The sequence below is a fragment of the Riemerella columbina DSM 16469 genome (assembly GCF_000374405.1).
Lineage (GTDB): Bacteria > Bacteroidota > Bacteroidia > Flavobacteriales > Weeksellaceae > Riemerella > Riemerella columbina.
This window is the reverse complement of record NZ_KB894229.1, coordinates 1-54,844: the sequence shown is the minus strand read 5'-3', so window position 1 is coordinate 54,844 and position 54,844 is coordinate 1. Positions and strand designations below refer to the sequence as shown.

72 protein-coding genes and 1 pseudogene (1 of these 73 cut by a window edge) are annotated in these 54,844 nt (G+C 35.7%); 47 read left to right on the top strand and 26 right to left on the bottom strand.

The features are described from left to right. The 25 genes from rpsC to C237_RS0104915 form a co-directional block, all read left to right on the top strand. A protein-coding gene (gene rpsC, locus C237_RS0105030; RefSeq protein ID WP_018675406.1) for a 30S ribosomal protein S3 crosses the window boundary here: on the top strand, positions 1-204 show its 3' portion. Its footprint begins 489 nt before the window's first position; only the last 204 of its 693 coding nucleotides appear in the window; its start codon lies beyond the left edge, outside the window; it ends in the stop codon at positions 202-204. 111 nt (positions 205-315) lie between these two features. Next, complete coding sequence (gene rplP, locus C237_RS0105025) at positions 316-741, top strand: 50S ribosomal protein L16 (RefSeq protein WP_018675405.1); 426 nt, start codon at positions 316-318, stop codon at positions 739-741. Between the two features lie 11 nt (positions 742-752). Next, on the top strand, positions 753-941 hold the full coding sequence (gene rpmC, locus C237_RS0105020; protein ID WP_018675404.1) for a 50S ribosomal protein L29: 189 nt from the start codon (positions 753-755) through the stop codon (positions 939-941). Positions 942-956: 15 nt separating this feature from the next. Continuing rightward, complete coding sequence (gene rpsQ, locus C237_RS0105015) at positions 957-1,211, top strand: 30S ribosomal protein S17 (protein WP_018675403.1); 255 nt, start codon at positions 957-959, stop codon at positions 1,209-1,211. Then, positions 1,211-1,579: a 50S ribosomal protein L14 gene (gene rplN, locus C237_RS0105010; protein ID WP_018675402.1), complete on the top strand. Its 369-nt coding sequence runs from the start codon at positions 1,211-1,213 to the stop codon at positions 1,577-1,579. Before rpsQ ends, rplN begins: the two co-directional genes overlap by 1 nt. Positions 1,580-1,599: 20 nt before the next feature. Then, the gene (gene rplX / locus C237_RS0105005; protein ID WP_018675401.1) at positions 1,600-1,920 is read left to right on the top strand and encodes a 50S ribosomal protein L24; all 321 of its coding nucleotides are present in this window, start codon (positions 1,600-1,602) and stop codon (positions 1,918-1,920) included. Between the two features lie 9 nt (positions 1,921-1,929). Continuing rightward, positions 1,930-2,481: a 50S ribosomal protein L5 gene (gene rplE / locus C237_RS0105000; protein WP_018675400.1), complete on the top strand. Its 552-nt coding sequence runs from the start codon at positions 1,930-1,932 to the stop codon at positions 2,479-2,481. Between the two features lie 2 nt (positions 2,482-2,483). Next, positions 2,484-2,753 (top strand): 30S ribosomal protein S14, encoded by a 270-nt coding sequence (gene rpsN, locus C237_RS0104995; RefSeq protein ID WP_004917337.1) that lies wholly within the window; start codon positions 2,484-2,486, stop codon positions 2,751-2,753. Between the two features lie 101 nt (positions 2,754-2,854). Then, positions 2,855-3,253: a 30S ribosomal protein S8 gene (rpsH, locus tag C237_RS0104990; RefSeq protein ID WP_018675399.1), complete on the top strand. Its 399-nt coding sequence runs from the start codon at positions 2,855-2,857 to the stop codon at positions 3,251-3,253. Positions 3,254-3,270: 17 nt separating this feature from the next. After that, complete coding sequence (rplF, locus tag C237_RS0104985; RefSeq protein WP_018675398.1) at positions 3,271-3,816, top strand: 50S ribosomal protein L6; 546 nt, start codon at positions 3,271-3,273, stop codon at positions 3,814-3,816. A gap of 11 nt (positions 3,817-3,827) precedes the next feature. Beyond that, the gene (gene rplR, locus C237_RS0104980) at positions 3,828-4,181 is read left to right on the top strand and encodes a 50S ribosomal protein L18 (RefSeq protein WP_018675397.1); all 354 of its coding nucleotides are present in this window, start codon (positions 3,828-3,830) and stop codon (positions 4,179-4,181) included. A 13-nt stretch (positions 4,182-4,194) separates the two neighbouring features. Then, positions 4,195-4,716: a 30S ribosomal protein S5 gene (gene rpsE / locus C237_RS0104975; protein WP_018675396.1), complete on the top strand. Its 522-nt coding sequence runs from the start codon at positions 4,195-4,197 to the stop codon at positions 4,714-4,716. Positions 4,717-4,727: 11 nt separating this feature from the next. Then, on the top strand, positions 4,728-4,904 hold the full coding sequence (gene rpmD / locus C237_RS0104970; RefSeq protein ID WP_018675395.1) for a 50S ribosomal protein L30: 177 nt from the start codon (positions 4,728-4,730) through the stop codon (positions 4,902-4,904). An 83-nt stretch (positions 4,905-4,987) separates the two neighbouring features. Further along, positions 4,988-5,437: a 50S ribosomal protein L15 gene (gene rplO, locus C237_RS0104965; RefSeq protein WP_018675394.1), complete on the top strand. Its 450-nt coding sequence runs from the start codon at positions 4,988-4,990 to the stop codon at positions 5,435-5,437. An 8-nt stretch (positions 5,438-5,445) separates the two neighbouring features. Then, the gene (gene secY / locus C237_RS0104960; RefSeq protein ID WP_018675393.1) at positions 5,446-6,822 is read left to right on the top strand and encodes a preprotein translocase subunit SecY; all 1,377 of its coding nucleotides are present in this window, start codon (positions 5,446-5,448) and stop codon (positions 6,820-6,822) included. Between the two features lie 20 nt (positions 6,823-6,842). Beyond that, the gene (infA, locus tag C237_RS0104955; RefSeq protein ID WP_004917349.1) at positions 6,843-7,058 is read left to right on the top strand and encodes a translation initiation factor IF-1; all 216 of its coding nucleotides are present in this window, start codon (positions 6,843-6,845) and stop codon (positions 7,056-7,058) included. Between the two features lie 47 nt (positions 7,059-7,105). After that, positions 7,106-7,222, top strand: coding sequence for a 50S ribosomal protein L36 (rpmJ, locus tag C237_RS14215; RefSeq protein WP_083917639.1), 117 nt, complete (start codon positions 7,106-7,108; stop codon positions 7,220-7,222). 17 nt (positions 7,223-7,239) lie between these two features. Continuing rightward, positions 7,240-7,617, top strand: a complete 378-nt coding sequence (gene rpsM, locus C237_RS0104950) for a 30S ribosomal protein S13 (protein WP_018675392.1) — start codon at positions 7,240-7,242, stop codon at positions 7,615-7,617. A gap of 12 nt (positions 7,618-7,629) precedes the next feature. Then, positions 7,630-8,019 (top strand): 30S ribosomal protein S11, encoded by a 390-nt coding sequence (rpsK, locus tag C237_RS0104945; protein ID WP_018675391.1) that lies wholly within the window; start codon positions 7,630-7,632, stop codon positions 8,017-8,019. Positions 8,020-8,078: 59 nt separating this feature from the next. Next, positions 8,079-8,687 carry a 30S ribosomal protein S4 gene (rpsD, locus tag C237_RS0104940; protein WP_018675390.1) on the top strand — a complete coding sequence of 203 codons (609 nt, stop codon included), beginning with the start codon at positions 8,079-8,081 and terminating at the stop codon, positions 8,685-8,687. 28 nt (positions 8,688-8,715) lie between these two features. Then, positions 8,716-9,711 carry a DNA-directed RNA polymerase subunit alpha gene (locus tag C237_RS0104935; RefSeq protein WP_018675389.1) on the top strand — a complete coding sequence of 332 codons (996 nt, stop codon included), beginning with the start codon at positions 8,716-8,718 and terminating at the stop codon, positions 9,709-9,711. 9 nt (positions 9,712-9,720) lie between these two features. After that, the gene (gene rplQ, locus C237_RS0104930) at positions 9,721-10,227 is read left to right on the top strand and encodes a 50S ribosomal protein L17 (protein WP_018675388.1); all 507 of its coding nucleotides are present in this window, start codon (positions 9,721-9,723) and stop codon (positions 10,225-10,227) included. 175 nt (positions 10,228-10,402) lie between these two features. Beyond that, on the top strand, positions 10,403-10,846 hold the full coding sequence (gene msrB, locus C237_RS0104925; RefSeq protein ID WP_018675387.1) for a peptide-methionine (R)-S-oxide reductase MsrB: 444 nt from the start codon (positions 10,403-10,405) through the stop codon (positions 10,844-10,846). Between the two features lie 92 nt (positions 10,847-10,938). After that, entirely contained in the window at positions 10,939-11,865 is a 927-nt protein-coding gene (ctlX, locus tag C237_RS0104920) for a citrulline utilization hydrolase CtlX (protein WP_018675386.1), read from the top strand. Between the two features lie 78 nt (positions 11,866-11,943). Beyond that, entirely contained in the window at positions 11,944-12,348 is a 405-nt protein-coding gene (locus tag C237_RS0104915) for a VanZ family protein (RefSeq protein WP_033398647.1), read from the top strand. Here C237_RS0104915 and C237_RS0104910 read toward each other — a convergent pair. The 6 genes from C237_RS0104910 to C237_RS0104890 are packed head-to-tail and all read right to left on the bottom strand — an operon-like array spanning position 12,345 to position 16,527. Continuing rightward, positions 12,345-14,474 carry a helix-turn-helix domain-containing protein gene (locus tag C237_RS0104910; protein WP_018675384.1) on the bottom strand — a complete coding sequence of 710 codons (2,130 nt, stop codon included), beginning with the start codon at positions 14,472-14,474 and terminating at the stop codon, positions 12,345-12,347. The two genes, C237_RS0104915 and C237_RS0104910, sit on opposite strands and share 4 nt — an antisense overlap. Before the next feature lie 39 nt (positions 14,475-14,513). After that, positions 14,514-15,404, bottom strand: a complete 891-nt coding sequence (locus tag C237_RS0104905) for a YihY/virulence factor BrkB family protein (protein ID WP_018675383.1) — start codon at positions 15,402-15,404, stop codon at positions 14,514-14,516. A gap of 54 nt (positions 15,405-15,458) precedes the next feature. Continuing rightward, a complete protein-coding gene (locus tag C237_RS14945) occupies positions 15,459-15,629 on the bottom strand; it encodes a GNAT family N-acetyltransferase (RefSeq protein WP_245539703.1) in 171 nt (56 codons plus the stop codon). Between the two features lie 10 nt (positions 15,630-15,639). Continuing rightward, positions 15,640-15,888 carry a GNAT family N-acetyltransferase gene (locus C237_RS14940; protein WP_245539704.1) on the bottom strand — a complete coding sequence of 83 codons (249 nt, stop codon included), beginning with the start codon at positions 15,886-15,888 and terminating at the stop codon, positions 15,640-15,642. A gap of 2 nt (positions 15,889-15,890) precedes the next feature. Beyond that, positions 15,891-16,016 carry a hypothetical protein gene (locus tag C237_RS15080; RefSeq protein ID WP_018675380.1) on the bottom strand — a complete coding sequence of 42 codons (126 nt, stop codon included), beginning with the start codon at positions 16,014-16,016 and terminating at the stop codon, positions 15,891-15,893. Next, a complete protein-coding gene (locus C237_RS0104890; protein WP_018675379.1) occupies positions 16,006-16,527 on the bottom strand; it encodes a gamma carbonic anhydrase family protein in 522 nt (173 codons plus the stop codon). Before C237_RS0104890 ends, C237_RS15080 begins: the two co-directional genes overlap by 11 nt. Positions 16,528-16,650: 123 nt before the next feature. Between C237_RS0104890 and C237_RS0104885 the strand changes: the two genes are divergently transcribed. From C237_RS0104885 to C237_RS0104875, 3 genes are all read left to right on the top strand, one after another. After that, complete coding sequence (locus C237_RS0104885; RefSeq protein WP_018675378.1) at positions 16,651-17,532, top strand: NifU family protein; 882 nt, start codon at positions 16,651-16,653, stop codon at positions 17,530-17,532. Positions 17,533-17,588: 56 nt separating this feature from the next. After that, a complete protein-coding gene (gene hemH, locus C237_RS0104880; RefSeq protein ID WP_018675377.1) occupies positions 17,589-18,617 on the top strand; it encodes a ferrochelatase in 1,029 nt (342 codons plus the stop codon). Between the two features lie 75 nt (positions 18,618-18,692). Continuing rightward, on the top strand, positions 18,693-20,048 hold the full coding sequence (locus tag C237_RS0104875; RefSeq protein WP_018675376.1) for an MATE family efflux transporter: 1,356 nt from the start codon (positions 18,693-18,695) through the stop codon (positions 20,046-20,048). A 12-nt stretch (positions 20,049-20,060) separates the two neighbouring features. On the opposite strand, the gene C237_RS0104870 is transcribed toward C237_RS0104875, so the two are convergent. From C237_RS0104870 to C237_RS0104860, 3 genes and pseudogenes are all read right to left on the bottom strand, one after another. Beyond that, positions 20,061-21,131, bottom strand: a complete 1,071-nt coding sequence (locus tag C237_RS0104870) for a DUF3810 domain-containing protein (RefSeq protein ID WP_018675375.1) — start codon at positions 21,129-21,131, stop codon at positions 20,061-20,063. Beyond that, a pseudogene (locus C237_RS13630) lies at positions 21,121-22,591 on the bottom strand (MFS transporter). Before C237_RS13630 ends, C237_RS0104870 begins: the two are co-directional and overlap by 11 nt. Before the next feature lie 45 nt (positions 22,592-22,636). Continuing rightward, positions 22,637-23,374: a lysophospholipid acyltransferase family protein gene (locus C237_RS0104860; protein WP_018675374.1), complete on the bottom strand. Its 738-nt coding sequence runs from the start codon at positions 23,372-23,374 to the stop codon at positions 22,637-22,639. A gap of 195 nt (positions 23,375-23,569) precedes the next feature. On the opposite strand from C237_RS0104860, the gene rplM reads away from it, so the two are divergent. From rplM to rpsB, 3 genes are all read left to right on the top strand, one after another. Next, complete coding sequence (gene rplM, locus C237_RS0104855) at positions 23,570-24,025, top strand: 50S ribosomal protein L13 (protein ID WP_018675373.1); 456 nt, start codon at positions 23,570-23,572, stop codon at positions 24,023-24,025. Positions 24,026-24,030: 5 nt separating this feature from the next. Continuing rightward, on the top strand, positions 24,031-24,417 hold the full coding sequence (rpsI, locus tag C237_RS0104850) for a 30S ribosomal protein S9 (RefSeq protein WP_018675372.1): 387 nt from the start codon (positions 24,031-24,033) through the stop codon (positions 24,415-24,417). A gap of 175 nt (positions 24,418-24,592) precedes the next feature. Continuing rightward, positions 24,593-25,348 carry a 30S ribosomal protein S2 gene (gene rpsB / locus C237_RS0104845; RefSeq protein WP_026315501.1) on the top strand — a complete coding sequence of 252 codons (756 nt, stop codon included), beginning with the start codon at positions 24,593-24,595 and terminating at the stop codon, positions 25,346-25,348. Positions 25,349-25,424: 76 nt separating this feature from the next. Here the strand turns inward: rpsB and C237_RS0104840 are convergent, their stop codons facing one another. Continuing rightward, the gene (locus C237_RS0104840; protein ID WP_033398659.1) at positions 25,425-25,712 is read right to left on the bottom strand and encodes a GNAT family N-acetyltransferase; all 288 of its coding nucleotides are present in this window, start codon (positions 25,710-25,712) and stop codon (positions 25,425-25,427) included. 233 nt (positions 25,713-25,945) lie between these two features. Here C237_RS0104840 and C237_RS0104835 point away from each other — a divergent pair, with 233 nt between their 5' ends. The 10 genes from C237_RS0104835 to C237_RS0104790 all read left to right on the top strand — a co-directional run bounded on the left by C237_RS0104835 (position 25,946) and on the right by C237_RS0104790 (position 37,346). Beyond that, complete coding sequence (locus C237_RS0104835) at positions 25,946-26,530, top strand: Crp/Fnr family transcriptional regulator (protein ID WP_018675368.1); 585 nt, start codon at positions 25,946-25,948, stop codon at positions 26,528-26,530. 397 nt (positions 26,531-26,927) lie between these two features. Beyond that, entirely contained in the window at positions 26,928-27,554 is a 627-nt protein-coding gene (locus C237_RS12925) for a hypothetical protein (RefSeq protein ID WP_018675367.1), read from the top strand. Next, on the top strand, positions 27,551-28,390 hold the full coding sequence (locus C237_RS0104825; RefSeq protein WP_169584735.1) for a GLPGLI family protein: 840 nt from the start codon (positions 27,551-27,553) through the stop codon (positions 28,388-28,390). The genes C237_RS12925 and C237_RS0104825 overlap by 4 nt, the downstream gene beginning before the upstream one ends. Positions 28,391-28,555: 165 nt before the next feature. Continuing rightward, positions 28,556-29,314: a TIGR03915 family putative DNA repair protein gene (locus C237_RS0104820; RefSeq protein ID WP_018675365.1), complete on the top strand. Its 759-nt coding sequence runs from the start codon at positions 28,556-28,558 to the stop codon at positions 29,312-29,314. Between the two features lie 46 nt (positions 29,315-29,360). Further along, positions 29,361-30,581, top strand: coding sequence for a BaiN/RdsA family NAD(P)/FAD-dependent oxidoreductase (locus C237_RS0104815; protein WP_018675364.1), 1,221 nt, complete (start codon positions 29,361-29,363; stop codon positions 30,579-30,581). 22 nt (positions 30,582-30,603) lie between these two features. Beyond that, positions 30,604-32,151 (top strand): helicase HerA-like domain-containing protein, encoded by a 1,548-nt coding sequence (locus tag C237_RS0104810; RefSeq protein WP_018675363.1) that lies wholly within the window; start codon positions 30,604-30,606, stop codon positions 32,149-32,151. Positions 32,152-32,446: 295 nt separating this feature from the next. After that, on the top strand, positions 32,447-32,707 hold the full coding sequence (locus C237_RS12920) for a FeoA family protein (RefSeq protein ID WP_018675362.1): 261 nt from the start codon (positions 32,447-32,449) through the stop codon (positions 32,705-32,707). Between the two features lie 40 nt (positions 32,708-32,747). Continuing rightward, complete coding sequence (feoB, locus tag C237_RS0104800) at positions 32,748-34,784, top strand: ferrous iron transport protein B (protein ID WP_018675361.1); 2,037 nt, start codon at positions 32,748-32,750, stop codon at positions 34,782-34,784. A gap of 174 nt (positions 34,785-34,958) precedes the next feature. Further along, entirely contained in the window at positions 34,959-35,498 is a 540-nt protein-coding gene (locus C237_RS0104795; protein WP_018675360.1) for an RNA methyltransferase, read from the top strand. Positions 35,499-35,537: 39 nt separating this feature from the next. After that, the gene (locus C237_RS0104790; protein WP_018675359.1) at positions 35,538-37,346 is read left to right on the top strand and encodes a DUF885 domain-containing protein; all 1,809 of its coding nucleotides are present in this window, start codon (positions 35,538-35,540) and stop codon (positions 37,344-37,346) included. Between the two features lie 58 nt (positions 37,347-37,404). On the opposite strand, the gene scpA is transcribed toward C237_RS0104790, so the two are convergent. The 13 genes from scpA to C237_RS0104725 form a co-directional block, all read right to left on the bottom strand. Next, positions 37,405-39,531: a methylmalonyl-CoA mutase gene (gene scpA / locus C237_RS0104785; RefSeq protein ID WP_018675358.1), complete on the bottom strand. Its 2,127-nt coding sequence runs from the start codon at positions 39,529-39,531 to the stop codon at positions 37,405-37,407. Between the two features lie 5 nt (positions 39,532-39,536). After that, entirely contained in the window at positions 39,537-40,559 is a 1,023-nt protein-coding gene (locus C237_RS0104780; RefSeq protein ID WP_018675357.1) for an aminoglycoside phosphotransferase family protein, read from the bottom strand. 44 nt (positions 40,560-40,603) lie between these two features. Continuing rightward, the gene (locus C237_RS0104775; RefSeq protein ID WP_018675356.1) at positions 40,604-41,161 is read right to left on the bottom strand and encodes a threonine/serine exporter family protein; all 558 of its coding nucleotides are present in this window, start codon (positions 41,159-41,161) and stop codon (positions 40,604-40,606) included. Beyond that, complete coding sequence (locus C237_RS0104770; protein WP_018675355.1) at positions 41,151-41,933, bottom strand: threonine/serine exporter family protein; 783 nt, start codon at positions 41,931-41,933, stop codon at positions 41,151-41,153. The genes C237_RS0104775 and C237_RS0104770 overlap by 11 nt, the downstream gene beginning before the upstream one ends. 38 nt (positions 41,934-41,971) lie before the next feature. After that, a complete protein-coding gene (gene yajC, locus C237_RS0104765) occupies positions 41,972-42,301 on the bottom strand; it encodes a preprotein translocase subunit YajC (protein WP_018675354.1) in 330 nt (109 codons plus the stop codon). Between the two features lie 41 nt (positions 42,302-42,342). Beyond that, complete coding sequence (locus tag C237_RS0104760; protein WP_018675353.1) at positions 42,343-42,828, bottom strand: DUF1573 domain-containing protein; 486 nt, start codon at positions 42,826-42,828, stop codon at positions 42,343-42,345. A gap of 25 nt (positions 42,829-42,853) precedes the next feature. Next, on the bottom strand, positions 42,854-43,759 hold the full coding sequence (gene nusB / locus C237_RS0104755; protein ID WP_018675352.1) for a transcription antitermination factor NusB: 906 nt from the start codon (positions 43,757-43,759) through the stop codon (positions 42,854-42,856). A gap of 125 nt (positions 43,760-43,884) precedes the next feature. Continuing rightward, positions 43,885-45,072, bottom strand: a complete 1,188-nt coding sequence (locus tag C237_RS0104750) for a sigma-54-dependent transcriptional regulator (protein ID WP_018675351.1) — start codon at positions 45,070-45,072, stop codon at positions 43,885-43,887. Positions 45,073-45,107: 35 nt separating this feature from the next. Beyond that, entirely contained in the window at positions 45,108-45,773 is a 666-nt protein-coding gene (locus C237_RS0104745; protein ID WP_018675350.1) for a YggS family pyridoxal phosphate-dependent enzyme, read from the bottom strand. 79 nt (positions 45,774-45,852) lie between these two features. Continuing rightward, positions 45,853-46,227, bottom strand: a complete 375-nt coding sequence (gene mscL / locus C237_RS0104740; protein ID WP_018675349.1) for a large conductance mechanosensitive channel protein MscL — start codon at positions 46,225-46,227, stop codon at positions 45,853-45,855. Between the two features lie 117 nt (positions 46,228-46,344). Continuing rightward, a complete protein-coding gene (locus tag C237_RS0104735; protein WP_018675348.1) occupies positions 46,345-46,893 on the bottom strand; it encodes a LemA family protein in 549 nt (182 codons plus the stop codon). Positions 46,894-46,906: 13 nt separating this feature from the next. Further along, positions 46,907-47,119 carry a DUF3137 domain-containing protein gene (locus C237_RS0104730; RefSeq protein WP_018675347.1) on the bottom strand — a complete coding sequence of 71 codons (213 nt, stop codon included), beginning with the start codon at positions 47,117-47,119 and terminating at the stop codon, positions 46,907-46,909. 490 nt (positions 47,120-47,609) lie between these two features. After that, positions 47,610-48,209 (bottom strand): hypothetical protein, encoded by a 600-nt coding sequence (locus C237_RS0104725; RefSeq protein ID WP_169584733.1) that lies wholly within the window; start codon positions 48,207-48,209, stop codon positions 47,610-47,612. Positions 48,210-48,327: 118 nt separating this feature from the next. Between C237_RS0104725 and C237_RS14505 the strand changes: the two genes are divergently transcribed. From C237_RS14505 to C237_RS0104695, 6 genes are all read left to right on the top strand, one after another. Next, positions 48,328-48,495, top strand: a complete 168-nt coding sequence (locus tag C237_RS14505; RefSeq protein WP_156809715.1) for a hypothetical protein — start codon at positions 48,328-48,330, stop codon at positions 48,493-48,495. Positions 48,496-48,879: 384 nt separating this feature from the next. Beyond that, positions 48,880-49,116 carry a 50S ribosomal protein L28 gene (gene rpmB / locus C237_RS0104715; protein ID WP_026315500.1) on the top strand — a complete coding sequence of 79 codons (237 nt, stop codon included), beginning with the start codon at positions 48,880-48,882 and terminating at the stop codon, positions 49,114-49,116. Between the two features lie 8 nt (positions 49,117-49,124). Next, positions 49,125-49,307 carry a 50S ribosomal protein L33 gene (gene rpmG / locus C237_RS0104710; protein WP_018675343.1) on the top strand — a complete coding sequence of 61 codons (183 nt, stop codon included), beginning with the start codon at positions 49,125-49,127 and terminating at the stop codon, positions 49,305-49,307. 19 nt (positions 49,308-49,326) lie between these two features. Then, a complete protein-coding gene (locus C237_RS14210; protein WP_018675342.1) occupies positions 49,327-49,476 on the top strand; it encodes a DUF4295 domain-containing protein in 150 nt (49 codons plus the stop codon). A gap of 98 nt (positions 49,477-49,574) precedes the next feature. Further along, on the top strand, positions 49,575-50,531 hold the full coding sequence (ftsY, locus tag C237_RS0104700; RefSeq protein ID WP_018675341.1) for a signal recognition particle-docking protein FtsY: 957 nt from the start codon (positions 49,575-49,577) through the stop codon (positions 50,529-50,531). A 63-nt stretch (positions 50,532-50,594) separates the two neighbouring features. Next, a complete protein-coding gene (locus tag C237_RS0104695) occupies positions 50,595-50,846 on the top strand; it encodes a GlsB/YeaQ/YmgE family stress response membrane protein (protein ID WP_018675340.1) in 252 nt (83 codons plus the stop codon). A gap of 50 nt (positions 50,847-50,896) precedes the next feature. Here C237_RS0104695 and C237_RS0104690 read toward each other — a convergent pair whose 3' ends face one another. The 3 genes from C237_RS0104690 to C237_RS0104680 all read right to left on the bottom strand — a co-directional run bounded on the left by C237_RS0104690 (position 50,897) and on the right by C237_RS0104680 (position 54,654). Then, positions 50,897-51,355 carry a GtrA family protein gene (locus C237_RS0104690; RefSeq protein ID WP_018675339.1) on the bottom strand — a complete coding sequence of 153 codons (459 nt, stop codon included), beginning with the start codon at positions 51,353-51,355 and terminating at the stop codon, positions 50,897-50,899. A 4-nt stretch (positions 51,356-51,359) separates the two neighbouring features. After that, complete coding sequence (lnt, locus tag C237_RS0104685) at positions 51,360-52,994, bottom strand: apolipoprotein N-acyltransferase (protein ID WP_018675338.1); 1,635 nt, start codon at positions 52,992-52,994, stop codon at positions 51,360-51,362. A 133-nt stretch (positions 52,995-53,127) separates the two neighbouring features. Further along, positions 53,128-54,654, bottom strand: a complete 1,527-nt coding sequence (locus C237_RS0104680) for a Do family serine endopeptidase (protein ID WP_018675337.1) — start codon at positions 54,652-54,654, stop codon at positions 53,128-53,130. Between the last annotated feature and the right edge of the window lie 190 nt (positions 54,655-54,844).

Genomic DNA, 54,844 nt, shown 5'->3' with positions numbered 1-54,844 from the left:
AGTGAATCTTTTAAAGAGGGAAGAATTCCATTATCTACTTTCAGAGCAGATATAGATTACCACATTGCAGAAGCACATACTACTTATGGTAGATTAGGTGTAAAAGTGTGGATCATGAAAGGAGAAGTGTATGGAAAAAGAGAACTTTCTCCTTTAGTAGGTACACAGAAAAAACCTTCTGGAAGAAAAAGAGATAGAAAATAATTTAATTAGGAGTTAGAAGATAGAAATTAGAAATTAGATCTTCCGTTACAAGAGCTGAATTTAATTTTTTTCAATCTAACATCTAACATCTAACATCTAATATATAAAATTATGTTACAACCAAGAAGAACCAAATTCCGTAAGGTTCAGAAAATGAAAATGAAGGGCAATGCCAACAGAGGACATAGGCTTGCTTACGGAACATTCGGTATCAAAGCGACAGAAGGCGCTTGGATTACTGCAAGACAGATCGAAGCTGCGCGTATCGCTGCAACGAGATATATGAAAAGAGAGGGACAACTATGGATTAAAATATTTCCAGATAAACCTGTAACTAAGAAACCAGCCGAAGTAAGGATGGGTAAAGGTAAAGGTGCTGTAGAATATTGGGTAGCTGTAGTAAAACCTGGCAAAATTATGTTTGAAATCGGAGGTGTACCTTACGATGTGGCAAAAGAAGCGTTAAGGCTTGCTGCTCAGAAACTTCCTGTGGTTACTAAGTTTGTCGTAGCGAATGATTTTGTTAAACCTCAATAATCTTTGATAATATGAAAAATACTGAAATTAAAAATCTAAGTGTAGAGGATTTAAAAAACAAATTGGCTGAAGATAGAGCAGTTTACAACAAGTTGAAATTAGCTCACAGAATCAGCCCGATTGAAAATCCTATCCAAATCAGAGATTTGAGAAAGAACATCGCGAGACTTGAGACTGAACTAACTAAGAAACAACAATAAGAATTTCATTTTATTATGGAAAGAAATTTAAGAAAAGAAAGAATCGGAGTAGTTTCGAGCAATAAAATGGAAAAAACCATTGTTGTTAGTGAAACTATGAAAATGAAACATCCGATGTACGGTAAATTCGTAATGAAAACGAAAAAATATACCGCACACGACGAGAACAACGAATGCAACGAAGGTGATACTGTTTTAATCCAAGAAACAAGACCTTTGAGTAAGAATAAAAGATGGAGATTAGTAAGAATCATAGAAAGAGCTAAGTAATGTTACAAACAGAATCAAGATTAAAAGTAGCTGATAATACTGGTGCAAAAGAAGTATTAGTAATCAGAGTTTTGGGAGGGACCAAAAGAAGATATGCATCTGTGGGTGATAAAATTGTAGTGACTATCAAAGATTCTACTCCTACAGGAAACGCAAAAAAAGGACAAGTATCTAAAGCCGTAGTGGTAAGAACTAAAAAAGCAGTAAGAAGAAAAGATGGATCCTACATCTCTTTTGACGATAATGCATGTGTACTTCTTAACACTGCTGGTGAAATGAGAGGAACGCGTGTTTTCGGACCCGTGGCTCGTGAGTTGAGAGATAAGGAATACATGAAGATTATTTCATTAGCTCCTGAAGTACTTTAATTTTTAAAAATTTTAAGACAATGACTAAAGTTAAAATTAAAAGAGGTGACCATGTTATCGTGACCACTGGAAAAAATAAAGGGAGCAAAGGGGAAGTTCTTCAAGTAATCAGAAAAGAAGGAAAAGGTCCTAGAGTAATTGTTGCAGGTATCAACATTGTAAAAAAACACACGAAGCCTTCTGCAGCGAACCCTCAAGGTGGTATCGTAGAAAAAGAAGCTTCTATCCATATCTCTAATGTGGCTTTGATGGATGAAAACGGAAAAGCGACTAAAGTAGGTTACAAAATGGATGGAGATAAAAAAGTAAGAGTAGCAAAGACTACTGGTAAATCTTTATAATATACAACGATGGAATATATAGCAAGACCTAAAAAATTATATAAAGAGAAAATTGTTCCTGCAATGATGGAAGAATTTGGGTACAAGTCAATTATGCAAGTGCCTAGATTAGAAAAAATCGTTGTATCTCAAGGTTTGGGAGCAGCTACTGCAGATAAGAAAATTGTAGACTATGCTGTGGAAGAATTAACCGCTATTACTGGGCAAAAAGCTGTAGGTACCCTTTCTAAGAAAGACGAAGCGTCTTTCAAATTAAGAAAAGGAATGCCTATCGGTGCTAAGGTAACACTAAGAGCAGATAAAATGTACGAGTTTCTAGATAGACTTACTTCTTCTGCTTTACCAAGAATTAGAGATTTCAACGGAATCAAAGCTGATGGTTTTGATGGTAGAGGAAACTATAACTTAGGTATTACCGAGCAAATTATTTTCCCAGAGATTGTAATCGATAAAGTAAAGAAAATCCAAGGAATGGACATTACTTTCGTTACAACTGCACAGACGGATAAAGAAGCGAAAGCATTATTAACACACTTCGGTTTACCATTTAAAAAGAACTAAGAATGGCAAAAGAATCAATGAAAGCGCGTGAGCGCAAAAGAGAAGCGTTAGTAGCAAAATATGCTGCCAAAAGAAAAGCGCTAAAAGAAGCTGGAGATTACGAAGCATTACAAAAATTACCAAAAAATGCTTCACCTGTAAGACTACACAACAGATGTAAACTAACAGGTAGACCAAGAGGATATATGAGAACTTTTGGTATTTCCAGAGTAACTTTCAGAGAAATGGCCAACCAAGGTCTTATCCCTGGAGTTAAAAAAGCAAGTTGGTAATAATTTTTAACAAATCAAGATAATTAAGTTGGTTGGATTATTTCCCAGATTTAATGCAACCAATACTGATTATCATTAACCAATAATTTAATAAACGAAACATGGTAACAGATCCAATTTCAGATTTCCTAACTAGAGTAAGGAACGCACAAAGCGCAGGCCACAAAGTGGTGGAAATTCCTGCATCAAAAATCAAAAAGGAGATTACTAAAATCTTATTTGATCAAGGATATATCCTAAACTACAAATTTGAAGACAATGCTGTACAAGGGAATATCAAAATCGCTTTAAAATACGACAAGAAAACTGGGAAACCAGCCATCAAATCTATTCAAAGAGCTTCAAGACCAGGTCTTAGACAGTACAAAGGTTCAGCAGAACTTCCAAGAGTATTAAACGGACTAGGTGTGGCTATTATCTCTACTTCTAAAGGGGTAATGACGGATAAAAAAGCGAGACAAGAGAAAGTAGGTGGAGAGGTAATCTGCTATGTATATTAATTTTTAATTAAAGGAAAATGTCAAGAATTGGTAACGCAATTATAACAATCCCTTCCGATGTTACAATCACTGAAAAAGATGGTGTAGTAACAGTAAAAGGTCCTAAAGGAGAATTGACTCAGGAGCTTAAAGAAGGTATTACAGTAGAACAAAAAGATGGCGAACTTTCTGTAAGTAGACCATCTGAATCTAAACAACATAAAGCACTACATGGTCTTTATAGAGCATTAATCAACAATATGGTGGTTGGTGTTTCTGAAGGATTTACTAAAAAATTAGAACTTGTAGGGGTAGGTTATAGAGCATCTCATCAAGGACAAAGACTTGATTTGGCTCTAGGTTTCTCGCATGGTATCATTATGGAACTTCCAGATGAAGTGAAAGTAGATACTTTGACAGAAAAAGGTAAAAACCCTATTATTACTTTGTCTTCTTATGACAAACAACTATTGGGTATGGTAGCTGCTAAAATCAGATCTTTCAGAAAACCTGAGCCATATAAAGGAAAAGGTGTAAGATTTGTAGGAGAACAAATTAGAAGAAAAGCTGGTAAATCTGCTTAAAATTTAAGAATATGGCACTAAATAAAGAACAGAAAAGATTAAGAATAAAGAAAAGAGTAAGAGGAAAAATCTCTGGAACTCAGGCAGCACCTAGATTATCTGTATACAAAAGTAACAAAGAAATCTATGCTCAATTAATCGACGATAATGATGGTAAAACTTTAGCTCAGGCTTCTTCAAGAGAAAAAGGCGTAGATGCTAAAGGTACTAAAGTAGAAATTTCTACTGCTGTAGGTAAAGCAATTGCTGAAAAAGCATTGGCTGCAGGAATAGAAAAAGTAGTATTCGATAGAAATGGTTTCGTGTATCATGGTAGAGTAAAAGCTCTTGCTGATGGTGCTAGAGAAGGAGGTTTGAAATTTTAAAAATTAAAAAATTATGTTAGGATTAGATAATATAGAAAGAGTAAAACCTGGAGGTCTAGAACTAGTAGATCGTTTAGTAGCTGTAAACAGAGTTACTAAAGTAACTAAAGGTGGTAGAGCGTTTGGTTTCTCTGCAATCGTGGTTGTAGGAAATGAAGATGGCGTAATTGGATATGGTCTTGGTAAGTCCAAAGAGGTAGCTTCTGCTATTTCTAAGGCGGTAGAAGATGCTAAGAAAAACTTAGTGAAAGTTCCAATTATCAACCACACCATTCCTCACGAAACTTCAGCAAGATACGGTGGTGCAAACATCTTTTTAAGACCCGCAGCACACGGTACAGGATTAATTGCAGGTGGTGCAGTAAGAGCGGTACTAGAATCTGCAGGTGTACACGATATCCTTTCAAAATCTAAAGGTTCTTCTAACCCTCACAATGTGGTGAAAGCTACTTTCAAAGCATTATTGGATATCAGAAGACCTGAAGAAATTGCAAGAATGAGAGGAGTGACATTAGATAAAGTGTTTAACGGTTAATTTTTTGAAACATGGCAACAGTTAAAGTAAAACAAGTTAAAAGTGCTATTGGTAGAACTAAAACTCAAAAGAGAACTCTTGAAGCTTTAGGATTCAAAAAGTTACACCAAGTAGTAGAACATGAGGCTACCCCTGCAATCCTTGGAATGATTGCAACCGTAAGCCACTTAGTAGAAGTTCAAAAATAGAAATATAGAGGAGAGATGAGATTTAAGCATTGCAAGTCTTAAATTTCAGTTTCTCAAATCTTGAAATCTCAAATCTAAAAATAATGAATTTAAATAATATTAAACCAGCTAGTGGTTCTACCCACAATTCTAAAAGAATCGGTAGAGGACAAGGTAGTGGTAAAGGTGGTACTTCCACAAAAGGACACAAAGGACAAAAGTCTCGTTCTGGTTACTCTATGAAAATAGGTTTCGAGGGTGGACAAATGCCTTTACAAAGAAGATTACCTAAATTTGGATTTAATAATATCAACAGGAAAGAATACAGAGCCATCAATTTAGATGTTATTCAAAACTTAATTGATACTAAAAATGTATCTGGAGATATTACTAAAGATGTTTTAGTAGAATATAGATTAGCTTCTAAAAATGATTTAATCAAAATCATGGGTAGAGGAGAGTTGAAATCCGCTGTATCTATTTCAGCACACAAATTTACTAAATCTGCCGAAGAGCTTATTAATAAAGCAGGAGGTAAAGCCGTTACCCTATAATTTTTACAATGAAAGAATTTATACAAACACTCAAAAATATTTGGAATCTTAAGGAGCTTAGAGAAAAAATTCTCTTTACTCTAGGAATGATATTGGTGTATAGATTCGCATCCTATATCTCACTACCTGCTATCAACATGACGGAAGTTGGTACGCTATTGCAGCAGTATCAAAACCAAGGAGGTAGCAAGCAAGGTGCAGGTTTATTAGGTTTACTATCGTCATTTACTGGAGGTGCGTTTAGTCGTGCTTCCATTATGGCGTTAGGGATTATGCCGTATATCTCTGCATCCATCATTGTTCAGTTGATGGGGATGGCTATTCCTTACTTACAGAAACTACAGAAAGATGGAGAGTCGGGTAGAAATACCTTAAATCAGATTACGCGTTGGCTTACCATTGCGGTATGTTTGGTTCAGGCACCATCTTATTTAGGTTCTATCACAGGATTATTTTTACCTTATTCTAACTTCGCTTCCGCTTATTATGTGGAGCCTACCTCTATTATGTTTTGGTTACCAAGTATTGTAATCTTGGTGGCAGGTTCTGTATTTGCGATGTGGTTAGGAGAAAAAATTACAGATAAAGGAATTGGTAATGGTATTTCCATCTTGATTATGGTGGGGATTTTAGCCGACTTACCAATGGCTTTTGTACAAGAAGTAACAACCCAAACGGGTAAAGGTGGAATGGGAACGATTATGATTTTAGTGGAAATCCTATTCTGGTTATTGGTTGTACTATTAGCAATTATTCTTTCTGTAGCGGTAAGAAAAATTCCTATTCAGTATGTAAGTAGAGCACAGGCTAGAGGTGGAGTTAATAAAAACTTAATGCAAGGGGCAAGACAATGGATTCCATTAAAAGTGAATGCTTCTGGTGTAATGCCGATTATCTTTGCTCAAGCGTTGATGTTTGTTCCAGGACTCTTAACTAAGTTTGATGAATCCAACACCTTTTTAGCAGGATTTAAAAATGTATTCAGTTGGCAATACAATGTATTGTTTGCGATACTGATTATAATCTTCTCATTTTTCTACACTGCGATTACAATTCCTGTAAATCAAATGGCAGATGATTTGAAGAGAAATGGTGGATTAATCCCTAAAGTACGACCTGGAAAAGAGACCGCAGACTATTTAGATGATATTTTATCTAAAATAACTTTGCCTGGTGCGATATTTTTGTCTATCTTTGCAGTCCTTCCTGCAATTGTGCATGGAAGTTTTGTGCAGACAGATAGATTTGCTCTGTTTTTTGGAGGGACTTCACTGTTGATTATGGTTGGGGTAATTCTAGATACAGTACAGCAAATCAATACTTATTTGTTGAGTCACAATATTGATGGTTTAATGAAGTCTAAACTTTCGAGAACCACTAAATAATAAAAGATAGATTTTATATTATGGCGAAACAAAAACATATTGAACAAGATGGCGTGATAGTGGAAGCACTATCCAACGCTATGTTTAGAGTAGAACTAGAAAATGGGCATGTCCTCATCGCTCATATTTCTGGTAAGATGAGGATGCACTATATAAAACTTCTTCCTGGAGACAAAGTGAAATTGGAACTTTCCCCTTATGATTTGTCTAAAGGCAGAATTACATTTAGATATTAACCAAAGCAATAATCCTTTTAATAGGTTTATCGCATAAAGAAAAAATTATGAAAGTAAGAGCATCAATTAAGAAGAGAAGTGCAGAATGCAAAATCGTAAGAAGAAAAGGTATTCTGTATGTGATTAACAAAAAGAACCCTAAATTTAAACAAAGACAAGGCTAATTTAGCAAAATTAAATTATGGCGAGAATTGCAGGTATTGATTTACCAAAAAACAAAAGAGGCGTTATAGGACTTACCTATATCTACGGAATAGGGAGAAGCACCGCGTCGGAAATTTTGAAGAACGCTGGAATCAGCGAAGACAAGAAAGTCAACGAATGGAATGACGATGAATTGGCTGCTATCAGAAACTACATCTCAGACAACATCAAAGTTGAAGGAGAATTACGTTCTGAAGTGCAATTAAACATCAAGCGATTGATGGATATAGGATGCCAACGAGGAATACGTCACAGACTGGGATTACCTTTAAGAGGCCAAAGAACGAAAAACAATTCTAGAACCCGTAAAGGAAAAAGAAAAACTGTTGCTAACAAGAAGAAGGCAAGTAAATAATCGTTAGGAATTATGGCAAAACAAACTAAAGTAACGAAAAAAAGAAAAGTAAAAGTTGAAGCAATTGGCGAGGCACATATCCAAGCTACTTTCAACAACATCATTATTTCTTTAACTAATAAGAACGGAGAGGTTATCTCTTGGTCTTCTGCTGGTAAAATGGGCTTTAGAGGTTCTAAAAAGAACACTCCTTTTGCAGCTCAAATGGCAGCTGAAAACTGTGCAGCAGTAGCACACGAAGCTGGACTTAGAAGAGTAAAGGTATTTGTAAAAGGACCTGGGGCAGGTAGAGAATCTGCTATCAGATCTATTCACAATTCTGGTATCGAAGTGAGCGAGATTGTGGATGTTACACCTATGCCACACAACGGATGTAGACCACCAAAAAGAAGAAGAGTATAATCTATATTTGCAGTCGCAACTTTTTTGAGTTGTACTTCAAATCAAATAATTAAAGAAATATGGCAAGATATATTGGACCTAAAACTAAGATTGCAAGAAAATTTGGTGCGGCAATCTATGGAGACGATAAAAACTTCGAAAGAAGAAAAAATCAACCGCCTGGACAACATGGACCAAACAAGAGAAGAGGGGCTAAAAAATCTGAATATGCAGTACAGTTAGCAGAAAAACAAAAAGCTAAATATACTTATGGTATTCTAGAAAGACAGTTCTCTAACTTGTTTAAAAAAGCTCACGCTAGCAAAGGTGTAACTGGTGAAGTTCTACTTCAACTTTGCGAATCTAGATTGGATAATGTTGTTTACAGATTAGGTTTCGCTAAAACTAGAGCAGCAGCGAGACAATTAGTATCACACAGACACATCTTAGTGAATGGAGAAATTGTAAATATTCCTTCATACGCTCTAAAAGCTGGTGATAAAATCTCTATCAGAGCTAAGTCTAAATCACTAGATGTGATTGAAGATGCTCTGGCATCAAAATCTAATTACGAATGGTTACAGTTTAATGATGAAACTAAGGAAGGTACTTTTACTAGTGCCCCTGAAAGAATTCAGATTCCTGAGGACATCAAAGAACAGTTAATCGTCGAATTATACTCTAAATAATCATCAAATTTTTGCTCAACCCAAAACTATGGCAATTTTAAATTTTATTAAACCCGATAAAGTAATCCTACTCAACTCTACAGATTTTCAAGGTCAATTTGAATTTCGCCCATTAGAGCCAGGTTACGGATTAACTATCGGACACGCTTTGAGAAGAGTCTTACTCAACTCTCTAGAAGGTTATGCTATTACATCAATAAAAATAGAAGGCGTAGAGCACGAATTTTCCACCATTCCGGGCGTTATCGAAGATGTTACAGAGATTATTCTCAACCTAAAACAACTTCGTTTAAAGGCTAAGTCTGAAAATCAGCCAGCAGAAACTGTTACGGCAAAACTTTCTAATCTAAAGCAAATTACTGCTGGCGATTTAGGAAAGTCGATTTCAGGATTTGAAGTCTTAAACCCAGAGTTGGTAATTTGTAACCTTGCAAAAGATGTAAATTTAGAAATGACTTTAAGCATCAATAAAGGTAGAGGTTATGTTCCATCTGAACAAAATAAATCTAACAATGCACCACTTGGTACTATCGCTATAGACTCTATTTATACGCCTATAAAGAAAGTAAAATATAGTATAGAAAACTACCGTGTAGAGCAAAAAACGGATTACGAAAAATTAATCCTAGATATAGAAACAGACGGTTCTATTACCCCACAAGATGCTTTGATAGAGGCTTCTAAAATTTTAATTTACCACTTTATGCTATTCTCTGACGAAAGAATTACATTAGAGACGGAAGCGGTAAAAGCATCTATTCAGTACGACGAAGAAACCCTTCACACAAGACAACTACTTAAAACTAAACTTGCAGAGATGGATCTTTCTGTAAGAGCACTAAACTGCCTAAAAGCAGCTGAAGTAGAAACGCTTGGCGAATTGGTAGCTTTCAGTAAATCTGATTTGATGAAATTTAGAAACTTCGGTAAGAAATCTTTAACAGAACTTGAAGAGCTTGTTCATTCTAAAGGACTTAGCTTCGGGTTTGATGTAAGTAAATATAAGTTGGACGCTGATAAATAATCCTTAAAAATGAGACACGGAAAAAAATTCAATCACTTAGGTAGAACAGCACCTCATAGAAAAGCAATGCTTTCTAATATGGCGTGTTCCCTAATTGAACATAAAAGAATAAACACAACGGTAGCGAAAGCAAAAGCACTTAGAATGTATATTGAGCCGCTTTTGACTAAGTCTAAAGAAGATACTACACACAACAGAAGAGTAGTATTCTCTTACCTACAAAATAAATATGCAGTAAGTGAACTATTCAGAACAGTAGCTCCAAAAATAGCTGAAAGAAATGGTGGATACTGCAGAATTATTAAAACTGGTTTTAGACTAGGTGATGCGGCAGATATGGCGATGATAGAGTTGGTTGATTTCAACGAGCTTTATAACCCTAACGAAGTAGAGAAAAAATCTACTAGAAGAGGTCGTAGAAAATCTAGTGCTAAAAAAGTAGAAACTGTTGCACAAGACACTAAAGTAGAGGAAGCTCCAGAAGCACCTGCTGCTGAGGAAAAATCTGAAGAATAAGATTTTTCTATACTATTTAAAATCCCAAACTTGAGTTTTCAGGTTTGGGATTTTTGTTGTTAAGATTAATAAAAGAAAAAATCCTATATTTGTCATTATGAATATACGATTTTTAATAGGCACCATTATATTATGGTTCGTATTTTACCAATGTAGCAATCAAACCCCGACTCCTATGGAACAGAAACCATCACAACAGAATCCTTATTACTCTAAAACAGATACCACCTCGCTCAATTTAAGTAATGAAGAGTGGAAGAAGGTACTGTCACCAGAACTTTACCAAGTGGCTAGAGAAGCTGCTACCGAACGCCCTTTTACTGGAGTTTATAATGATTTTGACCAGAAAGGAGATTATTATTGTGCGGCTTGTGGTAATCACTTATTTAAGTCTGATGCTAAGTTTGCATCCACTTGCGGATGGCCTAGTTTTTTTGAAGCTGATAAAAATGGCGTGAAATACAAAAGAGATTCTTCTCACGGCATGGAGCGTATTGAAGTGGTATGTAAACGATGTGATGCTCATTTAGGTCATGTTTTTAATGATGGACCTCCACCTACTGGCGTTCGCTATTGTATGAACTCTGTAAGCCTTCATTTTGAGCCTTCAAAAACTTAGTTAATTTTCTTTCTGTAATATTTTAGAAATAAACTGCTTGAAGTTATTGTAATGCAATAGCCAAAATATTATCTTTGCGAAAATTTTTTTCAATGCAAATAGCTCAAACTGTTTTAATGGTAGAACCTGTGGCGTTCGGATACAACGCACAAACCGCAGAAAACAATTATTTCCAAGTAGATTCTGAAAATAAAACGACGCAACCCAAGGCTTTAGAAGAGTTTCAACAATTCGTTTCTAAGTTGAGAAGTAAGGGGATAGAAGTCATTAGCGTGAAGGACACGCTAGAACCTCATACGCCAGATTCTATATTCCCAAATAACTGGGTGAGTTTCGGTGCTGATGGTAGAGTGGTGCTTTATCCTATGTATGCGCCCAATCGTAGAGACGAAAGAAGAGGCGATATCATTGATACAATAAAAAATCAAGGGTTTGAAGTCAAGGAAATTGTGGACTTAACGGTATCCGAAAAAGACGATGTATTCTTAGAAGGTACGGGAAGTATGATTTTTGACCATGATCATCAACTGGCATATGGTTCTGTTTCCCTAAGGTTGGATGAAGGGTTATTTCGTCAGTTTTGTGAAAAATTTGGATATACCCCAATTGTATTTCATTCTTACCAAACGGCAGATGGCGAAAGGCTACCCATCTATCATACCAATGTGATGATGTGTGTGGCAGACCAGTTTGTAGTGATATGTTTGGATAGTATAGATGATGAAAAAGAACGCCAGCATGTTGTAGAAACAATTGAAAAATCGGGGAAAGAAATTATTGCCATTACCGAAGCACAAATGCAAAATTTTGCAGGGAATATGCTTCAATTGAGAAATTCAAAAGGGGACAAATTTTTAGTGATGAGCCAAAGTGCTTATGAATCTTTAACCCCAGAACAAATTAAAGCAATTGAAAACTATTCAGAAATTCTTTATTCGGATTTAACTACAATTGAAACCAATGGTGGCGGCAGTGCCAGATGTATGTTGGCAGAAGTTTTTTTACCGAAAGCTAACTAATTAATTAGAAGATATTAGAATATAAGGTTATTTAGATAGAATAAGATTAATCTAAATAACCTTTTTTGTTAAGGGCTAATGAAAGTGTTCTGCAAAATAAGTTTAGGGTTATACACACTATTTGTGCTTTATCTTATGTTTGTGTGGCATCGTTCGCCTTATTCTCAGAATATTGTAAGGTTGGCACCTTTGGCTTCTACCATTCTTTTCATCAAAAAAAGTATTCTTTGGAAATCTATTATTATCAATATTGTAGGGAATGTGGTAATGTTTATACCATTCGGTACTGTTGGCTTTGTCTATCCTAAATACAGACAGCTAAAACCTTTAGTAATCGATTTTATATCGGCTATTACGGTCGTGGAAGCATTACAATATTTTACCCGTTTGGGCGTTTTTGATGTGGATGATATTATCCTTAATACCATTGGGGTAATCATAGGGTTTAAACTAATGACTTGGTACAGATTGAAATCTCTTTAACCTTGTTCCTTTTCGGCTAAAAATCTAAAGTGATTCCATAATAACCGAATATCATGATACTCAAAATCATCGGGAAGAATTTTTTTCCAATCGTTAAGATTTTCTTGTGGGTGGGTTTCAAAGGCAGATTTAAAAGTATTGATTTTCTCTTGAGGTAAAATTCTAGTTAAATCTAAAAGCCCTTGTTCTGCAAATTTTGCTAGATGTCCGTATATAGTAGAAGTAACCAAACCTCTTTGTTTTGCAATTTCGCCAATGGTTTTTCCCTCTTCAAAAAGTTGATAAGTCAAGATGTGCGTAGGTACTTTTTTTACTTCCGTTGAGATAGACGCGTCATTGTCTGGGTTGAAAAGTGGCGTATCCATCAGGTAAGCCTCTTTTAAATCATTAAGGTAATCCTCTAAATCGTCTAATAGTGTACGGATTTCCTCATTGTAGGCTTTGAGCCCTTTTCCGCCTTTGGTTTCAGCATAGAACGCTTTCATAGGTCTAAAGAAATGAGTGCTTATTTCTTTAAAAAAGAAATTAACAGCTCCTTTTACTTTATCTTCTATGGATTGCCAAGTATCTTCATTTCGAGAAAGTTTATAGGTTTTTTGTTTTAGAATGCGTTCTAATTTATTAAAAATTTCTATCCAATTTTTAAGCGTTGGCTGAATGGAAACATAGAGGGCTTCGGCTTTTTTTTTATTCAAATCTCTAGTGACTAAGGCTTGGTTGTGCCATTGTTCCACGGCTTTTTGAAACCAATTGCAGTCCATTTTGGATAAGACTTTGTTGATGGCATAATCGTATTTTTCTGTGTTAATGATTTCTGTGATGCGTTCATTAGCATTGGTGTGCTGCTGAAATTGATTTACCCTACCATCATTAAAAATAACCTCTTGCGAAATTTTAGATTTAAGAACAATACCTTCTAGAGTTCTACATCTAGATAGTGCTACATAGACTTGCCCAGAGGCAAATGACTGCCCAGCATCGATGATTACACGGTCAAAAGTTAAGCCCTGTGATTTGTGTATGGTTACTGCCCAAGCCAACCGAATAGGATATTGGGTAAAACTTCCTAAAACTTCTTCGTCGATACTTTTATCGGGTTTTAGGTTATAGCGTTTATTTTCCCAAGTTTCCTTTTTTAGGGTATAAGTTTCGTCGTCGCCTTCTATTAATACTTGAATTTCATCGTGGCTCAGTGCGGTAACTTCGGCGAGTTTTCCATTATAATAACGGCGTTCGCCGCTGGCGTCATTTCGTATAAACATTACTTGAGCCCCTACTTTCAGTTCCAAAATTTCCTCATTGGGATATTGGTTTTCTCTAAAATCGTCTTTTACCTCAGCTTTATATTGATAGGATTTCCCTTTCAGTTCTTTTAGTCGCTTTTGGTTGATGCTATCTGCCATTCGGTTGTGTGAAGTAAGGTAGACATAGGTTTTATCTTTGGGTTCAAAATCCTCTATATAGCGTGAATTGAGCAACTGGTGGTGGGCATCGCTGAGCTTTCCTTCTCGAATTTCATTAAGGATAGAAAGAAAAGTTTCATCTTTCTGGCGATATACTTTTGTGAGTTCAATAGTTACCAAATCCATATCGGCTAGCCCTTTAGCACTAAAGAAAAATGGCGTATCGTAGTAGAGTTTCAATAAGTTTTCGTCTCTTACAACGGGTGGTAGTTGGTGTAAATCCCCTATAAATAACATTTGTACACCACCAAAGGGCTGTGTATTTCTTCGGATGTGTCGCAGGGCGAAATCCATCATATCCAGAACATCGGCTCGGAGCATAGAGGCTTCATCAATAATGATGATTTCAACTTCTCTTAAAAGTTTGAGTTTGTTTTTTCGGAATTTAAAGTGTTTAAATAAATCGGAAATATTATTGCCAAGATTTTCATCTACCCTTTCGTGTGTAGGAAGAAAAGGGCGAAGCGGCAACCCAAACATAGAATGAATCGTCACACCACCCGCATTAATCGCAGCAATTCCCGTAGGGGCTAGTACGATATGGTTCTTTTTGGTTTGGCGTACAAAATGGTTGAGGAAAGTGGTTTTTCCTGTTCCTGCCTTACCTGTAAGAAATACCGAGCGATGGGTAAACTCTAAAAGTTGAAAAATTTCCGAATTCATAAAGCGAAAATACGGAAATTTATGCAAAGTCAATGGAATTTAACTAGGGGAATTAATCCATTCGGCATCTTTAGAAGGCGTGATTTCATAGTTGTTTTTCTGAGCATAAACTTTGGTAAATACCGCTCCGAAAAATAAAATTTGACAAACATAATTAATCCACATAATCACTAAAATCACTGAACCTGCGGTACCAAATACGGATGAGGGTTTAGAGTACTGGAAATACAACCCGATAAGGAACTTACCAATTTCAAATAATACTGCCGTGAGTAGGGCCCCTATCCAAACCGCTTTCCAAGAAATATTGATGTCTGGCATATATTTGAATATAAACATAAACAAAAGTGCCATCAATAAAAAGCTAAATACAAAACTTGCCACCGAAAATAATATGGTAACGCTTTCCCCAAAATGAGAAACCAGCCAATCATTAGAAGCAGATAGAAAGGAAGACGCTAATAAATTAACCAAAAATAATAAGGAAATTACGATGATTAAAAGAAATGCCATACCTCTATCTTTCAGATAATCTTTGATGGAGCTTTTAGGATTTTCTTTAATCCCCCAAACTCTGTTCAGCGATTGTTGTAGATAGAAAAATAGAGTAGTTGCCCCAAATATTAAGGCTAAAACCCCTATGGTTTTCATCCAAAAGTTTTTGCCATCTGCCATAGCATTGGTAATGATATTGGTGAAGTTTTCTGCAGTATTTTTGCCAATCATGTCGCTCATTTTGCCTAAAAGTTCTTGGCGTACATTGGTATCCCCTAAAAATAATCCTGCTATCCAAATGATGATAATAAGCAACCCTGGTAACGAAAATAGGGCATAATAGGCTAAACTGGCACTATCTCTAGAGGCAGAAGACTGTTTCCACTGGCTAAAAGTTTCTTTTATAATATTCCAAAAAGATTTAAGGTGTTTCATAAGTATTAATATTCATCAACATTAATGTATTCTCAAAATGAGAAAACTATAAATTTAAATAGAATTTTTATCTCGTTTTAAAATGGCGTAGCGGTACACATCCAAAAATTTCCCTTGTTTATAAAATTCTTCTTCTAAAAAGCCTTCTTGTTTCATACCACAGGCTACCATTACTTTACCCGACTTTGTATTATCGGTATTGTGGGTGGCGTAGATTTTATTCAATTTTAAATCTTCAAAAACCAAAATGCAGTACACTTTTTAGTGCTTCTTTGGCATAGCCTTTTCCCCAATAATCTTCCGCAATCCAATAGCCAACTTCGGCTTTTTGATGTGTATTGATATCGTGCAAACCAATCGCGCCGACCAATAATTGAGAAGCCTTTTCCCTAATGGCAAAAATAATACCAGTATGATTTTCAAAAACAGTTTGGGCTAAATTATAGAAGAATTCCGCATCTTTTTCCTCATAGGGATAGGGAATATTTAGTGTGTTTTTGGAATAGGCTTCGCTGGCTTGAGGATAGCCACCAAGCGTTCTGTATCAGATTTCTGAATGGCGTTTAGTAGCAAGCGCTCTGTCTCTAGTTGAGGCTGTGGATTATTGTTCATCTTTGTACCAGTTTGAATATTTTACATAATTATTAGCAATTCTGTGGACTTCGCCTTCCAAAAGTTCTGGTGAGATGGCTTTGATTTTCTTTGCAGGAATACCGCCCCAAACTTCCCCAGATTTTATATGCGTTCCTTGCGTCACTACCGAGCCAGCTCCCACGATAGAGTTACTTTCTACGATGCAGTTGTCCATAACGATGGCACCCATGCCAATCAAAACATTATCATAGATGGTGCAGCCGTGGACGATGGCATTATGCCCAATAGATACATTATTTCCAATGTTGAGTGGAAATTTTTCATAAGTGCAATGGAGCATCGCATTATCTTGGACATTCACTTTATTTCCCATTTTTATATAATGAACATCGCCACGGATTACCGCGTTGTACCAAATGCTACAATTTTCGCCCATTTCTACCTGTCCAATAATGGTGGCGGTTTCGGCTAAAAAAGTGTGAGTTCCAATCTTTGGAGTATGTCCTAAAAGTGGTCTAATCAATGCCATAATTTTAAAAATATGAAGGTTAAGTTAAAATCTGTAAATCAGCCTTATTGAAAAAAACTAAAATACAACGATGCTATTGTGGATTGCTTTCCGTATTTTTGCAGTTCCAAATTTAATATAAAAATGCGACAAATCATCATAGAACCTACAGAAAATCCACGCGTAATGAAATTCGTTGCCGATTATAATTTAATTCCAGGGTCGCTGGAGTTGGATAGGCAGTCGGATATTTCTGAAATTCCTATTGCAGAAGAATTATTTAATTATCCTTTTGTGGATAAAATTTTCATCACGGCAAATTTTATAGCAGTTGCTAAACAAGATACCGTAGACTGGGAACATGTAGCGCAAAGCCTTAAAAATGTGATTGAAGACGAGCTTTTAGCTAATCCAAGAATTTACCGTCCGAAAAATAACAAGGTGGCTTACCAAATCTACGCAGAAATGACGCCGAATCCATCGGTAATGAAGTTTGTATCTTCTAAATTACTATTGGATGGTTTTGTAGAAGTAAAATCTAGAGCGGAAGCCGACCAAGTGCCTTTAGCTCAAGCCATTTTTAAGGAGTTTGACTTTGCCCAAGAGGTATTTATTTCGGATAATTTTGTGGCGGTGACTAAAGACGATTCTGTTCAGTGGCACGAAGTGATGGTAACGGTACGCGCTCTAATTGCAGAATACTTACAAGCGGGAGGCGAGATTACCAATCTAGAACCTCAGAAACACGAAAATCCTGTTGAAAAAATTATCAACAGAGAATATACAGATAAAGAGCAAAAAATTAGTGATATTTTAAGCGAATATGTTGCACCTGCTGTGGAAAATGATGGGGGCAAAATATCATTAATGGAATATGATGAGACCACTAAAACCGCAAAAATGCTTCTTCAAGGAGCGTGTAGTGGTTGCCCAAGTTCTACGGCGACATTAAAAGGCGGGATTGAAAATGTATTAAAACAATTCGTGCCCGATTTGGTAGAGAAAGTAGAAGCCGTAAATGGTTAATAGTGCTAACGCCGATTGACAATATCTCGGCATTAGAAAGAAAAATATAAAATAGAATGGCAAAAAAAGGAATATTATTAGTCAATTTAGGCTCGCCTAGGTCTACTAAGGTTTCGGATGTTAAAGAATATTTAGACGAATTTTTGATGGACGAAAAAGTCATCGACTACCGATGGTTTTTCCGTGCGCTATTGGTACGCGGTATCATCTTAAATACCCGACCGAAGAAATCTGCTGCAGCCTATGAAACGGTATGGACAGATGAAGGTTCGCCATTAATTGTAATTACCGAAAAAATAAAACATAAACTTCAGCAGTGTGTGGATATTCCTGTAGAAATGGGCATGCGCTACGCTCAACCGAGTATTGAACATGGACTGAGGAAATTAGTAGAGCAAGGCGTTACAGAAGTAGTATTATTTCCATTGTACCCTCAGTATGCGATGAGTACCACCGAAACTGTGGTAGAAAAAGCAGAAGAAGTGCGTAAGGAACATTTTCCACAAGTTCGTATCAATTATGTGCAGCCGTTTTATAACAGAGATATTTATATTAACTGTTTGGCGGAAAGCCTTAGAGAGAAATTGCCTGCACAATTTGATGCCTTGCAATTTTCTTACCATGGTGTTCCGGAGCGACATATCTATAAAACCGACCCTACTAAGACTTGTAATTTAAATGATTGCTGTTCGCGCGAGACCAATCCAAGCCATTCGTTTTGCTATCGCCATCAGTGTTTTAAAACGACAGAATTGGTAATTGAAAAATTGAATATTCCAAAAGAAAAAAACATTGTATCCTTCCAATCTCGACTGGGTAAAGATAAATGGATAGAGCCTTACACGGATGAAACTTTAGAAAAACTACCCGCTAAAGGCATTAAAAATTTAGCCATTTGTTGCCCAGCATTTGTATCAGATTGTTTGGAAACTTTGGAGGAAATTTCTGTGGAAGGTAAAGAAGAGTTTCTACATGCTGGTGGTGAGCAGTTTCACTATTTACCTTGCTTAAATGATGAAGACCGCTGGATAGAAGTGATTAAAACCTTATGCGAGGAGGAATTAGAAAAATTCTATTTAGTTTAAAAAATAAAAACTTTAAAACATATTATAACTTAACGCCAGTGGACTAGAACCAAGGGCGTTAATTAATTTTGAACTATGGCTTTTTTAGATCAACCTTTAACGAAAAGATTGGTGCAGTTGGCACTTCCTGTGATGCTTACACAAGTGGGGCAAGTTTCGGTTAATTTGTTCGATAATATCATTGTGGGGAATTTGCTGGGAGCAGATGCTTTGGCATCGGTATCGTTGGCAAATGGATTGTTCTTTTCCATTTTTGTGGTTGCTTTAGGTTTTTCTTTAGCCATTCCACCGTTGGTTTCAGAGGCACAAACCCAAAATAACGATGCCCGTATCCATAGTGTATTTAGTCATGGTTTTGTGATTGATATGGTGATTGGAGCGCTTTTAGTGGTATTGATTTTTGCCATTAGCCCAATGTTGTACCATATGAACCAGCCCGAACACATCTTACCTGATGCCGAAGTCTACTTGAAAATTGTAGTGGTGGGGATTATTCCATTTATGGCATTCCAAACCATGCGCGAGGTTTCAGAAGGTTTATCCTTTACCATTGGCGTGACTAAAGCCACCATTATCGCTAATATTTTAAATATTATTTTGGACTATGTATTTATTAAAGGGATGGGCTTTATTCCAGCGATGGGGGTAGCAGGTTCGGCGTATGCGACACTTATCGCTCGTATTTTTATGATGGTATTTCTATTTTTCGTGATGAAGAATAATAAAGTGACGCGACCTTATATCGACGGATTTTCGTTGAGGAAAAGTATCTTTAAAAAATCTATGTTTGCCAATTTGTTGAAACTGGGTTTTCCTATGGCAATGCAGATGTTTTTTGAGGTTACTGCCTTTGCGGGAGCGGCATTTATTTGTGGTATTGTAAGTGCCAGAGATATTGCAGCGCACCAAATTGCGTTGAGTATGGCGTCGTTTACCTTTAACCTTTGTATTGGGTTCAGTGTGGCGTCTACGATTATGGTGGGCAATAGAGTAGGGGAACGGAATTTCTTAGCGGTAAAACAAGTGGGGATTAATAACCTTAAGATTACCTTTTTGTTTATGTTGATGTGTGGCTTAGGTTTTATTTTAGGACGCCACCAATTACCAGTATTCTTTACCAAATCCGATGAGGTAGAAGTGATTGCTTTGGCTGCACAATTGCTCATTGTAGCGGCGTTTTTTCAATTATCCGATGGCATTCAGATTGTAGCCTTAGGTTTATTAAGAGGTTTGCAAGATGTAAAAATCCCGAGTGTCATTACCTTTGTAGCGTATTGGGTAATTACTATTCCGTTAGGCTATTTTTTATGTGTCACTATGGAAATGGGCGCTTTTGGGATGTGGATTGCGCTAGGCATAGGACTTACCTTTTCTGCCTTACTTCTGGTACAACGATTCTTCGCTAAAATAGGACAAAGAATAACCCAATAAATAGAATTCGTTTTAATGAAATTTTAGAGGATATTCAGCCTCGTATTTTAAGAGTAATCGTGTAAAATAGGAATAAGTAATGCGACCATCTTGTCGGTTAGATTTTAAAAATAAATGATTGGTCCACCCGAAAAAATCTTCCAACTTTCCTCTATGTACTTCTCTAAATGCCATTTCATACGCTCTATCTCGCTTCATCCCTTCAGAGTATTGGTTTAGGATTTGTTCTACGAATTCTGGTTCGGTATCGTATAAATCCGATAATAAACTTTTTAAAGTAAAATAAGCCGTGCTGTATTGTAAATTTTTATCTTGGGATTGGATGCCAATAAGATAACCTATAAAGTTGGCTTCTTCTTCTCTAGCATAGCCCAATTGATGCGCACTTTCGTGGGCTAAAGTAAAAGGAATATAAGTTTGAGGTAAATTCTGATGGTATTGTGCCTCGGCGGTAAAGGGATTATAATAACCTAAAATTCCAGTATAAGCCATGATGGGAGCAAATAAACTGGATTTGAAATCATCAATATTTGTTGGTGTTTTATAATCTAAAAACTTTGGTAAATGATATTGTTGCTGAAGGATGTTTTGCTTAATGTTAGCTAATGAAGGGTATTCAAAAACGCCATCTCTATTTTCTTTAACCTTGTTTCTTAGTTGCTTACAATGGTTGAGGTATTTTAAACTTAAATGTTTGGCATCTTCAATACTAGGGTCTTTGGAAGAAAGTTGATTAATAATTGGCGGTTGAAAATAGAGCATTCCCCAAACCCATTGATAGATAAAATAAAATAGATTAATGCCTACTAATAATTTTCTGACACTCGTTTTTCTATTAGAGGATACTATCCATTGATATAAAGTCCAGATTAATAATACTGCTAAAACGATATAAAAAACATCGCCGATAGAAAATGGGAGTTTAGAAGATAGCCATTGGTGTACAAATTTTTTCCATTCAAAAAATAGAGAAAATATATTAACTGCAATAGAAGAATAAGATAATACATAAAATAAAAGAAATTGGACAAGTAAAATTCCTGCCCAAAATCTTATCCTATGATATAATTTTTTAGTGTGCACTATCGCTATTCTCGATCATTACAACGCCTTGTTTCTTTAAAATTCTTGGGGTTATAAATCCATAAAATGCTAAATACGCGAAGCATAACACTGGAATAATATATGAAAAATGCGTGTAACTCATTCCGAAAATTCCTTCTGGTGAACTAAGGTCATGGTCGCAAACCCACCCTTGGATTAAAGGAATAATACCACCGCCCAGAATCATCATCACTAAGAATGATGAGGCTTTACCTGTGTTTTTACCTAGTCCTGCAATTGCCAAATCAAAAATGGCTGGCCTACATAATAGAACAGAATAATCCACCAGAAATAAAGAAGTATTTTGCAATAGTTTTATCTGGGTATACTAGTCCAATAACCATCATCGCAGCGCCTGCAATACCGAAAATCATTAAGGTTTTCCCCGCGTTTTTTCCACCTAGGAAACTCATTAATATAAACACGCCTATCCAAATAGGGTAAATAGTAAACGCCGAAACATCTTTACCACTCAAATAATTAGCTCCCCAAATAATGCCAAAGGCTACAAAAGGGACGATGAATTTTAAGGCAAGGTTGGTATTTTTAGAAGTATTAAATACATTAATCCCACCATTCCATCTACCAATCATTAAACTACCCCAATAAAGGGATACAAATGGAGGGATATTGTGTTCCAGAATATTTCCAAACTCTTGTGTGTGGAGTAGGGCAGGAAGATTACTCACGATAGACACTTCTACGCCTACATAAATAAAAATTGCTAACATTCCCAAAACCAATTGAGGGTATTTCATGATATTAAAAGTGCCCTTGCTGTCTTGGTTGTCTACGGAGGCTTCTTCTTTAGTAGGATTTTCAATTTTTGAAACCAACATAAATATAGCTACTAAAATAAAGGCAATCCCTAAAATAATGAATGGTAATTTTACATCGTGTAGATTAAGTGTAGTTTCTGTTTCACTATTGCCAAATAAGGCATACCCCAAAAGAATAGGACCAATAGTAGTCCCTAGAGAGTTGATACCGCCAGCTAAGGTCAGCCGGTGGGCACCAGTTTCTGGACTTCCCATTTTAATGGCTAAAGGATTCGCTACAATTTGCTGAACCGAAAATCCTAACCCTACAATAAATAAGGCCGCTAAGAAAAACCCAAAACTATACTGAGTAGCCGCAGGAACGAAAAGAAATGCTCCAATAGCAGAAATAATTAAGCCAAATGCTAAAGTTTTTTTATACCCAAACTTTTGTAAAATATCGCCAAATAGCGAGATAACAAAAAATATAACCGACCCAATAAAATAAGCCGCGTAGAATGCCCAAGCTACCAACTGCGACTGGACTTGGGTTAGGGTAAAACTTTTCTTAAATACGGGAATCAGGATATCGTTGTTGGCAGCCACAAAGCCCCAAAAGAAAAATACGATAACCAAAGAAATAAACTGCGACCACTTTGTCTGTTGCGTATGTTGTTCCATTATTAAAATTGGTATTAAGTTTTTACTAAGAGCAAATATATATAATTAAAATGATAATTCGTGTGTTTCTAGTGTGTTTTTAATTTTAGAAAAAGCCTTGTCTTTCAAACTTAAAAAAGTGTCTTCGGGTTTAGGCTCTATAATGCCATTAAAATAAACGGGGATTCTCCCTGGGTAGCCTTTAGAATAGTTGAAAGGAAACATTTTTCTTAGTCCAATAAAAGTAAAACAGCACAAAGGTAACTGATGTTCTGCGGCTAGGATAAACGCCCCATTTTTAAACGGAGCCAATAAAATAGAAGTGTCATCTGGTACCAGTCCTTCTGGGAAAATAACGATACTTTGACCTTTCTGCATCCGCTCTGATGCTCTAGCGTAAACTTCGGAACGGCTTTTTGCATCGCTGCGGTCTACCATTACCACGACTCTTTTATAGATAGTTCCAAAGATGGGAATCTTAACCAATTCTTTTTTCCCTACAAAACAAAATGGGTGATTAGGAAGAAGAACCAACATTAAAAATACATCCACTATTGAAGTGTGGTTGGCAATGAAAATATATTGTCGGTTAGGGTCTATGTGTTCATTCACTTCTTTAAAGTATTGGCATCTAAATCCTATACCATAAAATAAAATAACTGCCCACAAACGAATGAGCGCATAGCAGATTTTATAATGCGACGGCTTGAAAGAAAATAGATAGACCCAAGGTCCTATGAGCAAGGTCATCACAATACCTAATATCACAAACCACAATCGCCATAAGTAAACTAAAATTACCATTACTTTTAAAGTTAAAGGAGCAAATATAAAATTTTGTTTTTAAATGGTGTATTTTCGTATAGTTTTTTAGTTAAAGTCCTAAAAAGGTGGGGCTTGTGGATTTTTTTTAAAAGATAAATTTCACAATTAAAAAAATATTCTTACCTTTGCAGACCCTTATTGGGGAAAATTATGTTTAATCGTAAACGATAAATTGTGAATACATTAAGTTACAAGACAGTATCGGCAAACAAAGCTACCGCTAATAAAGAATGGGTTGTGGTAGATGCTGCCGGGCAACCATTAGGACGTTTAGCGTCTAAAGTTGCGAAGATTTTGAGAGGTAAGCACAAAACGAATTTTACACCGCATGTAGATTGTGGGGACAATGTAATCGTTTTGAATGCTGGGAAAGTAGAACTTTCTGGAAACAAATGGGCAGATAAAACTTATATCTGGCACACAGGGTACCCTGGTGGACAAAGATCTATGACGGCTGAAGAGTTAAGAAAAAAGAATAGCCTAAGAATTCTAGAAAAATCTGTAAAAGGTATGTTACCTAAAAACAAACTAGGATCTGCAATTCTTAAAAACCTTTACCTTTATGAAGGAACTGAGCACAAACACGAAGCTCAGCAGCCAAAGGAAATCAATATTAACGAATTCAAATAAGTAATATGTCTATAGTACACAAAATAGGAAGAAGAAAAACTTCTGTCGCTAGAGTATATGTAAAACCAGGTAGCGGAAATATCACCATTAATGGTAAAGCGCTTAATGAGTACTTCGGTACTGATGTTTTGGTTTATAAAGTAAATCAACCATTTTTATTAACAGAAACTGCAGAACAATACGATGTTACTGTAAATGTTTTTGGAGGTGGAATCACTGGTCAAGCAGAAGCGATTAGATTAGGTATTTCTCGTGCATTATGCGAAATCAATGAGGAGTTCAGAACAGCTTTGAAACCTCATGGATTGCTTACAAGAGATGCAAGAATGGTGGAAAGAAAGAAACCAGGACAGAAAAAAGCGAGAAAGAAATTCCAATTCTCTAAACGTTAATTTCAACGCTTTATGCCGTATACTTTATGCTATAAGCCAATGCTTATAGCCTACAAGTTTACCGCTTAAGCACTTATAAAAATTGCCCGTTATGTTTAGCATCCAAACATTTCTCCCATCTTAAGAAATAGTTGATTGCGAAAAAGCGGAAAGTAAACTAACAAACAGAAAAACAATGGCAAAAACAAATGTTAAAGACCTATTAGAGGCAGGTGTTCACTTTGGTCACATGACTAGAAAGTGGAATCCTAATATGGCTCCATACATCTTTATGGAGAAAAATGGTATTCACATCGTTGATTTACATAAAACAGCAGTAAAATTAGATGAAGCGTGTCAAGCTTTAGAAAAAATCACTTCTGCAGGTAGAAAAGTATTATTTGTTGCAACTAAAAAGCAAGCGAAAGAAATCGTGGCTAAGCATGCATCAGATGTTAATATGCCTTACATCACAGAAAGATGGCCAGGTGGTATGTTAACTAACTTCGTTACAATCAGAAAAGCGGTTAAGAAAATGAACGCTATTGATAAAATGAAGAAAGATGGTACTTTTGAAACGCTTTCTAAAAAAGAAAGACTTCAAGTGGACAGACAAAGAGCTAATCTTGAGAAAAACTTAGGTTCTATCTCAGATATGGTGCGTCTTCCATCTGCGATTTTCGTAGTAGACATCATGAGAGAGCATATTGCAGTAACAGAAGCTAAGAAATTAGGTATTCCTGTATTTGCAATCGTAGATACCAATTCTGACCCAAGAAAAGTGGATTATGTAATTCCTGGTAACGATGATGCTTCTAAGTCTATCGATATGATTTTATCTCAAGTAACAGCAGCTATCAAAGAAGGACAAACGCAAAGAAAAGCAGAAAAAGAAAAGTCTAAAGAAGAAGCGAAAGCTTCTGCTGATAAAGACGCAGATTTTGACGCTTAATATAAGCCGTTTGCAATAAACCCAAAGCCTTAAGAAATGACTTAAGGCTTTTTTTATTGATGTGATAGATTATTTTTTAGATTGGAAATACATCTTCTATATCACTCATTCTTTGCATCACCGCACCAGCATAAGAGCAATGAGGGCGTATTTTCCATTGGTGTTCTCTTGCGAAATCTATCGCTTGTTGAACGAGATATTTCCCATACCCATTGCCTTCAAATTTGGGGTAGACATTTACAAAGGAAATCACTAAAATGTTTTCATTCGGCATAATAGTATAAGTAAGTCTACCGATTTCTTCAGTGCCATTTTCCATAGTGATAAAACCACCATTACCACTTTGATTGTTTTTATAATTCATATGTTTCATTTTAACATTATATACTATTCTATTTGAAAAGCGAAATTAAAGAGTGAACTATATAAATAATTATATACTCAATGCAAAATTTATTCTTTTTTTCCAGTACCTTTTTTTCAATGCTCATCAATATATTTACAAAATCCAAAACTATATCCCATTGTATATTTTGAAAAAATAGATTTTTATATCCATAATTTTTGGTAGATTTGTCAAAATCCAAAGTTAGTAATATGCAATATCAACAACTTTTTATTTTACTAGAAAAATATGGGAAAATTTCAGAAAAGGAAAAAGCAATGATAAAGATTTACTTTGAACCTCTCAATATTAAAAAGAAGACAAATCTAATTAAAAAAAACTCTATTTGCAACAAACTTTTTTTTGTAAATAAAGGTTTGCTGAGGTCTTTTTATATTGACCACAATGGAAATGAATTTACTCGAAGAATAGCATGGGAAAATGGGTTTCTAACAAACATGGATAGTTTTCGCAAAAATGGTATTGACAATAATGAAACGATAGAATGCATTGAAAATGCTGAAATTCTTCAAATAACTAAAAAAGATTTAGACCAACTTCTTTCGGTGTCTGAAAACTTAGCTAAAATTTATCAACTAATTTTAGAAAAATATATGGCAATCAATATAAGGGGCTATCATCATTTATCTACCTCCATGCCATTAGAAAAATTAATTTATTTTAATAAAAATTTCCCCACTCTTAAAAATCGCATAAATGATAGTATTTTAGCATCTTTTCTATCGATTTCACGGAAAACTTTAATAAGAACTAAATCAAAATTGTTATTTTTATAAAAATTGAGACATTTGTCCTAATTTTTATAAATATATTTTATGATATTTGTCATAGATATCTAGATTATTCAATAGCTATGAATTGCGGGAGTTTTACCTATTCAACCCAAAGAAAAATAAAAGGAAATATTTTTATAAATTTCAAATTTTTATTATCATGAAAAAAATAATTTTATTATTTACAGCCCTTTTATTTGGAGGTGGATTATCAATTGCACAATCAACCCTGACTTCAGTTGATGATGCTCCATGTAATACAAGAAACTGTCCTGGATCTGGCACTAACTGTTGTTACGACGTAGGTAACGATTCTGTGTTTTACAAATCAAAGTAAGTATAGCCAGAAATTAATTTTTTAGATACCCTTCGGGGTATCTATTTGATACCACCTATTACTATGAAAAAAAATATAATAATTATTATAAGTATTGCAATTGGTATAATATTAATTTTACTAGTTTGGTCGAAAAGTAAAAAAAATGAAAATAGAATAATCAATAGAGAATATTTGAATTCATTGAACTTTCAAGAGTTGACATCCTTTAATGTAAAAAAAGGTACAAATAAGCTAGATGTATTTGATAATGAATTATTTTTACAAAACAGTAAAAAAAAGAATATTTCAATCATTGAAGGAAAAAAAGAATATTTAACTTATGACTATGGAACTTTAATCAAAGATAATTTTCCAGAAAGTTATACCATTATTATGGATTCAATTTTCATGTTTTATCCTTCAAAAAGAGCAGTCTTTAAATCAAATCTAAGAAATAATAAGGTTTTAGTAGAAAAAAAGCTTGAAATGCCTTATACGAGAGGTGTGGCAGTTGATAATGGTTTCATCATAAAAGAATGTATGACCGTTGATTGTATAAACCAAAAATTTACGCTTTACAGTAAAGATTTTAAAATTCAGAAAAGTTTTGATGTAATAAATAATAATAATAATAATAATAATAATAATAATAATAATAATAATAATAATAATAATAATAATAATAATAATTGCACTAAATGGATATGAAAAATCAAGATAAATACTACTTTTTAATATTGTGTTTTATATATGGTACACTTTATTGCCAAACTCATCGTTTTATTTATGAATTAAAGTTTAAAAGCAATGCTAGTGATTCTTTATATCAGGAAGATTATATAGTGACTGATGTAAATTCCAAAACTGTAAAATCATTCAGTTATGAATTTGTTAAATATGATTCTATTAACAAAAACTCTAAATCTCTTTATTTTGCCACTCCTCCTTTTGAAGAAAGATTCGCTAGAGTAATTGGTACCAATACTTATATGAATTACGAAAATTTATTACAGAATGTTTATGCTTATAAAACAAACGATAAAATGGAATGGAAGATAAAGAATGAATTTAAAAATATTGGCTTATATAGAGCTCAAAAAGCCGAGTGTAATTTTGGAAAAAGAAAATGGGTTGCATGGTTTACTCAAGAAATCCCATTGCCTTATGGGCCATACAAATTTTCTGGACTGCCAGGGATGATTTTAGAAGTAAATGATGAACTGAAAAGTTATATATTTTCTTTTGTACAAAATATAAATATTCAGGAGGAATTTGATACTAGTAATTTTCTTGAAAACTATTACCATATGAAGCCCGTTAAAATTGATTATTCTAAAATAAAGAAAATAAAGATTGATTATTATTTAGATCCATATAAAGAGGTCAAATCAGGGCAGATTAAAGGTTATCTCCAAGATGATGATGGGAATACAATTGAGAACCCTAATTTTAATCAGTTGAGCAAAAAAATAAGAAAAAATATTTTAGATAATAATAATCCTATTGACTTAAATATGAAAATCAATTATCCGCCCAATAAATGATTAAATGTCCCGTCCCAAAACTGTAACGCTTTTTTAGGGCGGGACATATCAATTATCAAAAGCTCGTCCTTCGGCAATATGTTTCCCGAAGATAAACAATTTTAAATGATATTTTCCTTAAATTGGCAATATCTTTGTTGAAAATGACATACATTAAAAAAATCTATGACCACACTTATCTATGATGGTAATTTTGAGGGCTTACTCACCGCTATTTTTGAAGTGTTTGAATACCGCTATTCGGAAGTAGACATTGTTTCTGAAAATAATTATCATGTGGAAGGTCTTTTTTCTGAGCCTCATAAAGTCTTAACACAAAAAGACAAAGCGGATCGGGTATTGCAAAAATTAGAAACCAATTTAGGAAAAGATGGTTTAAGGCAATTGCTATGGGTTTACCTTTCCGAAGATGAGCGTTTGGAACATTTGATATTGAGTGCCGTCAGATTAATGCTCCAATTTCCAGCACAAAATATACTCTATCATTTAACCAACGAAGAGATGCTCGCCATTGCTAAGATTGTAAAATCGGTGGGACGAGAAATCCATCGGATGAATGCCTTTGTTCGTTTTGAAAAATTAGAAGATGAGGTCTTTTTTGCTAAAATAGAACCCGATTTCAATGTATTACCGATGATTAGAAATCATTTTTATCATCGCTACCGAGACCAACAATGGATGATTTTTGATTTAAAACGAAACTATGGACTCTATTATAATCTTTCGGAATGTCAGTTTATCTATCCTTCGGAAACTTTTAGCCTAAATCCTAATGCGATGCCGTTTCATGAAGAAGAATTAAAATACCAAAAGTTGTGGCAGCGGTATTTTACAAAAGTTGATATCGTAGAGCGAAAAAATATGAAACTTCATATCCAGCAGTTGCCCAAGCGCTATTGGAAATATTTAACAGAAAAATTTTGATGTTTTTTAATGCCCTAAGCGTTTAGAAAATCTTATATTTGTGGGTATGAATCATGAAACACCTCATATTGTCATTATCGGAGGCGGTGCCGCAGGTTTTTTTTGTGCGGTAAATCTAGATACTACCCAATATCGTGTCAGTATTTTAGAACAAAACTCGGAAGTGCTACAAAAAGTGAAAATTTCGGGCGGTGGCAGATGTAATGTCACCCATGCTTGCTTCGACGCTCGGGATTTAGTCCAGTTTTATCCGAGAGGCAACCGAGAATTGCGAAGTGTATTTTCTAAATTTCAACCTGCCGATACCATGGGTTGGTTTGAGGAGCGTGGCGTGTCATTAAAAATAGAAAGTGACAATCGTGTGTTTCCAGAGTCCAATTCCTCACAAACGATAATTGATACATTAGTTGGCGAAGTAGAGCATAAAGGAATTAATATTTTAAAAAAAGCACCCGTTAAAGCCATAGAACCTCAGCCAGAAGGCTATAATATTATAACCAATCAAGGGGAAGTAGTCGCGGATATTATTGTTTTTGCAACGGGAAGCTCGCCAAAAGCTCATAAATTATTAGAAGGCTTAGGGCACCAAATTGTACCTGCTGTACCTTCATTATTTACTTTTAATATCAAAGATGATTTGCTCGATGGCTTGGCAGGTACGAGTTTTCCCTATGCTGAAGTGAAATTACCACAACTAAAAGCAGAAGAATCTGGTGCGTTACTGATTACCCATTGGGGACTAAGTGGACCCGCCATTTTAAAATTATCCGCTTGGGAAGCCCGTCGATTGGCAGAATACCATTACGAAGTGGATTTAGAAGTGAATTTTTTAGGGTTGCCTATTGACACTTGCCTTCATCTTTTAAAAGAAACAAAACAAGACTATGCCCAAAAGAAATTAGTTCAATATAAACCCTTTGAAATCACCAACCGTTTTTGGCAAAAAGTATTGCATCAACTCAAAATAGATGAGGACAAACATTGGGCAAATCTTTCTAAACAAGAGATGCAACAAATTACCGAAATGCTTTGTAGAAAACCGTTTAAGGTAAAAGGAAAATCCACTTTTAAAGAAGAATTTGTAACGGCGGGTGGCGTGGAATTAAAAGAAATCGATTTTAAAACGATGGCGTCTAAAAAACTACCTCATTTTTATATCGCTGGGGAAGTCCTTAATATAGATGCAGTAACAGGCGGATTTAATTTTCAAGCCTGCTGGAGCGAAGCGTGGCTGATCGCCCAACATCTCAATCAAAAAAATCATTAATTAACTCAATCATAAATAATATATGTCAAACTCAACTCAATTTATAGAAGAACTTAACCAAAGGTATAGTGCTAAAGGTGAAAGTATCATTTTAGGAAAAGGAATGCTCGATGGCGAAGTGGTAAAAGAAGTAGATGTAAAACTTCCATTAAAAACCATCAACCGCCACGGACTAATTGCGGGTGCTACGGGAACGGGTAAAACTAAAACGGTTCAGGTCTTTGTGGAGCAATTGTCTCATGCAGGTGTACCGACTTTAGTATTAGATATCAAAGGTGATTTTTCTGGGATTGCAGAGCCAGGTACCGAGAACGAAATTATCAAAGAACGCTATGCCAAAACCGAGCTGCCATATAATCCCCAAGCCTTTCCCGTTGAATTGATGACGATTTCTGGGGCTAAAGGTGTACAACTAAGAGCGACGACTACCGAATTTGGACCTGTATTATTAAGTAAAATTTTAGGGCTTAATGATACCCAAAGCAGCATCATGTCGATTGTGTTTAAATACTGTGATGACAAAGGTTTACCATTAATAGACCTTGAGGATTTAAAAAAAGTTCTACAATATGTTACCACAGATGACGAGGGAAAACAAGAACTTGCAGAACATTATGGGGCGATATCTTCGGCGTCTTTAGGCGCTATTTTGCGTTCTATCGTGGCATTGGAGCAACAAGGGGCGACCCAGTTTTTCGGAGAGCCCAGTTTTGAAGTTCAGGATTTGCTTCAAACCAGAGATGGTAAGGGCGTAGTTAATATCATGAGGGTAGATGATATCCAAAGTAAGCCAAATTTATTTTCTACTTTTATGTTGTCGCTATTTGCGGAAATCTATATGACCTTCCCAGAAGAGGGCGATAGTGGTAAACCTAAGTTGGTATTATTTATTGATGAAGCTCATTTAATCTTTAAGGAAGCCTCAAAAACTTTACTCTCTCAAATTGAAACAATGGTCAAATTAATTCGTTCTAAAGGCGTGGGAATTTATTTCATCACTCAAATTCCTGGGGATGTTCCAGAAAATGTATTGAGTCAGTTGGGGATGAAAATCCAGCATGCCCTAAGAGGATTTACGGCTAAAGATCGAAAAGAAATTGATAAAGCAATAGAAAATTACCCCATTACGCCTTACTACAAAGCCACAGAACTGATCCAGAATTTAGGAATCGGTGAGGCTTTTATCACCGCTTTGGATGAAAAAGGGATTCCAACACCTTTGGTTCATACTTTTTTAATTTCACCAGAAAGTAGAATGGGAACCCTTACAGACAATGAAATTGAAACTTTGACTCAAAACTCTAGTTTGGTAAAAAAATATCAAAATAGTATTGATAAAGAAAGTGCCTACGAAATCTTAACCCAAAGAATAGAAGCCCATCAGGAACAAGAAGTTGAGCGTCCATCAACTAAAACATCGACTCGAAAACCCGTAGAAGAGCCTAGTTTATTTGATAGCGTTTTAAAAAGCCCCATGGCAAAAACTTTCGGAACTACCTTAATGAGAGAAGGAGCAAAGGCTATTCTCGGTATGCTCGGCCTAAAATCTACCACAAGGAGAAGACGGTAGGAATTATAAATTCAAAATTATAGATTATAAATGGAGGTAAAAATGTTGAGTGAAGAGGTTTAAGTTTATTTATAGCCTATTGTCTAAAGCAATTTAAAATTATAGCGTGTTACGCTGAACTTGTTTCAGTGTCTGCCAAGTAGTTTGAGCTAAAAGTTTTGAGTGATGAGTTTTGAGTGATATGTTGCTTTCTTACTGCTTATAGCCTATTGCCTATAGCAAATAGTTTTTAATTTCTCTACAACAATTTTTATTAATTTTAAATAGTTATATTTGCACTTTGAAACCGAAAACTATGGCATTACCATCATCTAATTCAACGCAGACACTTTGTGATTTAACCCTAGGAAAACAAGGAAAAATCGTAGGCTATCATAATGATGCCCTCGATATGCCAACGAAAATGATAGAAATGGGATTGTTGCCAAATACTTCCATTAAGATATTACATCAAGCTCCTTTTAATGGCCCTTTATATATAGAGTTTGGCAATGAAAATAATAGGTTGGCGCTGCGCCGTTCAGAAGCGGCTTATTTATTGGTGGAGACCAACTAAGGTCTTGGGTGAAATACTATGAAATTGATTTAAAATGACTATGACGGAGCCTCGTAACCATAAAAAAATTCTTTTGGTGGGTAACCCTAATGTGGGAAAATCCACTATCTTTAATGTACTCTGTAATCGAAAACAAAAAACTGGTAACTATGCGGGGGTTACCGTAGCGAGTTTACAAGGCGAATACAGTTACCAAAATGAAACCGTAGAGGTCATCGACTTACCAGGGGCATATAGCCTATATCCTTCTTCGGAGGACGAAGCGGTGTTCAGCCAGTATTTGGTAGAGCAGAGAGCGCATTATGTGGGTGTGGTTTATGTTATTGAAGCTTTAAGCATTAAAAGAGGTCTGTTATTATTACAGCAAATTTTAGATTGGGGCATTCCTGTCATTGCGGTAGTCAATCAAATAGACCAAGCTGAAAAAAGAGGAATTAGTATCGACATTCAAAAGTTGGAGCAGCATTTGGGGATTCCTGTTTTTAAGACTAATGCCAAAGACCATATTGGTGTAGAAGCACTTAAAGATGCAATTCATCATAACAGATTCCAATCGTCTAGTACCACTTTTTTTGATATCCCTAAAGCACAGCAGCCGATTGTAGAACGAGTAAGTCAGCAAATCAATGAATCTAATCATTATAAGGTATGGACTTTGCTTTCTTCCGATTTATTTAAAGATGGTATCGATTCTATTGCGGTACAATTAGATAAAAAAGATGAGGCTTGTGTAGTACCTAAACGATTGCAAGTTCAGGAAACAGTAAGGCGCTACCAAAGTATTGATGCCATAGTAACGGATACGGTAACCAAACAAAAACAATTTAAAGAACGCTTTACCGAAAAAGTAGACTGTATATTGGTACATCCAATCTGGGGTTATGCTGTATTTGGACTATTACTGGTATTACTTTTCCAGAGTGTATTTATGCTTGCCAGCTATCCTATGGATTGGATTGATGGCGGTTTTTCATGGCTTTCGGAAGTGGCTGCTGAGCATCTGCCAGAAGGTCCTATTAATAGTTTAATTTCAAATGGGATTATCTCAGGTTTGGGCGGGATTATGGTATTTGCCCCACAAATTGGAATTTTACTTTATTTTCTCTACCTTTTGGAAGATTCTGGCTATATGGCTCGGGTGGTATTTTTAATGGACAGATTGCTCAGACCTTTTGGATTAAATGGAAAAAGTATTGTACCATTAGTATCTGGTACAGCGTGTGCGATTCCCGCTATTATGTCGACCAGAAATATTGAAAATATTAAGGAACGCCTTATTACCATTTTAGTGACGCCATTTATGACTTGTGCGGCACGGTTACCAATTTATAGTATCATCATTACTTTGGTTATTCCAGACCGCTATATTTTTGGGGTGGGCTATCGAGCCTTAGCGTTAATGGCGATGTATTTATTAGGATTTTTAATGGCATTGGCGGCGTCTTGGGTGTTGAAAAAGTTCATTAATTCTAAACAGAAATCATTTTTGGTAATGGATTTGCCGACTTATAAAATGCCGATGTTTTTCCATGATTTTAAATTGGTTTTGGGTAAAGTTTGGGGCTTTATCACAGGGGCAGGTAAAGTTATTTTTGCCGTGAGTATTATCCTTTGGGTATTAAGTTATTTTGGACCGAGCCAGAGTAAAACGGAATGGGTTCAAGATGATGTTTCACTTAGTGACTCTTATCTTGCCAAAATTGGAAGACAAATGGAACCCGTTATTGCACCGCTAGGTTACGATTGGAAAATGGGCGTAGGGATATTGACGAGTTTTGCCGCCAGAGAAGTTTTTGTAGGGACGATGTCTACGCTTTATAGTCTAGATGACGATGCACCCGAAGGTAAAATTATAGAAAAAATGGAACGCGATGTAAAACCTAATGGTGAAAAAGTATTCAGTTTGGCTACGGGGCTATCCATACTCATCTACTACGCTTTTGCGATGCAGTGTATTTCTACCATTGCCGTAGTCTATAAAGAAACCAAAAGTCTAAAGTGGACGATGCTTCAGTTGGTGGGGATGTCTGGATTGGCGTATGTGGCATCATTAATTGTGTATCAAATCTTTAAATAAAATCTTATGTTGACTTTACAATATATTATTATTTTTTTAGTCGTTATATTTGCGTGTTATTCGATATTTAAAATTTTTTGGAAGAACTTTGCCCCCCAAAAAGGCAACAGCAAAAGAACTCACTGCGATAAAGACTGCGGGTGTTCTTAGACATTAAATAACAACAAAACGACTATGACTCAAAAATTAAAATTAGAAGAACTCGGTAGGATAGATGTAGAGACTTTTAAAAAATCATCTAAAACCCCTATTGTAATTGTTTTGGACAATATCCGAAGTATGCATAATGTAGGTGCCATTTTTCGTACTGCAGATGCATTTCTAATTGAAAAAATTATTTTGTGTGGCATTACCCCAAAACCACCGCATAGAGAAATTCATAAAGCAGCATTAGGTGCTACGGATAGCGTAGAATGGTCGTACGAAAATAATATCTGCGATGCGCTTACCAATTTAACAGAAAAAGGATATCAATTAATCGGCGTTGAACAAACAACGGATAGTCAGCCATTAAATCAATTTAAAGTAGATGCATCTCAAAAATATGCTTTAGTTTTGGGCAATGAAGTAGAAGGGCTAAGTGATGAAGGCTTGCCACAATACCATCATTTTGTAGAAATTCCACAACTGGGGACTAAACATTCGCTGAATGTAAGCGTATGTGGAGGCATTGTAGTATGGCATTTTTTTGAAACATTATCCCAGTCTATTTAAAAATTATTGATTACATTTGCTTTTAAAAAGTAATCAATAATGAAATTGGGATTTAGAATTATAATCGCTACACTTTTAGCATTGGTGTTTTCGTGTAAGAAAAAAGATACGCCACTGAATGTACCACCAGTACACGCTAATTTAGATAGTATTGCAGAGGAATATTATGATGGCTACCTTAAGTTCCATCCTTTTGAGGCAACCGCACAAGGCGACCGTCGTTTTAATGATATTCTGCCTCAAACCATAGATAAAGTTAAGATTTCCGAAGAAACTTCGTTCTATAATTCCATTATTAAAAAACTCGAAGGCATTGATTACGACCAATTAACCGACGCCCAAAAAGTGGTTTATAATGTGCTAGACCATAGGCTAAAAGACCAGATTGAAGGTTACGCGTACCATCCAGAATATTTTCCTTTTACCCAGTTTGAAGGGCTGCCGTTGGAATTTCCTTTATTGGGTAGTGGCAAGGGAAGTCAGCCATTTGAAAATAAAGAAGACTACGAGAATTGGCTTAAAAGAATGGAAGCCTTTCCAGCATGGATGGATACGGCGATAGAGGATTTTAAATTAGGAATAAAAGACCAAATGGTATTACCCAAAAAATTGGTCGTTAAGATGATTCCACAAATGAGTGCCGAAGAATTAACATCTACTAATCCTTCAAAAAATATTTTCTTTAAGCCGATTCAAAATTTTCCTAAAGGAATGTCTGCAGCAGACAGAGCCCATTATACCAAGGAATATAACAAAGTGATTTTAGAACAAGTGATTCCAGCGTACCAAAAGATGGCAACATTTTTAGAAAAAGATTATCTGCCTCATGCTAGAACTACCGACGGCTACAACGCCTTACCAAAAGGAAATGAAATCTATAATTATTATGTAAAACACTGGACAACAACTTCTGAAACGCCTGAAACTATCCACGAAAAAGGCTTAAAAGAAGTGGAAAGAATCCGAGGCGAAATGGAACAAGTAAAGCAACAGGTTGGATTTAACGGAAGTCTAGAAGAATTTTTAACTTTTGTAAAGTCTGACCCTAAAGCGAAACCTTATCAAACTTCGCAGCAGATTTTAGATGCATTTAATGGCATTTTAACCAAGATAGAACCGAAATTAGAAACTATGTTTACCGTAGTGCCTAAAACGGGTTTTGAAATCCGACAAACCGAAAAGTTTAGGGAAGCTTCTGCAAGTGCAGAATATCAACCAGGAACGCCAGATGGTAAGCGAAATGGTATTTTCTATATTCCTATTCCAGATCCTAAAGCCTTTAATGTGACTTCGGGGATGGAGTCTTTATTTCTTCATGAGGCGATACCAGGACATCATTACCAGATTGCATTACAGCAAGAGAATATGGCATTGCCCAAGTTTATGCGTTTTGGTTGGATAGGTGCATATGGCGAAGGCTGGGCATTGTATTGTGAGTCTCTAGGTCCTGAATTTGGATTGTATACCGATCCTTATCAAAAAATGGGTGCCTTAAGTGACGAAATGATGCGTGCCGTACGCTTGGTAGTAGATACGGGTATCCACACTGGAAAGATGGCGCGTGAACAAGCGTTGACCTATTTCCTTAATCATGTAGCCTATGATGAAGCCGCAGCAACCGCCGAAATTGAGCGCTATATGGCAAACCCTGGACAAGCATTGAGTTACAAAACAGGATCTATGAAGATCCAAGAGCTTCGTAAGAAATATCAGGAGCAGTTAGGAACGCAGTTTAGTTTAGCCAAATTCCACGACGAACTTTTAAACCAAGGGTGTTTGCCATTACAAATATTAGAACAAAAAATGGATCGTTGGGCTAAGCGTCCAGAACAAACTAAAAAACAGTAACAAGTAATATAGATAGAATAATAAAGGCACAGTTTTACGCTGTGCCTTGTTAAATTATTTACTCTTTTAGGTATTCTTCTAATATTTCACAAGCACACTCTGGTAAATTGGTTCCTGGTCCAAAGATATGGTCAGCACCGTTATTATAGAGGAATTCATAATCTTGTTGTGGGATTACACCACCTACTACAATGGTAATATCATCCGCACCCAATTGATGCAATTCTTTTACCACTTGAGGAACTAAAGTTTTATGTCCCGCTGCTAATGAAGAAATCCCTAAAATATGCACATCGTTTTCTACGGCTTGTTTGGCAACTTCTTCTGGCGTTTGAAATAATGGTGCTACATCCACATCAAATCCCATATCGGCAAAGGCGGTTGCTACTACTTTAGCTCCGCGGTCGTGTCCATCTTGTCCCATTTTTGCCACCATCATTCTTGGGCGACGCCCTTCTTCATCTTCAAATTGCTGGGCCAACTGTTGGGCTTTTTCAAAAAACTCATTTTTAGTAGCATTTATAGCATAGACCCCTTGTATGGTTTTTATATTCGCCTTATATCTTCCAAAAGCGCTTTCCATCGCATCGCTCATTTCGCCTAAAGTCACGCGCCTTCTAGCAGCCTCTATACACAGAGCTAAAAGATTACCTTTGCCAGATTCTGCACGAGATTTTAGTTCAGATAAAATCTCTTGTACCGCAGTTTCATTTCTAGTTGCTTTGATTTGGTTGAGGCGTTCGATTTGTTTTCGTCTTACCTCTGTATTGTCAATATCTAAAATTTCAAAATCAGGATGTTTAAGTTGAGATTTAAAGGCATTAACGCCAATAATAAATTCCTCGCCACTATCAATTTTAGCTTGTTTAATGGCAGCTGCTTCTTCGATACGCATTTTAGGAATCCCAGCCTCTATGGCTTTGGTCATCCCACCTTCTGCCTCTACTTCGTTGATGAATTTCATCGCTTCATCTATCATTTGTTGGGTTAAAGTTTCGACTAAGTAACTGCCACCCGTAGGGTCTACCACTTGACAAATATCGCTTTCTTGTTGAAGGATAATTTGGGTATTTCTCGCAATTTTTGCGGAATAATCGGTAGGTAGGGCAATCGCTTCATCTAATGCATTGGTATGTAATGACTGCGTACCCCCTAGAGCCGATGCCAAAGCCTCAATAGCCGTTCTGGTAATATTATTAAATGGCTCTTGCTCTGTTAGCGACCATCCCGAAGTTTGCGAGTGGGTTCTAAGCGCTAAAGATTTTGGATTTTTAGGGTTAAAGGGTTGTAAGAGTTTCGCCCAAATATAGCGTGCCGCTCTCATCTTGGCAATTTCCATAAAATGGTTCATGCCAATCGCCCAGAAAAAGGACAATCGAGGGGCAAAATCATCAATGTTCATCCCTGCTTTTATTCCCGTACGAACATACTCCAATCCATCGGCTAGGGTGTAAGCCATTTCCAGCACCGGTGTAGCACCAGCTTCCTGCATATGGTAGCCCGAAATAGAAATAGAGTTAAATCTCGGAATGTGTTGTGAGGTGTATTCAAAAATATCAGCAATGATTTTCATAGATGGCGTTGGCGGATAGATATAAGTATTCCTTACCATAAACTCTTTTAGAATGTCATTTTGAATAGTCCCCGAAAGTTGCTCTTGGCGAACACCTTGCTCCTCTGCGGCTACAATATAAAAGGCTAAAATGGGCAATACTGCACCATTCATGGTCATAGACACTGAAATTTGGTCAAGTGGAATATCTTTAAACAGAATCTTCATATCTTCCACAGAATCTATGGCAACGCCCGCTTTTCCAACATCCCCAACCACACGAGGATGGTCGGAATCGTAGCCTCTATGGGTCGCCAAATCAAAGGCTACCGAAAGCCCTTTTTGTCCTGCCGCTAAGTTTCTTCGGTAGAACGCATTAGATTCCTCAGCCGTTGAGAATCCCGCATATTGGCGAATCGTCCATGGCTTTTGAACATACATTGTGGCATAAGGACCTCTTAGGTAAGGCGCCACACCAGCGGAATATCCTTTTTGAGTTAAGGGCTGAGCATCAGACTGGGTATAGCGTGTTTTTAGCTGAAGTCCATCTTTTTCAAAAGGATAGATTTTATGCTGAAGTTCAAATTGTAGAGATTTAAAATCTGGATTGGTATTTTGTATAGGCTGTCGCATAGTGTTTAATATAATTGATAGGATGAGGCGTCTTTAGTAATAGGATGTTGATTCAATTGGTGTATAACTTGTGCTAATTCGGAGAATTGTGACATGCCTTCCCATTGTTGAGCAAACTGATAGAGATTACTAATGCCTTGTGATAAACTCTCTAAAAAGTGAGGTTTTCTCTGAATTAAACCTCTAAAACCATAAGCCCCCAAAACTTGCATAAAACGAATCAGTTGGATGTAGGGGAGGCTGGTTTTAAGTTGTTCTTGTGTGGTTTTATCATCGAACAAATGCCAATAATAGGACAGCATCTGCTGTTTAAATTCTTCTGAAAAATTGGCTTTCGCCTGAAATAGAAACGAAACCACATCATACATCAATGGACCTTCCATAGCAGCCTGATAGTCTATAAAACCCACCTCGTCATCAGAATTAACCATAATATTTCGAGATTGAAAGTCTCTAATCATCAGTCCTTTAGGCTCTAAATTTTCAATAAGTTGGGTTAAGCATTCAAATTCTTTTAACAAAGTTGATTTATGATAATGAAGTTCTAAAATATCTACGATATAATTTTTAAAATAATATAAATCATGGATTATGGGCAACTTATCATAGCGTTCATATTCATAAGATTGATGATAGTCAATTTTATTAAGCGTTTTATTTTGAAGATGATATAATGCCTGCAAAGTTTTTTTAACTAATGAGGCAATATGTTCGCTTTCGCCTTCTTGAGCAATGAGTTGAGATAGGGTATGCGTTCCTAAAAATGATTGGATATAAGTCGTTCTATCGTCTGAAACTTTAAAAATTTTAGGTGTATTTAGTTTTAATTTAGAAAATACCTCAGAAAAATAAATGAATGCGTTGTTTTCCCTTAGGTTCTCATTATAAGTTACCACCCACTTATTATGGCTTTCAGCGGTGCCAATAAAATTAACCCTAGAAGAGCCACTGGCAGGCAATTGTTCAAAACCCACCACTTCTGAATGGAGGTATTGTTCTAAAAATCGTTGAGCCTCAATTGCTGTCATCTTACAAAGATAAGATTTTTAAAAAATAATCTGAAACTTTTTATCTAAGGTTTGCGGCGTTTATTTTTATGCGTGCGTTTTTGTTTGATGTGGGCAACTTTCTTTTTGATGAATTGGTTGAGGTCTTTATTTTTTACCGTTCTAGTATTGAACATTAGAATAGGGAAGACCACACCGAAGGCTAAGACTAAAACTATAAAAGCCGCATTAAGCCCATTATTAATAATTTCAATAAGGTGTTCTATGCTGATGGGCTGTTCTTTTTTAGAAGATACAATTTTGAGAATCCCCATCATAAAGTTGTAGCCTAGCGTACCAGGAATCATATTGATAACGGCGGGTATGGTAAAAACAATAGGCGGCGTATGGACTCTATGGGCAAAATACATTCCCGATAAGCCTACCGCAGAAGCGCCCAAAAGCGATGCCATTACCAATTGATGAGGCAACCAATAAGTGAGTACTAAGGTTTTAATACCAAATCCTAAAGCTCCCAATAAAGCTACTGCCCACAATGCCCGTTTAGGGGTGTTGAATAGTACCGCAAAGCCTAGCGATACCAATACTGCCCAAAATATTTTTTCTATAATTTCAAACTCCATAAGTAACTCTAAAGACGAATAATGATAAATAGTAACCCACGGCAATCATAAAAATAAGCATACCACCCAAAGCAGCCTTTGCCCAGCCTGAAACGATATGCCCTTCTAATAAATCCAAAAAGCCATTAATTAATGGGACACCAGGAATAAGCCATAATATACAGGAAGTCATGGCGGCATAGTGGTCTTTTAAACCTAACAAAATTGCAATCTTTACCATAGATACTGTAACGAATGCAGAAATAAGTGTAGTGGTAAAGATATTATAGTGTTTTTTATGAAGTTGGTTTTTAACCCAAAATCCTACACAACTGGCAAGAAAAACGACGATGAATTCTAAATAAGACCCAGAAAAGATTTTAACTAAAGATGCCGTAGCAATGCCTATAAACAGCATTTTTGTAGTTTGGGAATAGGTAGGCTTGGTCTTAATGTAGTGAAGCCGTTGTGCTATTTCTGGATAAGATGGGGTTTGGGCTGTAATATCCCAACTTAAAATACTGATATCAGAAATAAGGTTAAAATTAATGCCATGGGCAGGAATACTTTTAACGATAGTTTCGGTGTGTACCTCATGAGGTTGCTGTACAGAAATTACCACCCCTGAATATGAAAAAAATACTTCGGCTTGGTAGCCATAAGCATTGGCGATACGCAGGACATTTCGTTTGGTACGTGTAGAATTGGCACCATTAGAAATAAGAGACACCGCAACATCGGCTAATAGCAATGCCATCTTTTTAATTGGCATATCCTTAGTGACCTGTTCCATAAAACAAAAAGCAAGCGCAGAGGCTTGCTTTAGATTAGTTATTTGTTGTCTTTAGAATCCTTGTTTTCAGGGAATCTGTTAAGAGTGAAGTCTCTAGAAATAGCAGCTTTTTCAAATTTTAATTTCCCAGCCATCGTTTCTAAGATGACGCCATCTTCGGTGACTTGAGAAACTCTACCGTGGATTCCAGAGGTCGTTACCACCATACGCCCAGGTTTTATACTTTCTTGAAAGTTTTTTTCTTGCTTTTGCTTTTTCATTTGCGGACGCATCATAAAAAAGTAGAAAAATACAATCATCCCCCCAATCATAAGAAAGGTCGGCATCATAGAAGGTTGAGCGGGTTGTGCTTGTAATATCGTTAACATCGTGTTCATAATAATTTATTTAAGTTAAAGGTTTGTATGGATTATTTTACTTCAGCAGTAAAACTTAGGGTAATGGGTGTTTTTTCTGTGTTGGTATAGACATTTGCAAATTTCTGAACCACACCATTGAAACTAGAAGAATTGAATTTTAAAGTCACTTTACCCACTTTGCCAGGTAGGATAGGCGTTTTGGTGTATTCTGGTACTGTACAGCCACAACCAGGTTTTACATTAGAAATAATCAATGGATTTTTACCCGTATTGGTAATTTCATAGGTGTGTTCTACAATAGCCCCCGATTTCACTTCACCGAAATCAAAACTTGGCTCTGATAGTGCAACCATAGTTAATGGCGATTGTTGTGCAGTAGATACTAAATCATCTTCTAGCGCATTGGGATTGGCTACCGTAGTTGTTTCTTCGATGGCTGTGTCTAAAACTTCTGGTTTTTCTTCTTTTTTCTTGCAAGCGGTAAGGGTTAGACCACAAAGACCAGCCGCTATAGTTGCTTTTAAAATTAAATTCATTGTTTATTATTTTGAAATTAGTGTTTTATAATCTGTTTTTGTCTTCTGCATAGCGTCCTAAAATCCCATTGATAAAGACTTGGCTTTTGTCTGTGGAAAAGGCTTTGGACACTTCAATATATTCATTAATAATGATTTTTGAAGGCGTATAAGGAAACTCATCGATTTCTGTAATACCAGCGATTAGGATAATTCTATCCATTAAAGATACCCTTTCCAAATCCCAATTTTCAAGGCGATTTTTGATTTCTTTTTCGGCGTCTTCCCAATTGTTTATGGCACTTCTAAGCAGTTTGTCAGCAAAGGCTCTATCGTCTTCATCTTTAATGATTTTGATGAGGGTATGGGTAGGTTCATTTTCTTTAGTAAAGCCAATGGTTTTTTGCACCATCGTATTCGCAATATGAAAATCGTCTGCCCAACTGATTTCTTTTTCCTCTAAAATATCGTGAAAAGCTTCATTTTCTGCCACATATCTTAAGAATAATTTACCCAGAAACTTTTGGTCGGCTTCAAAGGAAATTTCATCACTATTCATAAAGTCCTGATAGCGTTTCCCAGCCTTCATTCTTTGAAAAGTCTTTACTAGAAATTCGTCGTTTAAATCCCATTTTAAGTTCTGAAACTTTGAGGTAAAGGATAAACGCTCTTGGTTATTTTCTAGATTTTCTAGAACTTGGTTTTTGATAAATTTGCGATTAGGATTTACATCGTCTTCGGTTTTTAGAAATTTATTTTTCCCAATTTCCATTTGATGCTCTGCCAATTGCTTTAAGGCAATTAAAAAATTAAGCTCATAGATGTAGAGATGATATACTTTATCAATTTCTGAGAACATTTTGCGTTGTATCGCATCGGTGTTCATCGGATTTTGGGTATAAGCGTAGAGGCTTTGCACTACTTTTTCTCGGATTTGTCTTCTTCCTAACATTTCAAAGGTCTTTTTCGAAAGGCAAAGATAGGCAAATTTTGATAAAACTGAGAGATAAAGCCTTATGATATCCTCAAAAAATTAAGGATAGTGGAGTTTGGAGTTAAAAGTAATCTAAATCGCTATTACTTTTTCTTTACAAAATCGTTGATGTCTTTTTGGCTGACGGGATTTTCTCCAAGAATGATAAGACGCTCCACCACATTGCGAAGTTCTCGGATGTTTCCAGTCCAATCGTAGTTTTGTAATGCTTTTATAGCTTCATCACTAAATTCCTTTACAGGGGCACCATTTTCCGAAGCGATTAAATTTGCAAAATGCTCTACTAATAAAGGAATATCTTCTTTTCTATCGTTTAACGAAGGGACAGAAATTTCGATGACCGATAATCTGTGATAAAGGTCTTCTCGAAATTTACCATCAGCAATTTCTTGCTTCAAATCTTTATTAGTTGCCGCTAGAACGCGGACATCAATTTTTATTTCTTTGTCACTTCCTACGGGGGAAACTTTATGCTCTTGCAGGGCTCTAAGGACTTTAGCTTGAGCCACTAAACTCATATCCCCAATTTCGTCTAAGAAAATAGTCCCGCCATGCGCTTGTTCAAACTTCCCAGATTTATCTTTTATTGCTCCCGTAAAAGAACCTTTGGTGTGCCCAAATAGCTCACTCTCAATTAATTCTGAAGGAATAGCCGCACAATTCACTTCTACCATAGGACCTTTAGCACGGTCGCTTTGGGCGTGTAGGGCGTGGGCTACCAATTCTTTACCAGAACCATTAGGTCCCGTAATCATCACTCTGGCATCCGAAGGGGCGACTTTATCAATCATATCTTGAATTTTTTTCAAGGCATCGGACTGACCAATCATTTGATATTTTTTATTCACCTCTCGTTTTAGTTTAGAGTTTTCTTTTTTTAGATGATTGTTGGCATCTTGCAGTTGCTTGCGGTCTAAAGCATTTCTAACGCTGGTAATCAATCGGTTGAGGTCTATTGGTTTTTCTATAAAATCAAACGCTCCTTGTTTAAGGCAACCAACTGCCGTATTGATATCCCCATGAGCAGAAATCATTACAAAAGTAGTTTCTGGCTTTATGCTCAAGGCTTTTTCTAATAATTCTGTGCCTGAAAGTTTAGGCATTTTAATATCTGAAATTACTAAAGAAAAATCTTCTTTTTCAATAGTTTTTAATGCTTCCAATCCATCATTAGCAATTTGGATTTCATAATCTTTCACTTCGTCAGAAAGAATATTCTTTAAAAGTCCTGAGATGGCTTTTTCGTCTTCTACAATTAAAATCTTTTGCATGGGACAAATATAGTATATTTTTTAATGGATGAATATTAATTTTCGTTTGTATAGTTTCTATGCCCAAAAATGGCAGAACCAATCCTTACGGAGTTAGCCCCGCAAGCAATTGCCAGTTCATAGTCGCCACTCATCCCCATAGATAAAGTGGTAAGAGGATGCTCTTTTGAAAGTTCATCATAGCATTGTTTTAAAAATTTAAATTCCCTTTCCACTTGAGCTTCATCGTCTGTAAATGTAGCAATCCCCATCAAACCTTTGAGTTCTATATTGGGGAAATCTCTATTTTTCATTTTATTGGTTAAGAGTTGTGCATCTTCCCACGCTATCCCTGTTTTGCTCTCTTCTTCTGCAATTTTTATTTGAAGTAAAATAGGGATGCTTCGGTTGTGTTTTTTCGCTTGCTTTTGAATTTCTTTTAATAATTTTTCAGAATCTACGCTTTGTATTAGGGCGACAAAAGGAGCGATATATTTAACTTTATTGGTTTGTAGATGCCCGATGAGATGCCATTCAATATCTTGAGGTAATTCAGGCTGTTTGGCAATCATTTCTTGCACTTTATTTTCTCCAAATACTCTTTGCCCTTCATCATAAACAGTTTGAATTTTGTCAATAGGATGCGTTTTTGATACGGCTACTAACTGTACATCGTTTGGAAGTTGAGAAATAATATGTTGATAATTTTGTACTAAATCCATAATGATATAATTCTAATGAGTTACAAAAATAAGAAAAACCGCACTAAGGCGGTTTTTCTTATTTTAAAGTAATAGATGATTATTTTCTTAATAAATCTCTAATTTCAGCAAGAAGTTCTTCTTGTGTAGGTCCAGCTGGAACTTCTGGAGCAACAGGTTCTTCTTTCTTTGCTTTATTAGCGGCTTTAATAACCATAAATAATACAATTGCAATACATAAGAAATTGATGATTGCAGATAAGAAATTACCATACTTTACACCATTCCATGTAAGTTGAGCAATATCTTCAGCACCTACAGCTTTTAAAGCTGGATTAAGTAATAACGGTGTGATAACATCTTCTACTAAAGAAGTGATGATTTTACCAAATGCTCCGCCAATAATTACTGCTACAGCAAGGTCTACTACATTGCCTTTAAATGCAAATTCTTTAAATTCTTTTACAAATCCCATGATTTTATTTTTTTGCAAATATAGGAATAATTCTCTTTTAAAATTATAAATTGTGATTCTTTTCTTAGGCATAACATAGGAACACTTACGAACTGAATTTATACTGATGCCTTTGTTTTATTTATTAAAGAGTTCGCTGGCATCTATATTTTGTCGTTGTTGTTGGGTGGCGTATTGCCATTGGTATGGGGGAAATCCTGTCATCTTCGCAACGATATTTGACGGAAAGGTGCGAACGCTGTTGTTGTAATCGGTAATGCTGGAACTAATGTAGCGTCTGCCTGCCGATATTTGCTCTTCGACTTCGGTCATATTGTACTGCAAATTGAGGAATTGCTGGTTGGTTTTTAACTCTGGATAGCGCTCTACTTGCAACATAAAGTTTTGTAGGGCTTGCTGTGCTTCTTGCTCTTGCGAGGGTGGTGTTTGGGTGTTCATTCCTCGTAAAGCAACTACTTTCTCCAAAGTTTCTTTTTCGAAATTGGCATATTGCTTGGCTACGCTAATCAGGTTGGGAATCAAATCGTTTCGCTTGATAAACAAGGCGTCTGTGGTTGAGATTGAATTCTCGATTTGATTGCGTTTTTTGGTAAGTCGGTTGTAGGTAGACCATATGACAATCAATAGTAATCCAACGATAACCGAAAGGGTGATTAGTAATGACATTGTTTTCGTTTTTTTAAGATTTCCAAATATTGATATTGAGTTTTAAGTCATCGATGATTTGTAATTGCTGACGCAATTCATCGTAAAATTCTGCCACCATATTGTCTTTGATGGATTTGAACATCGATACTTCAAAATTGTTTTTGCTACTATAGTTGGCAATCGAAATTCGGTTTTTGCGAAAGGAAGTAAAATATTTTCCTCCGTTTTGCTTTACTTTTTTCAACTTATAAAGTTATTGATATATGGCATCAAAAGGAATATCTACCGCTTCGAATAAATCTTCTTTATTGTTAACTTTATGTTTTTTCTAGTAATAAAATATTCGTTTGCTAAAAGGATAAATCGTTTTCTGATGCAGTTTTTGGATCCACTCCCAATAGGGATGATAATATATTCCTTCAAGGAGCTATTATAAAAACTGGCGATTTCTACTCCATTTTCATTAAATAGTAATCCTTCATATATTCCATCTTCTGATTCATCATCAATTTTTGCTATCTTTGATTTAATGGTATCGCCATACTTATTTACAAGGGTTAATTTGTAAGGGATATATAAATAGACACTATCACGAAAAGGTAGGGCTTTGTGCCCAAATGCTCGGCTCTCGAATTATAAACTTCAAAAGGGCTTTTTATGTAGTGATAAGTACAAAACAAAAGACCTATTACAAATATGGAAATTGCGATTTTTTTGAGCATATATAGTTTTAATTATTCACATTCTCTATGAAAAATACTTTTGGTAATTGTATCTAAACTAGAGGGATGATTTTCTAATAGTCGGGCAGGTAATTTTTGATAGTGTATAATCGTACCATCTTCTGTTATTGCTTCCTTATTATCTGCATTTTTTCGCTCATGATTTTCTTTTATAGAGTCTATAAAACTTCGCATCTCCGATTTATCTCCAACCTCTTCTTTTGTAAGACCTCCCTCGAAATATGGAGTAAAAAATATCATTATTTTTCCTTTGTATATTTTGATAACTCCCATTAAATGATCGGTTTTTATTTGTTTTTCATTTTGAGTAATAGCTAGTTCATTAATACCTTTTGGGATAACAAATTGCCTCACTTTAATTTTTGGGGATTCATAAGGATTGGTATCATCAGCCCCTATAATTTTAATAGTTTTTAAATCGTCTTTAATGATAAATAAATCATCTGAGGGACTAAAACAATTGGTGTTTTTATTAAATACCCGAATCGGTGATTCATTATCAAATTGTAAATAACTATCTGTTTGTTCGAAATTGATAAATCGAACGCGAACCCCTTTTTCAACACTTGGATTATTTGCTACATACATCACGATAGGTTCCTCTTTTTCTACGTCAATAAATTAAGTTCGATTAATAAAACATTGCTAATTAATTAGTTTTTAGAGTTTCATATTTTAATGATGTTTTTTAAACTTTGTGCATCGTTATGTGGCTTTGCAAAAAAATGCAAAACAACACTTTTCTTTAAAAAATCAACCTTCGCCCGAAATAGCATCGGCTAAAGAAACGATTTTGCTACCCGCTCATACTTTACAATCCTTTGTGGAAAATGCTATTTTGCATGGAATTAAGAAGAAATATTCTGCTCTTAGATAATTTGCATTTTTAATTTTACCTCATACCTCAAACGATTTGTTGAAGTAATACTCCATGGGATCCCGATTCTGGTAATGAATGATAGGTAGAAAATCGTCCTGCTTTCATAAGGTGAATAATATATTCTCAACGCTTATCTTTGGGTAATCGTTTCTTGACTTTAAAACTTGCCTCTATAAACTTATTATTAGCAAATTCTGTCATTTTCAGATCTTATGTAAGAATAGATATCTTTTGCCCGCATTGCATCATATAGATAATTAAGTAACTTCTTAAAAGAACATAAGTTTGATGCAAATATTTTCACAAAACATTTGGCTATCTCAAAAATTCTTTGTTATTTTGCACTCTCAAATATTTAGTAGTAATAAAGAACATCGAGATATGTCAAAGATTTGCCAAATAACAGGAAAGCGTGCAATGGTTGGAAACAATGTTTCTCACGCTAATAACAAAACGAAGCGTCGTTTTGAAATTAATCTATTAGAGAAGAAATTTTACCTTCCTGAGCAAGAGAAACATGTAACCCTTAAAGTTTCAGCTCATGGATTGAGAGTTATCAATAAAATTGGTATCGAAGAGGCTATAGAAAGAGCAACGCGTAACGGATTTATTAAATAATAAAAATCATGGCAAAAAAAGGAAATAGAGTACAAGTAATTCTAGAGTGTACTGAACATAAAGAAAGTGGAATGCCAGGAATGAGCAGATATATCACCACTAAAAATAAGAAAAATACCACTGAAAGATTAGAACTTAAAAAGTTTAATCCAGTGCTTAAGAAGTATACACTTCATAAAGAAATTAAATAATCTTTAAAGACATTTTAAAATGGCAAAGAAAGTAGTAGCAACCCTACAAACATCTTCTAAAAAGATGACCAAAGTAGTGAAAATGGTAAGATCTCCAAAATCTGGAGCTTATATTTTCGATGAAAAAGTAATGAACGCTGATGAAGTAGACGCTTATTTGAAAAAATAAGGACTGCCCATCTCGAATATATTAAACTATCCAATTTTTTGGATAGTTTTTTTATATATTTGTTGAAACAATTTTTATCATAACCAAAATAATCAAATATGAGTTGGTTTAAAAAAATATTTAAAAAAGAAGAAAAAGAAACCTTAGATAAAGGATTAGAAAAATCAAGTCAAGGGTTTTTTGAAAAAATTTCTAAAGCGGTTGTTGGAAAAAGCAAAGTAGATGATGAAGTTTTAGACGACTTAGAAGAAGTGCTGATTGCTTCCGATGTGGGGGCAGCAACGACGATCAAAATTATAGAACGCATCGAAGCGCGCGTGGCTAGAGATAAATATGTGGGAACAGATGAACTCGATCAGATTTTAAAAGAGGAAATCTCGGGGCTATTATTAGAAAATCCACATGCTGGGACAGGAAATATAGATACCAATAAAAAACCGTATGTCATTATGGTAGTAGGGGTGAATGGAGTGGGTAAAACCACAACGATTGGGAAATTAGCCCATCGGTTTAAATCGGAGGGTAAAAAAGTAGTTCTGGGTGCAGCAGATACATTCCGTGCTGCCGCAGTGGATCAATTGGTAATTTGGAGTGAAAGGGTGGGCGTCCCTATTGTAAAACAAAATATGGGTTCTGATCCTGCTTCTGTAGCGTTTGATACCGTTCAATCTGCAGTAGCCCAAGAGGCAGATGTGGTTTTGATAGATACCGCAGGTAGACTCCATAATAAAGTGAATTTGATGAATGAACTATCGAAAATTAAGAGGGTGATGCAAAAAGTAATTCCCGATGCCCCACACGAAGTGTTGTTGGTATTAGACGGTTCTACAGGACAAAACGCTTTTGAGCAAGCCAAACAATTCACAGCCGCTACAGAAGTTACAGCTCTGGCAATCACTAAATTAGACGGTACTGCCAAAGGAGGCGTCGTGATAGGAATTTCCGATCAGTTCCAAATTCCTGTAAAATATATAGGCGTTGGAGAGAAAATGGACGACCTACAATTATTTAATGGCACGGAGTTTGTAGATTCCTTCTTCAGAAAAACGAAATGATTTTATCGTTTTGGTTTTTCTACTATAAACAAATAATTTTTTTAACAATTAAAACAAAGTATTATGGGAATTTTAACATGGCTTTTATTCGGACTAATAGCAGGTGCTATTGCTAAAGCGATTCACCCAGGGAAAGACCCGGGTGGTTGGATTGTAACAATTATCATCGGTATCGTTGGTAGTATGTTAGGTGGTTGGTTAGGATCTATGTTCTTAGGTTTTGATGTAACTGGATTTAACATTAAAAGTTTTTTAGTAGCTATCGGTGGTTCAGTATTGTTACTTGCAATTTACTCTGCTGTAGTAAAGAAGTAAAAATATTAAATCAAAGTCTAAAATTGCCTAATTTTTACTAGGCAATTTTTTTATCCATTAAAAATAACTTTTTTCTTTACACTATAGTTGAGAATAGAAACCAGTGCAATTGCTGCTATTTTGCTTAATATTTCTCTACTGAAAGTAAAAATAGATGTTTCTATATTATAAAGGAATAGCCATCTGTAGAATATTTGGAATGCGATTAAACTCAATATTGTTGAGAGAACGGAAACCCCTATAAAATATGCAAATTCTCTCTTTTTAGAATGTTTACCACGCTGAAATACGAACCAAATGCTGAGAAAATAATTGGATAAAATTCCAAAACTCGTCGATAAAATATTACTTATTGGGTAGTGGATTCCCCATAAATCTAGTTCTTTAGGGAAATAATTAGGTATTGTTAAGCTAAATAATTTGAATGATCCAATTTCTACTATGGCACTGAGTCCTCCCGCTACAACAAATAATAAGACTTGTTTTCTTTTATATAACAACTGTTTCATCGGTTTAAAATTTGAATTTTGCTCTCAATTGTTCAACGAGATAATAACACACCAAAAACCCCAAAATAAATAGGCATATTCTAGAAACTAAATCCCCCGTGCGGCTATAAAATGTAGATTGAGAATACAACTGAATATCCGACACCAAAGCGGTTTGGTCACCGTAAAAAGTATCTTCTAGAATTTCCCCTCTAGCGTTGATATGGGCTGAAATGCCACTATTGGCAGAACGCGCGATTTCTCGCCTATTTTCGATCGCTCTAAGTCGGGCATAGGTTAATAACTGTTGATGCCCTTGTGTGGTTCCCCACCATGAGTCATTGGTTACGATGGCTAATACATTGGCACCTTTTTTTACATAGTCGCTTACAAATTCACCGTAGATACTTTCGTAGCAAATAATGGGGGCTACTTTGGCTTTATTGTATGGGTTTTTAAAGATTTTTCTTTCTTTATCGCTACCTAAAGAAGCTACTGTACCTCCAAAATTGAGCATGGCATTTCCCAAAATTGGTTTTAAAACATTCATATAAGGGAAAATTTCAACACCTGGAACAAGTTTGCCTTTGCGATAAATATCATAGTGTTGTTTGGGGTAAATTTGTATGGCTGAATTATAAGAGTCTACCCAAATATTTTGTGTAGGGTAATAACTTGCAGAAGCAGGAACCTCATCCGACGGATGGAAAACTTTATAAGTAGATACCCCGCCAATAAAAACAGATTTTGGATGAGAGATTAAAAATTGCTCTATAAGGCTAATTTGCTGACTGGATTGTAATCCCGACTCTGAAAGTCCACCATAACCAGGGAACGAAGTTTCTGGTGTAAGATAGAAATCAATGCCAGAAGTTTGATGTTGCTGTGCTAAATCTAAAAATTCTTTTACGATATCTAGGCTGTCTTTTTGATATTTTTCAGAATAAGGGTTAAGGTCGGGTTGTAGCATCATCATTCGGACTTTGCCTATCGGTTGTTCATCAAATTGATTGAACTTAACCAAAGAAATTGCTATGGGAATAAAAATAAAGCCAAGAACCAAGATGATATTTTTAATTAAACTTTTGGGTTTTCTTCCCGCTTCCCAAATTCTGATGGTATAAAATATCAGTACATTAACCAATAATATCCAAAAACTTCCACCCGTAGCCCCTATCGTATCATACCATTGGATAATTTTAGGGTGTTCTGCAAAAACATTACCTAGGTTAAGCCATGGCCAAGTAAGTTCCCAAGACAGATGAAACTTTTCAAAACACATCCATATCGCAACAAAAAATACCAGCCCCCAATAGGTGCTTTTAGCATTTTTATACCAATGGTAAAGTTGGAAAGTTAGTGCCATCAATAAAGTATTGACTAATACAGGAAATAGCATAGCGAAAATGGCGTGAGAGCCATCTGGATTTCTAGCTTCGTAGAGCCATCTTGTAGTAACGCAGTTCCAAATTAATAAAGCCAAATAAGCATAGCCAAATACCGCCCAGCCTTTTCTTTTTATAGATGAAAATTTAGAAATCTCATGTTCTAATAGCAATAGCGGAACAAAGGCAACAAAAATAAAATAAGGCACCCCGTAAGTAGGCCATGATACTGAAAATAAAAGTCCAGAAATTAATGCTAAAAGAACATATTTCATTTTGATAAAATTTTGAAAGACAAAGTTACAATTTCTTATTGAAAGTCTACCTTATAAATACCTTCGTGGTTTAAAAATAAAAAGTTCCACTTCATAGCGAAGTGGAACTTTCTTAACAACTCAAATCAAAGTATTATGGCATAACAAATCCTCTGTTAGATAATCTACCATAAGTATCTAAAAATCTTACAGAAACCGTACCTTTATAGCCTTCTAAAACTCTTTCTACATCTTTCTGAGAGTTTACAGGTTTGCCGTTGATTTCTGTGATGATGTAATTATTGTCAATTCCTGTTTTTAATGCAAGAATACTATTGTCTTCTATATTGGTTACTACAACACCACTTTTTAAACCAAAGTAAACTTTATTATCATCGCTTAGGGGTTGAAATTGAGCCCCCAGTTTTTCAATAACCGTTAAGTCGGCTTTAGTACGGGTTTTGGTATTCCCTTTTTGGTCTTTTAGGGTGACCGTAGCAGTATTGGTTTTACCATTTCTTAGGTAGGTCACTTCCACTTTGTCGCCGGGTCTTTTTCTACCCACTGCCATAGATAAATCAGCAAAATCTGAAATATTAATGTTGTCTATTTGTGTAATCACATCACCTTTTTTCAAGCCTGCATCTTCAGCGCCACCATGGTCGGTAATTTCGGTAATGAAAACGCCATTGCCACTTTTTAGGTTAGCTTTCATTTGTTGGTTATACGCTTTTACCGCCATTTCATCAGAAAGGTCTAAGATACCAACCCCTAAGAACCCTCTTTGTACCATACCATATTTTTTGATGTCTTCCACCACTTTTCTGGCTAAGTTAGAAGGAACTGCAAACCCATAACCTTCGTAATACCCAGAAGATGAAGAAATAGCAGAATTGATTCCCACTAAATCCCCTTTGATATTTACTAAAGCTCCACCACTATTACCTCGGTTGATAACGGCATCGGTTTGGATAAAACTTTCGATAGGGGTTTTAGATTGCTGTCTTAATAAATCGATGCTTCTACCTTTGGCGGAAACAATTCCCGCAGTTACCGTAGAGTTAAGTCCTAATGGATTTCCTACTGCTACTACCCACTGACCCACTTCTAATAAATCTGAGTTGGCAAAGTTTAGATAAGGCAATCCGCTATCTTCTATTTTTAATAATGCAATATCAGTAGACGGGTCGGTACCAATTAATTTAGCAACATAGGTCTTTTTGTTACTTAAAGTCACTTCTAGCTTACTTGCCCCTGCCACCACATGGTTGTTAGAAATAATGTAACCATCTGGCGAAATAATTACTCCTGAACCTAGTCCTGATGGCATATCTTCAGGGATTTGCTGTTGACGTTGCTGTCTTTGTTGACCTCTACTAAAAGGGTCACCGAAGAAAAAGTCGAATAAATCTTGTTCGTTGCCTCTACTGTTTCGGTTGTTTTTTTGATAATTTTTAATGGTTACCACCGCAGGGACTGTAGTTTTTGCGGCATTTACGAAATCATCGCCTAGGGCAGCTGCATTGAGGCTGGCAAACTGCCCATCGTTTTTAGCTGTATAGAAATAGCCCGTATCTTGGGTATCGTCTTTGTGGAAATATTCTATAGTGCCAAAAGTAGTCGCAGCAGAAATAACGCCCACTACGGCTAAAGGAAGAATTTTTTTAATATTGTTTTTCATGTTTATGTAAATTTATGTTGTTAAAATTTTGTTCACTAAATCTCTATGCAAAAATAACGCAAAGAATTTCTAATATGCCATATTTGCTAGTTTATTTAACTAATTTTTAACGATAATTAGATTTTGTTATAAAAAAAATTGAATATCCTTAATTACACCTATAAGTATTATCTTTGCACTAAATTTAGAA

What these genes read in the sequence shown, in the direction of transcription:
- rplP (WP_018675405.1), top strand. Translation starts at nt 316, where the DNA reads ATGTTACAACCAAGAAGAACCAAATTCCGTAAGGTTCAGAAAATGAAA.
- rpmC (WP_018675404.1), top strand. Translation starts at nt 753, where the DNA reads ATGAAAAATACTGAAATTAAAAATCTAAGTGTAGAGGATTTAAAAAAC.
- rpsQ (WP_018675403.1), top strand. Translation starts at nt 957, where the DNA reads ATGGAAAGAAATTTAAGAAAAGAAAGAATCGGAGTAGTTTCGAGCAAT.
- rplN (WP_018675402.1), top strand. Translation starts at nt 1,211, where the DNA reads ATGTTACAAACAGAATCAAGATTAAAAGTAGCTGATAATACTGGTGCA.
- rplX (WP_018675401.1), top strand. Translation starts at nt 1,600, where the DNA reads ATGACTAAAGTTAAAATTAAAAGAGGTGACCATGTTATCGTGACCACT.
- rplE (WP_018675400.1), top strand. Translation starts at nt 1,930, where the DNA reads ATGGAATATATAGCAAGACCTAAAAAATTATATAAAGAGAAAATTGTT.
- rpsN (WP_004917337.1), top strand. Translation starts at nt 2,484, where the DNA reads ATGGCAAAAGAATCAATGAAAGCGCGTGAGCGCAAAAGAGAAGCGTTA.
- rpsH (WP_018675399.1), top strand. Translation starts at nt 2,855, where the DNA reads ATGGTAACAGATCCAATTTCAGATTTCCTAACTAGAGTAAGGAACGCA.
- rplF (WP_018675398.1), top strand. Translation starts at nt 3,271, where the DNA reads ATGTCAAGAATTGGTAACGCAATTATAACAATCCCTTCCGATGTTACA.
- rplR (WP_018675397.1), top strand. Translation starts at nt 3,828, where the DNA reads ATGGCACTAAATAAAGAACAGAAAAGATTAAGAATAAAGAAAAGAGTA.
- rpsE (WP_018675396.1), top strand. Translation starts at nt 4,195, where the DNA reads ATGTTAGGATTAGATAATATAGAAAGAGTAAAACCTGGAGGTCTAGAA.
- rpmD (WP_018675395.1), top strand. Translation starts at nt 4,728, where the DNA reads ATGGCAACAGTTAAAGTAAAACAAGTTAAAAGTGCTATTGGTAGAACT.
- rplO (WP_018675394.1), top strand. Translation starts at nt 4,988, where the DNA reads ATGAATTTAAATAATATTAAACCAGCTAGTGGTTCTACCCACAATTCT.
- secY (WP_018675393.1), top strand. Translation starts at nt 5,446, where the DNA reads ATGAAAGAATTTATACAAACACTCAAAAATATTTGGAATCTTAAGGAG.
- infA (WP_004917349.1), top strand. Translation starts at nt 6,843, where the DNA reads ATGGCGAAACAAAAACATATTGAACAAGATGGCGTGATAGTGGAAGCA.
- rpmJ (WP_083917639.1), top strand. Translation starts at nt 7,106, where the DNA reads ATGAAAGTAAGAGCATCAATTAAGAAGAGAAGTGCAGAATGCAAAATC.
- rpsM (WP_018675392.1), top strand. Translation starts at nt 7,240, where the DNA reads ATGGCGAGAATTGCAGGTATTGATTTACCAAAAAACAAAAGAGGCGTT.
- rpsK (WP_018675391.1), top strand. Translation starts at nt 7,630, where the DNA reads ATGGCAAAACAAACTAAAGTAACGAAAAAAAGAAAAGTAAAAGTTGAA.
- rpsD (WP_018675390.1), top strand. Translation starts at nt 8,079, where the DNA reads ATGGCAAGATATATTGGACCTAAAACTAAGATTGCAAGAAAATTTGGT.
- C237_RS0104935 (WP_018675389.1), top strand. Translation starts at nt 8,716, where the DNA reads ATGGCAATTTTAAATTTTATTAAACCCGATAAAGTAATCCTACTCAAC.
- rplQ (WP_018675388.1), top strand. Translation starts at nt 9,721, where the DNA reads ATGAGACACGGAAAAAAATTCAATCACTTAGGTAGAACAGCACCTCAT.
- msrB (WP_018675387.1), top strand. Translation starts at nt 10,403, where the DNA reads ATGGAACAGAAACCATCACAACAGAATCCTTATTACTCTAAAACAGAT.
- ctlX (WP_018675386.1), top strand. Translation starts at nt 10,939, where the DNA reads ATGCAAATAGCTCAAACTGTTTTAATGGTAGAACCTGTGGCGTTCGGA.
- C237_RS0104915 (WP_033398647.1), top strand. Translation starts at nt 11,944, where the DNA reads ATGAAAGTGTTCTGCAAAATAAGTTTAGGGTTATACACACTATTTGTG.
- C237_RS0104910 (WP_018675384.1), bottom strand. Translation starts at nt 14,474, where the DNA reads ATGAATTCGGAAATTTTTCAACTTTTAGAGTTTACCCATCGCTCGGTA.
- C237_RS0104905 (WP_018675383.1), bottom strand. Translation starts at nt 15,404, where the DNA reads ATGAAACACCTTAAATCTTTTTGGAATATTATAAAAGAAACTTTTAGC.
- C237_RS15080 (WP_018675380.1), bottom strand. Translation starts at nt 16,016, where the DNA reads ATGAACAATAATCCACAGCCTCAACTAGAGACAGAGCGCTTGCTACTA.
- C237_RS0104890 (WP_018675379.1), bottom strand. Translation starts at nt 16,527, where the DNA reads ATGGCATTGATTAGACCACTTTTAGGACATACTCCAAAGATTGGAACT.
- C237_RS0104885 (WP_018675378.1), top strand. Translation starts at nt 16,651, where the DNA reads ATGCGACAAATCATCATAGAACCTACAGAAAATCCACGCGTAATGAAA.
- hemH (WP_018675377.1), top strand. Translation starts at nt 17,589, where the DNA reads ATGGCAAAAAAAGGAATATTATTAGTCAATTTAGGCTCGCCTAGGTCT.
- C237_RS0104875 (WP_018675376.1), top strand. Translation starts at nt 18,693, where the DNA reads ATGGCTTTTTTAGATCAACCTTTAACGAAAAGATTGGTGCAGTTGGCA.
- C237_RS0104860 (WP_018675374.1), bottom strand. Translation starts at nt 23,374, where the DNA reads ATGGTAATTTTAGTTTACTTATGGCGATTGTGGTTTGTGATATTAGGT.
- rpsI (WP_018675372.1), top strand. Translation starts at nt 24,031, where the DNA reads ATGTCTATAGTACACAAAATAGGAAGAAGAAAAACTTCTGTCGCTAGA.
- rpsB (WP_026315501.1), top strand. Translation starts at nt 24,593, where the DNA reads ATGGCAAAAACAAATGTTAAAGACCTATTAGAGGCAGGTGTTCACTTT.
- C237_RS0104840 (WP_033398659.1), bottom strand. Translation starts at nt 25,712, where the DNA reads ATGAATTATAAAAACAATCAAAGTGGTAATGGTGGTTTTATCACTATG.
- C237_RS0104835 (WP_018675368.1), top strand. Translation starts at nt 25,946, where the DNA reads ATGCAATATCAACAACTTTTTATTTTACTAGAAAAATATGGGAAAATT.
- C237_RS12925 (WP_018675367.1), top strand. Translation starts at nt 26,928, where the DNA reads ATGAAAAAAAATATAATAATTATTATAAGTATTGCAATTGGTATAATA.
- C237_RS0104825 (WP_169584735.1), top strand. Translation starts at nt 27,551, where the DNA reads ATGAAAAATCAAGATAAATACTACTTTTTAATATTGTGTTTTATATAT.
- C237_RS0104820 (WP_018675365.1), top strand. Translation starts at nt 28,556, where the DNA reads ATGACCACACTTATCTATGATGGTAATTTTGAGGGCTTACTCACCGCT.
- C237_RS0104815 (WP_018675364.1), top strand. Translation starts at nt 29,361, where the DNA reads ATGAATCATGAAACACCTCATATTGTCATTATCGGAGGCGGTGCCGCA.
- C237_RS0104810 (WP_018675363.1), top strand. Translation starts at nt 30,604, where the DNA reads ATGTCAAACTCAACTCAATTTATAGAAGAACTTAACCAAAGGTATAGT.
- C237_RS12920 (WP_018675362.1), top strand. Translation starts at nt 32,447, where the DNA reads ATGGCATTACCATCATCTAATTCAACGCAGACACTTTGTGATTTAACC.
- feoB (WP_018675361.1), top strand. Translation starts at nt 32,748, where the DNA reads ATGACGGAGCCTCGTAACCATAAAAAAATTCTTTTGGTGGGTAACCCT.
- C237_RS0104795 (WP_018675360.1), top strand. Translation starts at nt 34,959, where the DNA reads ATGACTCAAAAATTAAAATTAGAAGAACTCGGTAGGATAGATGTAGAG.
- C237_RS0104790 (WP_018675359.1), top strand. Translation starts at nt 35,538, where the DNA reads ATGAAATTGGGATTTAGAATTATAATCGCTACACTTTTAGCATTGGTG.
- scpA (WP_018675358.1), bottom strand. Translation starts at nt 39,531, where the DNA reads ATGCGACAGCCTATACAAAATACCAATCCAGATTTTAAATCTCTACAA.
- C237_RS0104780 (WP_018675357.1), bottom strand. Translation starts at nt 40,559, where the DNA reads ATGACAGCAATTGAGGCTCAACGATTTTTAGAACAATACCTCCATTCA.
- C237_RS0104775 (WP_018675356.1), bottom strand. Translation starts at nt 41,161, where the DNA reads ATGGAGTTTGAAATTATAGAAAAAATATTTTGGGCAGTATTGGTATCG.
- C237_RS0104770 (WP_018675355.1), bottom strand. Translation starts at nt 41,933, where the DNA reads ATGGAACAGGTCACTAAGGATATGCCAATTAAAAAGATGGCATTGCTA.
- yajC (WP_018675354.1), bottom strand. Translation starts at nt 42,301, where the DNA reads ATGTTAACGATATTACAAGCACAACCCGCTCAACCTTCTATGATGCCG.
- C237_RS0104760 (WP_018675353.1), bottom strand. Translation starts at nt 42,828, where the DNA reads ATGAATTTAATTTTAAAAGCAACTATAGCGGCTGGTCTTTGTGGTCTA.
- nusB (WP_018675352.1), bottom strand. Translation starts at nt 43,759, where the DNA reads ATGTTAGGAAGAAGACAAATCCGAGAAAAAGTAGTGCAAAGCCTCTAC.
- C237_RS0104750 (WP_018675351.1), bottom strand. Translation starts at nt 45,072, where the DNA reads ATGCAAAAGATTTTAATTGTAGAAGACGAAAAAGCCATCTCAGGACTT.
- C237_RS0104745 (WP_018675350.1), bottom strand. Translation starts at nt 45,773, where the DNA reads ATGGATTTAGTACAAAATTATCAACATATTATTTCTCAACTTCCAAAC.
- mscL (WP_018675349.1), bottom strand. Translation starts at nt 46,227, where the DNA reads ATGGGATTTGTAAAAGAATTTAAAGAATTTGCATTTAAAGGCAATGTA.
- C237_RS0104735 (WP_018675348.1), bottom strand. Translation starts at nt 46,893, where the DNA reads ATGTCATTACTAATCACCCTTTCGGTTATCGTTGGATTACTATTGATT.
- rpmB (WP_026315500.1), top strand. Translation starts at nt 48,880, where the DNA reads ATGTCAAAGATTTGCCAAATAACAGGAAAGCGTGCAATGGTTGGAAAC.
- rpmG (WP_018675343.1), top strand. Translation starts at nt 49,125, where the DNA reads ATGGCAAAAAAAGGAAATAGAGTACAAGTAATTCTAGAGTGTACTGAA.
- C237_RS14210 (WP_018675342.1), top strand. Translation starts at nt 49,327, where the DNA reads ATGGCAAAGAAAGTAGTAGCAACCCTACAAACATCTTCTAAAAAGATG.
- ftsY (WP_018675341.1), top strand. Translation starts at nt 49,575, where the DNA reads ATGAGTTGGTTTAAAAAAATATTTAAAAAAGAAGAAAAAGAAACCTTA.
- C237_RS0104695 (WP_018675340.1), top strand. Translation starts at nt 50,595, where the DNA reads ATGGGAATTTTAACATGGCTTTTATTCGGACTAATAGCAGGTGCTATT.
- C237_RS0104690 (WP_018675339.1), bottom strand. Translation starts at nt 51,355, where the DNA reads ATGAAACAGTTGTTATATAAAAGAAAACAAGTCTTATTATTTGTTGTA.
- lnt (WP_018675338.1), bottom strand. Translation starts at nt 52,994, where the DNA reads ATGAAATATGTTCTTTTAGCATTAATTTCTGGACTTTTATTTTCAGTA.
- C237_RS0104680 (WP_018675337.1), bottom strand. Translation starts at nt 54,654, where the DNA reads ATGAAAAACAATATTAAAAAAATTCTTCCTTTAGCCGTAGTGGGCGTT.